Origin of the sequence: Caryophanon latum (assembly GCF_001700325.1) — a bacterium.
GTDB classification, from domain to species: domain Bacteria; phylum Bacillota; class Bacilli; order Bacillales_A; family Planococcaceae; genus Caryophanon; species Caryophanon latum.
Genome location: NZ_MATO01000028.1, coordinates 57,672 through 115,342, shown reverse-complemented (window position 1 = coordinate 115,342; position 57,671 = coordinate 57,672). Strand labels below are relative to the sequence as shown.

Here is a 57,671-nt window from a genome sequence, read left to right as displayed (position 1 = left end):
CGCTAAAATTAACGTACCTAAACGCTCGCCGCCACCAATAATTGGTACGATCGTCGTTAAGCCATCACGGAATAAGTCTTTATTTTCTACAGGGAATGCCGTGTAATCACTGTCGATGCCAATATTTGATGATGTTTCTGTAATTGTAAATAAGTTTTGTGTGTATTCAATAGGAAATTGACGTTCTTCAAACATCTTTTTCATGCGTTCATTTTCGATTTGTTGGTGAATCGATAAGCCAAGTAACTTCCCTTTGCGGCTTACGATGAATACGTTCGCATCAATAATGTCGCCTAATGTATCTGCCATTTCCTTAAAGTTTACGGGCTTACCTGCTGATGCTTGTAACATCGAGTTAATTTTTCGTGTTTTACCTAATAAATTCATAAATATCTATATCCTCCTGATCGAAGTCGATCATTTTATTTCCTAATTCACTTAATATTCTAAAGGTTTTTACAATTTATTTAAAATAATATGCTTCAAACGCTATAAAATAAATTGTGTTAAATCTTTGTTCTTCACAATTTCGCCTAACTTTTGGTCGACATATGCAGGTGTAATAGCAATATGGGCCGGCGCAATTTCAGAAGCCTCAAATGATAATTCCTCTAATAAGCGCTCTAAAATTGTATGCAGTCGACGCGCACCGATATTATCAGTTTCCTGATTTACATTTGTCGCAATTTCTGCGATGCGCTCAATCGCCTCATCTGTGAAATCGATTGTTACACCTTCTGTTTCAAGCAATGCTTTATATTGTAAAATGAGCGATTGATCCGGCTCATGTAAAATGCGCACGAAATCTTCCTTCGTCAACTTTTCTAGCTCGACGCGAATCGGGAAGCGTCCTTGTAACTCAGGGATTAAGTCAGATGGCTTTGCGACATGGAATGCGCCTGCTGCGATAAACAACATGTAGTCTGTTTTCACAGGACCGTATTTCGTCGTCACAGTTGAGCCTTCAATAATTGGTAAAATATCACGTTGTACACCATCACGTGAAACGAGCGTGTTGCCACCACTGTTCCCTTTTGATGCAATCTTATCGATTTCGTCGATGAAAATAATACCAGCTTGTTCCGCACGTACAACAGCTTCTTGTGTCACTTCGTCGTTGTCGATTAACTTCGATGCTTCTTCAATCGTTAAAATACGTCGCGCATCCTTCACTTGCACGCGTCGATTTTTCGTTTTCTTCGGCATGAAACTTGAGAGCATATCTTGCATGCCGCTTCCTGCCATTTCCATACCTGAACCTTGCAGCGCATCGAAAATCGATGGTGCCTGCTCCGTCACTTCAACCGTTACCCATTCATCCTCAAGCTTACCTGCTGCTAAATCGATTGCAACTTGCGCACGCTTCGAACGAATTTCTGCATGCTCAGCACCATCGTCTTCTTGCACTTGCTGCTGACCGCCAAATAACGCTTCGAATGGATTTTGTGTCGCCTGCTTTTTGCGTAACACCGGTACAAGTAGCTTTACAATTGCCTCATTTGCTAATTGCTCTGCTTGCTCTTTTACCGCTTCCATCTTCTCTTCCTTCACAACACGAACAGAAGACTCTACTAAATCGCGTACCATTGACTCCACGTCACGACCAACGTACCCGACTTCAGTGAACTTTGTCGCTTCGACTTTAATAAACGGTGCGTTCGTTAACTTCGCAATACGACGTGCAATTTCTGTTTTACCGACACCAGTTGGGCCGATCATTAAAATATTTTTTGGAATGACTTCATTTTTTAAATCCTCTGATAGTAAGCTTCTACGGTAACGGTTACGTAATGCAACGGCAACCGCACGCTTTGCATCATTTTGTCCAACAATGTGGCGATTTAAATGCTCTGTAATTTGTTTTGGCGTTAAATGTTTCGTCATTATAAAACCTCCAAAATAATATTATGATTTGTAAATACACAAATGTCTGCAGCTGTTTCAAGCGATGCGTGAGCGATTTCCTTTGCCGATAGTGAATCTCCTGCAAATTTCTTCAACGCACGACCTGCTGATAGCGCGTAGTTGCCACCTGAGCCGATTGCTAAAATACCATCGTCTGGCTCGATTACTTCGCCAGTACCTGAAACGAGCAGTAACGTATCTTTATCCATTACGAGTAACAGCGCCTCTAGCTGACGCAGCATTTTATCCCCACGCCATTGCTTTGCTACTTCTACTGCTGCACGTTGTAAATTGCCATTATATTCATTTAGTTTTTCTTCAAACATTTCAAACAATGTAAAAGCGTCCGCTACAGACCCTGCAAAACCAGCAAGTACTTGTCCGTTAAATAAACGACGCACCTTTTTTGCTGTTGCTTTCATCACAACTTGATTGCCGAGTGTTACTTGACCGTCACCAGCCATCGCACATTCACCGTTGTGCTGAATTGCAAAAATTGTTGTTGCATGAATTTGTCCCATACTCCCACTCCTTCTATGCCCTTGGATGTGCATTCATATATGTTTTTTTCAAATGCTCTTTCGTTACGTGAGTATACACTTGCGTTGTAGACAACTGTGAATGCCCGAGCAATTCTTGAACAGAACGAATATCTGCGCCGTTATTGAGTAAATGCGTCGCAAACGTATGACGCAGCATATGCGGATAAATTTTCAAATGCAGTGCTGCTTTGTCCATCATCTTCTGTAAAATATATCGAACACCTTTTGCAGTTAACGCATCACCACGCATATTGACAAACACATGCGCATGCTGCTTCGTCTTCATAATTCGTGGTCGTGCATACTGTATATAATAGGTTAACGCATTGAGCGCATATTGACCAACTGGAACGATTCGCTCTTTTTTCCCTTTACCAATTACACGGATAAAGCCGTACTGAAAATCAATTTGCGAAAGTTCTAAATCAAGCAGCTCACTTACACGCACACCAGTTGCGTACAATAATTCCAACATAGCGATATTGCGAATAGATTGCAAATCATCGCCTTTATTCGCCGTAAAAATTTGTTCAATTTCTTCCGTGTAAAAAAACTGCGGTAGCTTTTGCTCTTTTTTCGGATGAAATAATGCACTGAACGACGTATCATCCACATTAAATTGTTTGTTTAAAAACGCAAAAAAAGAACGAATCGAGGAAATTTTTCTCGAAATCGTCGTTCTCGCTTTTTGTTCTTCGTATAATTTTGTAATAAACGCGCGCGCATGAATAGCTGTGACTTGTTCTAAATGTTGTACGTCCTCTCGCTGTAAAAATGCGACGAACTGCTCTATATCATAGCGATACTCGCGAACAGTATGTATAGATAGCATACGCTCTGCTTGAATGTAATACATAAAACGCTCGATTGCTTCAGTTAACGTTAACATCATGTTCCTCCTCATTCGTAAAAAAGGATCGCTCATTTTGTTGCCGATTGCCGTTACCAATAAAAGCTCACTTATTAGACAATAGACTTAATTTCATCATATGACAAGTAGTAAATACTATTTTGTAATATTTTTTTATGAATATACTGTCTTTTCTGTCAAGCTAGCTGAAAATAAAGAAAAAGCCTTTAAGATTATAGCAAATCTTAAAGGCTGTTTCAAATTAAAGCTTAGCCGTTGCAACGAAGTGGTCAATCGCTTCAATGGCGCGTGTCGCTTGACGCTCTGCACGCTCTGCCTTTGATCGAATGCGCTCACCTAAATCCGGGAAAATACCGAAGTTTACGTTCATCGGCTGGAAGTTTTTCGCATCCGCCTCTGTAATGTAACGTGCCATCGCCCCAAGTGCTGTTTCAAATGGGAAGATGATTGGTTCTTCGCCGACTGCTAAACGTGCTGCATTAATACCTGCAATTAAACCAGAACCTGCTGACTCCACATAACCTTCTACTCCAGTCATTTGACCTGCGAAGAAAATTTGCTTATTCGCTGATAGCTGATACGTTTTTTCAAGCACTTTCGGTGAGTTAATGAACGTGTTGCGGTGCATAACGCCGTAACGTACGATTTCCACATTTTCTAAACCTGGAATCATCGAGAATACGCGCTTTTGCTCTCCCCATTTTAAATGTGTTTGGAAACCAACGATGTTATACAACGTACCTGCTGCGTCGTCTTGACGTAATTGTACAACAGCGTACGGGCGCTTGCCTGTTTTCGGGTCTTCTAGTCCAACTGGCTTCATCGGTCCGAACGTCATCGTTTTCTCACCGCGTGCTGCCATGACTTCAATCGGCATGCAGCCTTCGAAATATTTCTCTTTTTCGAACTCTTTTAACGGTGCACATTCCGCTTCAATTAACGCTTGACGGAATGCATCGAACTCTTCTTTATTCATTGGGCAGTTTAAGTATGCTGCTTCACCTTTGTCATAGCGTGATTTCAAGTACACTTTATCCATGTCGATTGAATCTTTTTCTAAAATCGGAGCTGCGGCGTCATAGAAGTATAAATAGTCTTGACCTGTTAGCTGCTGAATTTGTGCAGCTAGCGCTTCAGACGTTAATGGTCCTGTCGCAATAACCGTAATGCCATCTGGAATTTCTGTTACTTCCTCGTTAATCACTTCGATGTTTTCGTGGTTACGTACTGCTTCTGTTACGTATGAGGCGAACTCATGACGGTCAACCGCTAACGCACCACCGGCCGGCACGGAACAATTGTCCGCTGCTGCCATAATGACTGAATCAAGCTTGCGCATTTCCTCTTTAATAACGCCAACTGCATTCGTTAAACCGTTTGCACGTAGCGAGTTTGAACAAACAAGCTCCGCGAATTTATCTGTATGGTGCGCTGGTGTTTGCTTTACCGGACGCATTTCGTATAAACGTACTTTCACACCGCGCTTTGCGATTTGCCATGCTGCTTCACTACCTGCTAAACCAGCACCAATTACGTTAACAATTTGTTGTGACATATTGATTTACCTATCTTTCTTTTATTGAGTCGGTGCTTCTTCGTAATCACATTTTGTACATTGGATTTGAACACCTTTTTTAATTTTCTTCTCTACTAATAATGCACTACATTTCGGACAAGGTCTACTAATTGGCTTATCCCATGACACGAACTCGCACTGCGGATATTGATCGCAGCCGTAAAACAATCGCTTCGTTTTACTTTTACGCTCAACAATTTGTCCATCCGCACAATCCGGACATTTCACACCAATTTGTTTCATAATAGCCTTCGTGTTACGGCAATCTGGGAAATTTGAGCACGCCATAAATTTACCGTATCGTCCAAGCTTATATACCATCGCTGAGCCACATAGCTCACAATCTTCACCAGCTGGCTCATCTTTAATGACGATTTTTTCCATCTCGGCATCAGCATACGCGACACGCTTTTCGAAGTCTTTGTAAAACGCATCAATGACCTCTACCCATTGCTTGCGCCCATCCTCAACTTCATCTAAGTCCTGCTCCATTTTCACCGTAAACTCAATGTTTAAAATTTCAGGGAAAAACTCAAGCGTTGCCCAATGTACAATTTCGCCAAGCTCTGACGGAACGAAGCGCTTCGTCTCGAGTGTTACGTACCCCCGCTTTTGAATTGTATCAAGCGTTGGAGCATATGTAGATGGACGACCTATACCTAGCTCTTCTAACGTCTTCACTAAACGCGCCTCTGAGTAGCGTGGTGGTGGCTGTGTAAAGTGCTGCTTCGGCTCGATTTGAATTGAGTTCACTGTGTCTCCGATTTCCATTGCAGGTAACAGCTTATTCGTTTCCTCGGCTTGGTCATCTGTCCCTTCAATGTATACTTTCATAAAACCAGCAAACTTCACTTGTGAACCGTTTGCGCGGAATTGTACATCGCCATTTTGTAAATCGACTGTCATCGTATCAAGTACAGCTGGCGCCATTTGACTTGCGATAAATCGCTCCCAAATTAAGCGGTATAAACGTAATTGATCGCGCGATAGCACCGTTTTTAGCGTGTCAGGTGAGCGCATCGTACTCGTCGGACGAATCGCTTCATGCGCATCTTGTGAATTCGTGCTTTTTTTCACTTGCTTTTGCTCTGTTGCGACAAACTCTTTTCCGTACGTCGTTTCAATGAACGATAATACTTCTGTTTTTGCTGTTTCTGAAATGCGTGTTGAATCGGTACGCATATACGTAATTAAGCCGACTGTACCTTCTTTTTTACCGATATCAATACCTTCATATAATTGCTGTGCAAGCATCATCGTTTTTTTCGCACGGAAGTTTAATTTACGAGCTGCTTCTTGTTGCAGTGAAGACGTCGTAAATGGCTGTGCCGCGTTACGCTTCCGTTCTTTACGCACAACGTTTGTCACTTCAAATGCCTTACCTTTAATGCCATCTAGAACTTGTTGTACTTCAGCCACATTCGTCAGCTTAATTTTTTGCTCGCCATCACCATAATATAGCGCGCTAAACGGTTTTTTGCCCTTCTCAAACTCGCCTTCAATCGTCCAATATTCCTCTGGTTGGAAACGCTTAATTTCTTCTTCACGCTCAATAATTAAACGTAGCGCAATCGACTGCACACGACCTGCCGATAAGCCTTTTTTGACTTTCTTCCATAGTATAGGACTAATATTGTAGCCTACTAAACGGTCTAAAATACGACGTGCTTGCTGTGCATCTACTAAATCCATATTAATTGGACGTGGATGCTTAAACGACTCGACAATGGCATCTTTCGTAATTTCATTAAATACAACGCGGCAATCCGAATGAATATCGATGTTTAACGCAGTTGCTAAATGCCATGCAATCGCTTCCCCTTCACGGTCTGGATCGGCTGCTAAATAAATTTTCTTTGCTTTTTTTGCCGCTTGCTTTAATTCTTGCAACACCGGCCCTTTTCCACGAATCGTAATATATTTTGGCTCGTAGTTATTTTCTGTATTAATGCCCATTTGTGAGCGTGGTAAATCACGCACATGTCCAATCGATGCTTTTACTTTATATTTTTTGCCTAAATAACGTTCAATCGTTTTTGCCTTTGCAGGTGATTCTACAATTACTAAATAATCCGCCATATACATCCTCCTTCTAAAATGAGAGGTTCTTTTAATTCGTTATACGACTATTTATGCTTCATCTGTTAGCGGATTGGTGTTCCTTCTATTTTAAAGTAAACCGAATTGATGCACTGTTCATTTCGCTAACAGTATGACTTTCACATCGCCACATTGGAATTTCCAAGTGAAGTCGTTTGAAAAGAATATCTGTTGCAAAATGTATAACAGATTTTCATATAATGCAACTTTTTTTCAATTTTTCTGTTGAAAATGTTGTAAAAAGCGCGGCATTTCCTCTAGCGTTAATGCCGTCGCTCCTTCTGCTATTAATGCATTCGGACCTTGCGATAGCGGCGAAAATATATTCCCTGGCACCGCAAAAATTTCTTTGCCATGCGCTAATGCATAGTCGACCGTGCTCATCGTTCCGCTTTTTCGTTCCGCCTCCGTCACGACAACCGCATCGCTTAAGCCACTAATAATTCGGTTACGCATCGGAAAATACCATTTTTGCGGTCCATAATGATACGGATATTCAGTAACGAGCGTATGGTGCTGTGCCAAATAAGTTGCAAGTTGTGTATGTGCTTTCGGATAAACGTACTGAAATCCATGCCCGAGTACCGCAACTGTATGACATTGATGAGCAATGGCCGCCTCATGTGCAATCGTATCTGCACCTTTCGCTAAGCCGCTTATGATGACGAGATTTGCCTCCTTACAGTAAGGCATAAGCTGGCCGATAGCATAACGACTATAATCGGTTGCCTTGCGAGAGCCGATAATGGCAACAGCAGCTCGCTGAAGTGCGTCCACCTTACCTTTCACATATAAAACGAGCGGTGGATCGTAAATATTATACAAAGCTTGTGGATACTGTTCATCTCCGTAGCAAATGACGTGAATATGCTTCTCTTTATAAAATTGGGCGATTTGCTTCGGGCAGTAGCTCATAAATTGTTGCTGATAGATTGCCGCCTTTTCAGGTGAGCAGCATAAATACATGCTCAATTGCTTAGCCGACATTTTAGCGAATTGTTCAAAATGAGGGTCTTGCTCAATATAACGCTGAAGTTTTTTGTAGTTCATCGGGGTAATTTGATGAAATGTGAGGAATTGTTTGTTCACGAGGAAAAAGCCTCCTTTTTTATTATTTTTATATAATAAAACGGTGCTTAAAAATGCGAGAATAGCTTCGCAAAAGTTTTTTTGCGAAGCTATTCTCCTATGAAATTAACAGCACGAATTAGTGTGTTTTACACGCTTCGTATAAGCCTTTTTCTTTAATTACTTTAATTAATGTTTCACCGATTACAGATGGTGTTGGTGCAACTTCGATACCTGCTGCGTTTAACGCTGCAATTTTATCTGCTGCTGTCCCTTTACCGCCTGAGATAATCGCACCAGCGTGACCCATACGTTTACCTGGAGGTGCTGTTTGACCGCCGATGAAGCCGACAACTGGTTTTTTCATGTTCGCTTTAATCCATTCAGCTGCTTCTTCTTCTGCTGTACCACCGATTTCCCCGATCATAACAACTGCATAAGTTTCTGGGTCTTCGTTGAATGCTTCTAAACAGTCGATGAAGTTCGTACCGTTTACTGGGTCGCCACCGATCCCGACTGCTGTCGTTTGACCGATACCAGCTTCAGTTAATTGGTGTACAGCCTCATACGTTAACGTACCTGAACGAGATACAACGCCTACGTGACCTTTTTTGTGAATGTAGCCTGGCATAATACCGATTTTACATTCATCTGATGTAATAACACCCGGGCAGTTCGGACCAACTAAGCGAGTCTTTTTGCCTTCCATGTAACGTTTTACTTTTACCATGTCTAACACTGGAATGTGCTCTGTAATACAGATTGTTAAGTCTAGCTCTGCGTCCACTGCTTCTAAAATTGAATCTGCTGCAAATGCTGCTGGTACGTACACTACTGAAACTGTTGCGCCCGTTGCTTTAACAGCTTCTTCAACTGTATTGAACACCGGAATACCGTCTACATCCGTACCACCTTTACCTGGTGTTACACCTGCTACGACTTTTGTGCCGTATTCAACCATTTGTTTTGTATGGAAACGTGCAGTTTCACCTGTGATTCCTTGCACGATTACTTTTGTGTCTTTATTGATGAAAACGCTCATGCCTTAACCTCCCCAGCTACTAAGTTCACAATTTTTTGTGCGCCGTCTGCCATTGAGCTCGCCGCTACAATGTTTAAGCCAGAACCATTTAAAATTTCTTTACCGCGCTCTACGTTTGTACCTTCTAAACGAACTACTAATGGTACTTGTAAGCCAAGCTCACGTGCTGCTTGTACAACACCTTCAGCAATAACGTCACACTTCATAATACCTCCGAAGATGTTAACGAAAATACCTTTTACGTTTGCGTCAGATAAAATGATTTTGAATGCTGCTGTTACTTTTTCTGTAGTCGCGCCGCCCCCAACGTCAAGGAAGTTTGCGGGTGTGCCGCCGTAGTAACTAATTGTATCCATCGTTGCCATCGCAAGACCCGCACCATTTACCATACAACCGATGTTACCATCTAATGAAATGTAGCTTAAGTCGTATTTTGATGCTTCGATTTCTTTTGGATCTTCTTCGTCTAAATCGCGTAATTCACGTACATCAGCATGGCGATGTAACGCGTTTGAATCGAAGTTAAATTTTGCATCTAATGCTAACACTTGATCGTCACCTGTTACTACTAACGGGTTAATTTCAAGCATTGACGCGTCTTTATCGATAAAGGCATCGTATAAGCCTAATAATAATTTTGCTGCTTGGTTTACTAGCTTTGATGGAATTTCAATATTGAATGCTAAACGACGTGCTTGGAACGCTGTTAAACCTAAAACTGGATCTACTACTTCTGTGAAGATCTTTTCAGGCGTTGCTGCTGCCACTTCTTCAATATCCATACCACCTTCAGCAGACCCCATTACCGTTACGCGAGATGTCGCACGGTCAACTACTAAACTGATATAGTATTCTTTTGCAATGTTTGGGCAACCTTCTTCGATGTAAATGCGTTTAACTTCTTTACCTTCTGGACCCGTTTGGTGCGTTACTAGAACTTTACCTAAAAGCTCTTTCGCGTATGTACGTACGTCGTCAAGGTTTTTAGCGATTTTTACGCCGCCAGCTTTACCTCGACCACCTGCGTGAATTTGTGCTTTCACAACTGTGATCGCCGAGTTTAACTCTTTTGCTACTTTCACTGCCTCATCTGGTGAAAAAGCAACAAACCCGTTTGGAACTGCTACACCGTACTGGCGTAGAACTTCTTTCCCCTGATACTCATGAATATTCATGATCCATCCTCCCATTCAAACAATAATCGAAATGTTGTTACAACATTATTTTAACCAAAAATTCTTACAATGTCTATATTACTTCTTAAAAGTCCTTTTTTTCTTCAAAAAATCTTTTTTCTCTCGTATTAGCACTTTGTCATTATCATCTTACTTTAATTTTTAGAATCTTTGGTTTCATCGTTGCATATTATAGTAAAAAAACATCATAACTAAAGGTTATTTCGGTCTAATTAAGTTATGCTGTTGGTCTAAACGATAGATAAATGCAAAAACTTCCGCTACAGCTTGATATAGTTCCTCTGGTATCGCCGTGTTCATATCAAGCTGTCCGAGAATTTCCACGAGACCTTTATCTTCGTAAATTGGTACATTTGCCTCAGTAGCTTTTAATAAAATTTCTTCTGCAATTTTCCCTTTTCCCTTTGCTGCTACAATTGGGCCTGACGAAACAGACGGGTCATATTTTAGTGCAACTGCTTGTTTTCGTACGTAACGCTGCTCCTCATTCATATGCGGAAATCCACTCCTGTCGTCGGACGCTCCTCCACTTTTGGCGCCTTTACTTGCTTCACTTCAAACGGCTTAACGAACACTCCAGACAATTGGTAGTCATGAGCAGCCAAGCCTTCCTTCAACGCGATCGTTAGCGGCTTTGCAAGCGTTTGAAGCACTTCATTGTCGTTAAAAACATTCACTGTGACGATGCGATTTTGCACTTGCATATCAATCATCGTTTGCTCGATCGACGTCATGTCTAAATAAAATAAAATTCTTGCGTAGTCCGCATCAATTTTACCATCTTCTTGCATGCGCCCATTCCATTGTAATGTTGCCTCTGTTTGCTTGCCTAAAAACTGCATTGGCACTTGCATGACGAGTTGGTGTTGATGCCCTTGGTCGCCTGATTGAAGCTGCATGCCGTTCAAGCGCGCAAGCATCGTTTCTGCCGCATCACGCGTAGCCGGTAAAACTTGCTGTTGTAATAGCTCCATTAGCTGTGGCTTTAGTTGAGAAGCGAGCGCTTGCGGATCATTATTTTTCATCGTCGCCTCGTAACTCATGCCCATATCGCGCATAATCGAACGCATCGCCTGCTCAATTGCTTTCGCGTCAATATTATTTTGCACAAAGCTTTCCGTTTGCAAAACGAGCTGCTGCATTTGCGGCTGATTCGATGCAACTTGCGCCATTTGCGTGAACGTAGACGGTGATGGTTGCTGCTGAATGAGCGTAGCGAGCTGCTCGCGTGCTGTTAATTGACCAGATTGTGCAAATAGTTGTGTTTGCGCATTTTGAGAAAACGATTGGACGAGCTGCGCGTCAAATTGCTTCGCGAAAATAGCAGCTGTTTGTGCTGTTTTTGGCAGCTGCTCAAAGCGCGAAATCATTTGCTGCAGCGCTTCTTTTTGCGGTGCAGTAAGCGCAGTCTGCTGATCTACCCATTGCTTTAGCTGCGGCAATTGCTGTTGCAACTGCTGCGGTGTCGCCTGCTGAAGCGCCTGTACAACTTGCCCTGCGTTCGCTGTCGGTGCTAAGCTCGGCGTCTGTCCATTTTGCTGCCAATTTGTCGTCGTCGCCTGCTGTGGCAAGACGGCTGCTTGCTTTAATAACGTGAGCGCTTCTTGCTTTTGCGCCGCATTGCCTGATTGCAGCTGCTCGACAAGCTTTCCTACGTACACACCACCTGCTTGCTCACTAAACGGCTTCGCAATCGATTGCAGCTGTGTTAAGACGTTTTCGCGCGTCTGCGGTGTAACCGATGCATCGCGCAGTATTGCTTGCTCCAAATTTTGCAACGTATTCACCATACCGGTCGTCTTTGCCCCTTGCGTCATCGCCTGGAATACTTGCTGCGTAAACGGCATTTTTCCTTCTAACATTTTCGTCATTGCCGTTAACGCTTCCTTCACGCTGACGTTTGCTGGAAGCGACTTTAAAAAGCTTTCCGCCTGCAGTAGCTGTTCCTTTGAAATCGGCAGCTGCGCTTTCATAAACTGCTGTAACACTTGCTGCAGCTCAACTGTTTTCGGCAAATTCATCGACTGGAGTATTTGCTGCATTTGTTGCTGCTGCGTACCGGCGTTTGTCACGACTTTTAGCTCCGTTTGTGGCTGCGTTTGCGTCACTTGGAAGACGTGTGTGTCCCCTTGCTTTAACGGTGCCTCTAGCTTTGCGATTATTTTTTGATTGCCGACTTGCACTTCGGCTGTTTGGTTCGGGTAAAGCTGTTTAATTGTACCGTGAAACATTTGTCCATCACGCAACGTCATCGGCTGAGATGCAGTTGGTTGCACCGTTTGCGACTGAATTGGTTGAAAAGACATCGACATAAAAATCCCTCCTTATTTCACAAGTGATTTAATCGGCTCAAAGCTTCGGCGGTGATGAATCGTAATGCCATGTGCGTCAATGGCTGCTAAATGTTCCTTCGTGCCGTAGCCTGCGTGGTTGCAAAAGCCGTACTGCGGGAACTGCTCATGTAACGCGTCCATGTAATCGTCACGCGCTGTTTTTGCTAAAATGGACGCCGCCGCAATCGATAAGCTAAGCGCGTCACCTTTAATAATGTTCGCTTGACGGTGTGGAATATCGAGCGTCATCGCATCGGCAAGCACGGCGTCTGGTTTCACATCGAGCGTTTCAACTGCTGCTTTCATCGATTGGCGCGTCGCCTCGTAAATGTTTAGCGTATCAATCGCTTCAACGGACTGGAAATGCACGCTATAACAAATCGCATGCTCTTTAATGATGGCGGCATATGCAGCGCGCTTCTCCTTTGACAGTTGCTTTGAATCATTAATGCCAATAAGCGCGTCGCAATGAAGCGGTAAAATAGCCGCAGCTGTTACGACAGGTCCTGCGAGTGGTCCACGCCCTGCCTCGTCCACACCTGCAACGTACGTGCCACCTTGTAAATAGCTTTCGTCAAACGCAACTTTTTCCATATGTGCATCGAGCTGCTGCTGCTGTTTTTGAAGGCGGTTATGAAACGTAGCTAACGCCTTTTGTACGCCTGCACGCTCGTCTGCTGCGAGTGCTTCAATCCACGGCTCAAGCGTCGTTACTTCCTTTAGCTTTGCTGTTATTTCTTTAATAGATGTCATACTGCTCCTCTTTTCTACTGCTTATATCGGTCACGATTATTTGTTCATTATACCAAAAACTTTGCGACAAGCGGTGCTACCCGTTTACACAAAAAAAGAGTGTGCTCCGTCTAATCGACGGATTGCACACTCTCGTTATCATTATTCGCTCTTTTTACGTGCCGCATTTTGTAAACGGCGCGCCGCATCTTCTTCTTTAATCGCCTGCTGACGTGCTTCCTCTGCAATCGCATCCTCCACACGGTCAAACGTTAAGCGACCTAAATGCTCCCCGCGTAAATCACGGATAATAAGCAGTGCAACTTGATCATAATCAATTTCGCCACCTTGTCCGAATACGCGACGCTTTTGACCGATCGCATCAAATGTTACGACTAAATCTTCGTCTACTTTTTCGATGCCGTAGCGCTCTTGTAAACGATCTGGGTAACGCTCCTCTAAAAAGCGAAGCGCGTATACTGCTAAGTCTTCCATGTTCGTAATCGAGTCTTTAATTGCACCTGTTACCGCAAGCTTGTAACCAATTTGTTGATCTTCAAACTTCGGCCATAAAATACCTGGTGTATCGAGCAGCTCGATTTCTTTGCCAACTTTAATCCATTGCTGCGCCTTCGTAACACCTGGCGTATTACCTGTTTTCGCTAAGTTTTTCTTCGCTAAACGGTTAATGAGCGTTGATTTCCCTACATTCGGAATGCCGACGATCATCGCACGCATTGCACGTGGCTTCATACCCTTTGATTTCATGCGATCCCATTTTTCTTTTAAAATTTCCTGTGCTGCTTTCGTGACAGACGTTAAGCCTTTTCCTTCAAACGAATTCAGCGCTACTGCTTTTATGCCGCGCTCATCAAAGTATTGTACCCATCGACGTGTTTCTATCTCGTCTGCCATGTCCATTTTATTTAAAATGACGAGGCGTGGCTTTTGATTAATTACTTCATCAATCATCGGGTTACGTGATGATAAAGGTAGTCTCGCATCGACTAGCTCAAAAATAATGTCTACTAATTTTAATTGCTCTGTTACTTGGCGTCGGGCTTTTGCCATATGCCCCGGGAACCATTGAATTGTCATATTATTACCTCCATAACAAACAGATGCGAGGGCGTGTCATGCACCCCTCGCAGCTGTTAATCTACCATTTCTATTTCGTTTAACGGCCAGAAAATTAAGCTTGTGCTGCCGATAATCTCGTCTTGATGCACAAGTCCGATATGACGGCTATCTTTACTGTAGCGACGGTTATCACCCATCACAAATACGTAATCTTCTGGAATTTCAGTTACACCTGTTCGCTCTTCTAACGTAAAGTCTTCTGTTAATGTGCCTTCTGGTAAGTCTGCTTTTTTCTCGTCTAAATAAGGCTCGTCGTACGCTTCACCATTAATATATAATTGGTCATCTTTATACTCAATATGGTCTCCTGGTAAGCCGATGACACGTTTAATATAATCTTTTCCTTCCGGTGCATGGAATACGACAATATCAAAGCGATCTGGCTCACCAATCATATAACCAATTTTACTTACAATCATACGGTCGCCATTTTCCAATGTTGGCATCATTGATTCACCATCTACAACAATTGGTGTAAATAAGAAAAATCGAATGACCGCCGCTACCGCAAATGCAATAAGCAACGCCTTCGTCCATTCCCACAATTCATTTTTTTCTTTTTTTGCTGTTTCCAAACATTACGCCTCCCTTTAGCTCCTCTTCATTTTAGAGTATTCGCTAGTTCGTTGACAAGTTAGAACGCCTTTTCGTCGCAAAAAAAAGGAGCTTGTGGATAAACACAAACTCCTTTCTTTTTTAACTCATAATTAACGAATTTCTTTAATACGAGCAGCTTTACCACGTAAGTTACGTAGGTAGTAAAGTTTAGCACGACGTACTTTACCTTTACGTAATACTTCTAATTTAGCGATCTTTGGTGTGTGTACTGGGAAAGTACGCTCAACACCAACACCAGAAGAAATTTTACGAACTGTGAAAGTTTCGCTGATGCCGCCGCCACGACGTTTAATTACAACGCCTTCGAATAATTGGATACGCTCACGAGTACCCTCTACAACTTTAACGTGTACGCGAACAGTGTCACCAGGACGGAATGAAGGTACATCAGTACGAAGTTGTTCTTTAGTGATTTCAGTAATAATGTTTGACATTATATTTCTCTCCTTTTACCAATGCTCTTACACGAATAAATGCGCACAGCGGAACATCGTAATTCATATGCTTATAAGCACAAATTGAATAATACCATAAAGAAATTTTGCTTGCAACTAAAATTCGCTCCAACATACAAGGAATTTTACTTTACAGTGCATGCGGGGCTCGCTGCACGCGCTCTGCCATCACAATTCAGCTTTGATCTCGACTTTACGTTTAAAAACAAGCAAATCAGCTGTATGAAGATCTATACAATGAACTTAGGAAGGTAACCGTTCTTTTGTTTCGGCGGACGATTTTCGCGGGCGCTGCCTACACGTCAGAACGATGCTTTCCTCATATTAGATCCAAAAATTCAATCTATATACAAGGTGATTGAAATTTAGAATGTGAACGAGGCTCGAAACAAGAGGCGGACTCCTGCGGGAAAAGCGTGAGCGAGAGACTACAGGCTCGAGCCACGCCCGCGGAAAGCCTGCCTCGATGTGGAGAGCCGACGAACAAAATGCTAAAATACATTCACCGTCTATATATATAGCGTATCAACAGACATGAAACTGATTATTTCTTCAACGTCTCGATATATGCTTTTTGTTTATCGGTTAGCTCGATATGCTCGAATAAGTCTGGTCGTCGCTCAAACGTACGCTTTAACGATTGCTCCTCGCGCCACTGTGCAATTTTAGCATGGTTACCTGACAATAAAATGTCTGGTACTTTCATGCCTCGGAAATCCGCTGGGCGCGTGTAATGAGGGTGCTCGAGTAAGCCCGTTGAAAACGAGTCTTGAATGTGCGAGTCCGCTTGTCCTAACACGTTCGGCAACAGGCGCACGACGCTATCAATAACAGTCATCGCCGCAAGCTCACCGCCCGTTAACACAAAGTCGCCAATTGAAATTTCATCCGTTACGAGATGTTCTCGAATGCGCTCGTCATAGCCTTCATAATGCCCGCATAAAAACACTAAGTTCTCTTCTTGTGCAAGCTCCTCTGCCTTCTTTTGCGTGAAGCGCTCGCCTTGTGGACACATTAAAATAACGCGTGGCGGCTTGCCTGTCGTCTGTAAACTCTCTACTGCGTTAAATAACGGCTCTGGTTTTAACACCATGCCTGCACCACCACCGTACGGATAGTCATCTACTTGCGAATGCTTGTTTTCTGAATACGCGCGAAAATCGGTAACGTTAAATGTGAACGCCCCTTTTTCCTGCGCCTTTTTCATCATCGAGGCATTTAATACACCGTCAAACATGCTAGGGAATAAACTAAATACTTCAATATGCATTATAGTAATCCTTCCATCACATGAATCGTAATTTTCTTTTCTTCTACGTTAATGTCTTTTACAACGTCCTCAATGTACGGAATGTAATGCTTTTTCTTGCCAGCTGTTACTTCCCATACGTCGTTTGCACCTGTCGCTAAAATGTCTGTCACAACACCGATCAGTTCGCCTTCTTCTGAGAACACTTCACAATCTTTAATTTCGAAGTGGTAGTACTCGTTGTCGCCAAGCTCATCGTCTGCTAGCTGGTCGCTTGAAATTTTGAGCATTCCTTCTTTAAACGGCTCAACAAGGTTAATGTTTTCCATTCCTTCGAACGTTACTAAAATAAAGTTTTTATGACGGCGTGCTGAGCCAATCGTAATCCATGTTGGCTTTTTGTCATCCTTTTTAAATGCCGCAAGCTTTGAGCCAATTGCAAAGCGCTCCTCTTCAAAATCTGTTGTTGAAATAATGCGTAACTCCCCACGAATTCCGTGCGTGTTGACGATACGTCCTACGTTAAACCATTCCATGCTTCGTTCACCTCTATATATAATCTCGTTTCATTATAGCGAATGCGCCGACGTTACGCAAAACAAGCGTGGTGTGGATCGTGCTATTTCAGTTGCTCTTCACTTTCGAGGCAGGCTTTCCGCGGGCTCGGCTCAAGCCTCCTCGACGCTCCGATGTCGCGTCTGTGGGGTCTTGAGACGCGAGCTGTTCCCGCTGGAGTCCGCCTCTTCCGTTACGAGCAATTTGATTTTACCCTAACCACAATACGCACATATCGACTCATTCTTCTTCATAAAATTTGTTAATAGCACTTCTTTTTTGGAGCAAGCAGTAACGTCATGTCGGAGCTTCGCGGCGAGACTCCTTGGGGATAAGCGTGAAACTTGAGACCCCACAGCCATGAGGTACGAATGGCGAGGAGGCTCAAGCCACGCCCCAGGAAAGCGAGCCGCATAAAGCGACCGTTATGACGAAGCTAGCTAAACAAAAAAGAGGCACCCGAAAGCTTCGGATGCCATTCTTTCAATCCAATATATCGACATACGTCTTTTTTTGTTGGTAACTATTTGCCGCTGAGTAAACAACTGTACGAATTGCTTTTGCAACTCTCCCGTGTTTACCAATTACTTTCCCACGATCATTTGCATGGACAAAAAGCTTGTAAACAATGCGATTTGATTGCTCGTCCGTCTCAATACGGACATCATCTGGATAATCGACTAACGGTGTAACAATTGCTTTAATCAGCTGCTCCATAGCACACCTCCAAAATTATTTACTGAATTTTGAGTTATGGAATTTTTCCATGATACCTTGATCTGAGAACAGGTTACGTACAGTGTCAGATGGTTTTGCACCATTTGTTAACCATTTAAGAGCTTTCTCTTCATCGATTTGAACTGTAGCTGGAACTGTAAGTGGATTGTAAGTACCTACTGTTTCGATTTGACGACCGTCACGTGGTGAACGCGCGTCTGCAACTACGATACGATAGAAAGGAGATTTTTTAGCTCCCATACGTTTTAAGCGAATTTTAACTGCCATTTTTCTAGCACCTCCGAATAAGTTTCACACAAGATAGTATATTATCAATGTTTCTGATGTTTGTAAAGTGTTTTTTCTTAACACCTTATAAATTTATTTAAAAAGAGAATCTAAACCAGGTAGTTTCATCTTTTTCTTCCCTTTACCTTGCGTCATCGTCGTCATTTGCTTCATCATTTTCTTCATGTCATCGAACTGCTTTAACAGTCGATTAATTTCTTGAATTGATGTGCCCGACCCTTTAGCGATGCGCTTTTTGCGGCTCGCATTAATAATTTCAGGGTTCGTTTTTTCCGCCGGTGTCATCGAATAAATGATCGCTTCAATGTGCGCCATTTGCTTCTCATCTACCTTTGCATTATCGAGCCCTTTAATTTTGCTAGCACCTGGAATCATCTTTAAAATTTCATCTAAAGGACCCATTTTTTTCACCGCTTGGAGCTGCTCGATGAAGTCATCAAACGTAAATGTTTGCGTCATAAACTTCTCTTCTAGCTCTTTTGCTTTGTCCATATCGACTTCAGCTTGCGCTTTTTCGATGAGCGATAAGACGTCACCCATCCCTAAAATACGGCTTGCCATACGTTCTGGATGGAATGGCTCTAACGCGTCCATTTTCTCGCCCATACCGACGAATTTAATTGGCTTTTCCGTTACAGCGCGGATCGATAATGCCGCACCACCACGCGTATCACCGTCTAATTTCGTTAACACGACGCCTGTAATGCCGACCGCTTCATCGAAATTTTGTGCAACGTTCACCGCATCTTGACCAGTCATGGAGTCAACAACTAAAAATACTTCGTCAGGCTCTTTAATGCCACGAATGTCTTTTAGCTCCTGCATTAGCTCCTCATCGATATGCAAACGACCTGCTGTATCGATAATAACGACATCCAAATGCTCTTCCTTTGCGTGCTCGATCGCCTGACGCGCAATTTCAACCGGCGATACTTCATTGCCTAGCGAGAACACCGGTAACGATAGCTGTTTGCCAATCGTTTCAAGCTGTTGAATCGCTGCTGGACGATAAACATCGGCCGCAACTAGCAATGGCTTACGATTGTATTTTTTACGTAAAACGTTCGCAAGTTTCCCTGTCGTCGTCGTTTTACCAGCACCTTGTAAGCCGACCATCATAATAACAGTTGGTGGCTTCGTATTAAATTTAATCGGGCTTTGCTCGCCGCCCATTAATGCTTGTAGCTCTTCTTGTACAATTTTAATAACTTGCTGACCTGGTGTTAATGATTTCATGACGTCTGAACCGACAGCACGTTCACTCACACGAGCAACAAATTCCTTTACTACTTTTAAGTTAACGTCCGCTTCGATTAAGGCACGGCGAACTTCACGCATCATTTCTTTTACGTCTTGTTCCGATACTTTCCCTTTACCTTTAATCTTTTGGATCGTCCCTTGAAGGCGTTCAGCTAAACCTTCGAATGCCATAATAAGTCTCCCCCTAATCCCACTCTTGCAGCTTGCTCAGCATTTGAATTTGCTCATTCGGTGAGAGCGTACCGTTTTGAATGCCCTCCGTTAACGCTTCAATTGCTAGTTTACGCTGCTGGAATTTTTCAAGTAAACATAATTTATTTTCGTACTCTTCAAGCATTGCCTCTGTTCGACGAATGTTATCATACACAGCCTGGCGCGATATTGCATACGATTCCGCAATTTCGCCTAACGAATGGTCATCTAAGTAATATAGCTCCATGTAACTGCGTTGTTTATCAGTTAGTAGCGCTTGATAAAAGTCAAAGAGAAAGTTCATGCGAGTTGTTTTTTCAAGCAACATTGTAAACCTCTCCCTATCATAGTTTGTCTTTCATTAATTATAGCGTAAAAGCCCATTCTGTCAAGGGAATCCCCTTTATACAACAAGGATTGTCGCCATTTGTATTCGCTCTATATAGCTCGCTTTCTTGAGGCTTTGCGGCGAACACAATGTTTGTCATAAAGCACGAGCTGTTCGTTAAGAAGTCTCACCACTTTGCTCTCACTAATTACGAAAAAAGGCTAGAGGAGATGAAAATCGTCCTCTAGCCTTTGATTAAGCAGCGATTATTCCTCGTCTGCCTCCTCTAATTCTTTTTCTAAGCCTTCTGCAAATAAGCCGTACACGTAGCGTTCTGCATCAAATGGCTGTAGGTCGTCCATTTGCTCACCAAGCCCGACGAATTTCACTGGGATGCTTAGCTGATGGCGAATCGCAAGCACGATCCCGCCTTTTGCTGTGCCGTCAAGTTTCGTTAATACGATACCCGATACATCCGTTACTTCTTTAAAAATTTTCGCTTGCATTAACGCGTTTTGTCCAGTTGTTGCGTCTAGTGCTAATAACACTTCATGCGGTGCATCTGGAATTTCACGCGAGATAACACGCTTTACTTTTTCAAGCTCGTTCATTAAGTTTACTTTGTTTTGTAGGCGTCCTGCTGTGTCGCAAATTAATACGTCCACACCGCGCTTTTTCGCCGCTTGAATCGCATCAAACATTACAGCTGCTGGGTCTGATCCTTCTGACTGCTTTATGACTTCAGCGCCAACGCGGTCTCCCCATACTTGTAATTGGTCGATTGCACCAGCACGGAACGTATCGCCCGCTGCGAGCATAACTGAGCGACCTTCTAATTGCAGGCGACGCGCAAGCTTACCGATTGTCGTCGTCTTCCCTACACCGTTTACACCGACGAATAAAATAACCGTTAACTCACCTTTAGGCTGTAAGTTTAGTTCGATTAAATCGTCCTCGCCGCGCTCATAAATTTCAACAAGTTTCTCGGCAATGACCGCTTGAATGCCGTTCGTATCTTTAATATTTTTGCGCTTCACTTCATAGCGTAATTTATCCATTAGCTCGTCTACTGTGTCGATACCAACGTCCGCTTGTAATAATAACTCTTCTAGCTCCTCGAAGAAATCTTCGTCCACTTTGCGGTAACGTGCGACTAAATCATTTACTTTTGATGTGAACGAGTCTCGCGTTTTCGCTAAGCCGGCTTTGAACTTTTGTGTTATCGACCAAGCAGAAGGTTTTTTCTCTTCTTTTTCTTCGTCTTGCTGCGGCTCGATGATGTCAAGCGCGGTCTCCTCAACGACTACTACTTCATCTTGTTTTTTAACTTCTTCTGTTTCGACAACTGTTGGTGCAGCTTCTTCTACAGTTTGTTCAATGCGCTCGTCTTTGTCATCAGCATCGTCTTGTGCTGCGTCTTGTAACGGCGCGTCGTTTACTTCTTTTTCTTCTACGGCGTCTCCTGTTAGCTTCGCCTTTAATCGTTTAAAAAAGCTCATCGTTTAATCTCCTTTATTGCATCGTTACTGGTGCGTCCTCTTCAAGCTTTACCGATACAAGCTTCGATACGCCCGATTCTTGCATCGTAATGCCGTATAGCACGTCCGCCCCTTCCATCGTGCCTTTACGATGGGTAATGACGATAAATTGTGTATGCTCGCTAAATTTCTTTAAATATTGGCTGTAGCGCACGACGTTTGAATCGTCGAGTGCCGCTTCCACCTCATCCAAAATACAAAACGGTACTGGACGCGTTTTTAAAATGGCAAACAGTAAGCCGATTGCCGTTAATGCGCGCTCACCGCCCGATAAAAGGCTTAAGTTTTGCAGCTTTTTCCCTGGTGGCTGCGCGACAATTTCAATGCCGGTTTCAAGCAAGTTGTCAGCGTCCGTTAACACTAAATCTGCCTGACCGCCGCCAAACAGCTCGCGGAAGACAAGTTTGAAATGCGAGCGAATCGATTCAAATGTCGTTTTAAAGCGCTGCGTCATTTCCTCGTCCATTTCACGAATCGCATCGTGCAACGTGTTTTGCGCCTCGATTAAGTCGTTGCGCTGCTCCGTTAAAAATGCATGACGCGCCGACACTTCGCGGAACTCCTCAATCGCACTGACGTTGACTGGACCGAGCTCCTCGATCGATTGCTTCAGCAGCTTCACCTTGCGACGCGCGTAATCTAAGTCGTCAATTTCGCGCACTTGCTCAATCGCCTGCTCTAGCGTTAACTCGTATTGCTCTTCTAGCTGCTCGTTTTCGCGATTTCGTAATAACTCCGTACGATTGCGCTGCATGTCTAACTGATGTAACTGCTCGACGACTTGCTTATGCGTCGCCTCGCTTTGCTGCAATGCCGCTTCAACGTCCGTTAAGCTTTGCTGCTGCTGTAATCGCTGCTCTTTTAACGCGGCCAATGCGTCCGTTAATTGCTGACGTGTTTGCAGCCAGCGCTCGACTTGTGCCGTTAGCTCATCTAATGATACGTCCTCTTGCGCCTCGTCGTTTTGAAGCCACTCAAGCTCCTGCGTAACTGACGCAATGCGCTCCTGTGCCTTCATGAGCGTCACTTCAACGTCCGCTGTTGCTACTTGCGTTTGCGTACGCTGCTCCTCCGCTACGGCAAGCTGAGCGCGCTTTGTCGCAAACTGCTCGCGCACGACGTCTTTTTCCTCGTCGTTTTGTTCCTTCGCCGTCGTCATTTGCTCGATCGCCGCGTTTAGCTGCTGTAGTTCCTGCTCTAATTGCACAGCACGCATTTCCGCTTGCTCCTTTGCAACTAACAATGACTCTCTGCGCGTTTGCAAATCGCTATTTTCAGACGTTGTAAGCGATAGACGCGTTTTTAGCTGGCGATGTAGCGATTGAATTTCACGCAGTTTTGCCGCTCGCTCTAGCTGCACAGCACGCATTTCCTCGCTGCGTATTTTCGCTGCATCTAACGCGTTACGCTGCTCGGCAACACTCGCTTTATCAGCCGCAATACTTTGCTCCGCCTTCGTCATTTTCGCACTCATTTGCTGTAAGCTCGCCGTTAATTCGTCAAGCTCTGCGCGACGTGAAAATACTGAATTTTGCACTTTCGCCGCACCACCTGTTAACGAGCCGCCTGCGTTGACGATATCGCCGTCAAGTGTTACGACGCGGTATTTGTATTGACAGCCTCGTGCAATCGCTGTAGCCCCTTCTAAATGCTTTGCGACGATGACATTACCGAGCAAGTTTTCAATGATCGATTGATTGTCACCTGATGCCGTTAATAGTTCATCTGCGCACGCGATAAATGCAGGGTGCTCGAGCACATGTGCGATCGCGGCACGTTGTAATTTACGCGAGCGCATAACCGTTTTCGGTAAAAACGTCGCACGCCCGGCACGCTTTTGCTTTAAATACGCAATCGCTTGCTGTGCTGCTTGCTCATCGGTCGTAACGATATGCTGTGCCGCCGCACCGAGCGCTGTTTCAATCGCCTTCGTATATTCAGTTGGCACTTGAATGAGCTCTGCTACTGCACCTTCAATACCTCGTAGCGCCTGCTTATCACGCGCGACAAGCACTTCCTTAACACCTTGATAAAAGCCTGAAAAATCCGCTTCAAGCGCCTCTAATGATTCTTTGCGCGCCGTTTGCTGCTGCTCCATGCGGTACGCGTCATATAGCAGCGCTTCCTTTTGTTCTAGCTTTTGTACGAGCGCGTTAAACGCCGCTTGCAGCTCGCTATATTGTGCAATTTGCATGCGCAGCGCCTCGTCATCATCGTTCACTTGCTTTTGTAATGCCGCCTCTTGCTGTGCAAGCTGTGCAAGCTCCTCGTGCATTTGCGACGTTTGTGTCGTCACACGTGAGTTCATCTCATGCTGCTGCTCTAGCTGTTGGTGAATGTGCTTCAACTCATTTTTCACCGTCGCCTGCTCGTTTAAGCGCTCGATATATAACGACTTTTGTTCTTCAATATGAGCGGCAATTTCGCTAGCTGAGCTTGTTAATAATTGCTCAAGCTTTTTCACCTCTGCCTTTAGCTGCTCCACATCTTCTTTTTTTGCCGCATAGCTTTGCTGTAGCTCATCTTTTCGCTGCTGTAGCTGTTCGACGTCCGCTGTTGCTTCTGCTAATGCTGCTGTTAGCTTTTCGCGCTGCTGCTCGCGGTTTTCCGATTGCTGCGTATACAGCGCACGGCGACCTTCTGAGCGTTCCACTTCCGTACTCGCTTCAATTAAATCGTTTTGCGCGGCATCTAGCTTGCCATCTAGCGCCGTTAGTTGCTGACGAAGCTGCTGCACGTGCTGCTGCTCCGTCGCAATTTGCGCCACGTATTGCTGCTCCTGCTGCTGTAAACGACTTAATTCAACCGCCGAGTTTTGCAGTTCCTGCGTATACATTTGTAAATTGTGCACAAGTAATGCGATGTCGTAATCTCGCATTTCCTCGGTCATTTGTAAATAATCTTGTGCAGCTGATGCTTGCATATGAAGCGGCTCTAAACGACGGTCAAGCTCATGTAAAATATCGAGCACACGGTTTAAATTTTCATCCGTCTCGACAAGTTTATGCTCTGCCTTTTTTTTGCGTAGCTTATATTTCAATACGCCTGCAGCCTCTTCAAAAATCGAGCGACGATCTTGCGCGCGGCTATTTAAAATTTCATCGACACGCCCTTGTGAAATAATCGAAAACGCTTCTTTCCCAAGTCCAGAATCCATAAATAAATCGGTAATATCCTTTAGGCGACAGCTTTGCTTGTTCAATAAATATTCGCTATCTCCTGAGCGATACACGCGACGTGTCACACTTACTTCTGTGTACGGATATTGCAGTCGCTCGTCCGTGTTGTCTAACACTAACGTTACTTCTGCAAAGTTTAACGCCTTGCGCGAGTCACTGCCGGCGAAAATGACATCTTCCATTTTCGCACCACGAAGCGACTTCGCTGATTGCTCACCTAACACCCAGCGCACCGCATCGATGACGTTACTTTTCCCTGAGCCATTTGGACCAACGACGGCCGTAACGCCTGGAACGAAATCGATACCAATACGCTCAGCAAACGATTTAAATCCTACTACTTCTAGTCGCTTCAGGAACATGCTTAACCCTCCTGCTCTACTTTACTGCGCAGCATACGCATCGCTTCTTGTGCGGCTTGCTGCTCTGCTTCTTTTTTCGATTTGCCACGACCAATACCTAGCTCTATGTCGCTCAAAAGTACGCGCGAAATAAATGTGCGGTTATGCGCCGGTCCTTTTTCGTCGACAATTTCATAATGCAGCACGCCGTTGTTCGTTTGCTGAATCATTTCTTGCAGCTGACTTTTAAAATCCATCACATGCGAAAAAGCACCGACTTCTACTTTCGGGAAGACGACTTTTTCTAAAAAGCAAACCGTATCATCTAAGCCTTTATCTAAGTAAAGTGCACCAACAAATGCTTCAAATACATCCGCAAGTAACGCTGGACGCTCTCGACCGCCTGTAATCTCTTCGCCTTTACCGAGCAACACAAATTGTCCGAAATTTAGCTCGTTTGCAAAAATAACTAATGATGGCTCACATACGATCGAGGCACGTAGCTTCGTTAGCTCACCCTCGCTCATTTTCGGGTAGTTTTCAAATAAAAATTGCGATACAGATAATTCGAGTACGGCATCTCCTAAAAACTCTAGTCGCTCATTGTCTGTAAATCGTTTCCGACGATGCTCATTCACATACGATGAATGCGTAAATGCTTGATACAATAACTCTTTATTTTCAAAATGAATGTTAAGCTTCTGCTGCAACACCTCAAATTGTTGTCGTGCTTTTTCAGGTAGTACACCTGCTTGCTGTTGTTGCTTTCGTTTAGTTGCCATGTAGATTCTGCCTTCCTTTAGTTTCTATCGTTTAGTTTATCCTCTTTAGTACGAATGTGCAAAAGGAAAAGTGATTTCAGCGCAAACGAAAAAGAGACACGGGAATTCGTGCCTCTCCAAAAATGGATAAACCATGATTATTGTTTTTGCTCGATGTATGCGATTGCGTGACCTACTGTCGTAATTTTCTCTGCAGCTTCGTCTGAAATTTCCATATCAAACTCGTCTTCAAGTTCCATTACTAGTTCTACTACGTCTAAAGAGTCAGCACCTAAATCTTCACGGAATGAAGCTTCAAGCTTTACTTCGCTCTCTTCTACGCCTAAGCGGTCTACGATTACACGTGTTACACGTTCTAATACTGTTGTCATTGTGTTCACCTCCTCTCAAATCATCGATACATATTATAGGCGAGCGCTTTGATCACTGGCGCTAGTCGCAATATAACAGCTCGCTTTCCTGGGGCGTGGCTTGAGCCTCCTCACCGCAAGCGGTTGCGGGGTCTCAAGTCTCACGCTTTTCCCCTAGGAGTCTCGCTGTTATGCTCCTAGCTAATTGGCTACATTCAGCTCATACACACTCTTACTACATCACTAACCCGCCGTCAATGTGCAGCGTTTGTCCTGTAATGTAGCTTGCGTCGTCTGAAGCTAAAAACGATACCGCTTTTGCAATATGCACTGGCTCACCTAAACGTGCAAGTGGAATTTGTGCAAGCATCGCATTTTTCACGTCCTCTGGCAAAGCGTCGGTCATATCCGTCGTAATGAAGCCTGGTGCAATTGCGTTTACTAAAATGCCGCGACTTGCAAGCTCTTTCGCCGTCGTTTTCGTTAAGCCGATGACACCCGCTTTTGCCGCTACGTAGTTCGCTTGCCCTGCGTTGCCTGATACGCCGACGATCGATGAAATGTTAATAATGCGTCCAGCGCGTTGCTTCATCATCGTGCGCGTTACTGCCTTCGTACAAAGGAATACACCTTTTAAGTTCGTGTCGATTACATCGTCCCACTCGTCTTCTTTCATGCGCATTAATAAATTGTCGCGCGTAATCCCCGCATTGTTTACTAAAATGTCGATGCGACCGAACTGCTCTACAACGCCGTTCATAAGACGCGTTACATCATCGCTGCTCGCTACGCTTGCTTGCATCGCAACTGCTTGTGCGCCGCTTGCTGTAATGTGCGCTACAACGTCGTCTGCTTGCGCTTGGCTGCCGCTATAGTTAACAACAACCGTTGCGCCTTGCTCTGCTAATTCGATCGCAATGGCACGACCGATGCCGCGACTTGCGCCTGTTACGACTGCTACTTTCCCATCTAACTTACCCATTTGCTAGCGCCTCCTTCACGAATGTCACTGCCTGCTGTAACGTCTCTTCATCAAAGACGCATAAGCACGTTGCAGAGCGGTCTACTTTTTTCACAAGCCCGCTTAACACTTTGCCAGGACCGCATTCAATAAATGTCGTTACGCCTAAATCAAGCATTTTTCGCACGCTTTGCTCCCATAAAACAGGTGATACGACTTGGTCAATTAGCTCCTGCTGCATGTTCGCCTGCTCCACGACATCCGCCTGCACGTTGCCGACAACTGCATAGCGCGGTGCTTCAAACGTTACGCCAGCTAAATCTTTTTCTAGCTTGTCTGCGGCCGGCTGCATTAATACGCTATGGAACGGTCCACTTACTTGTAGTGGAATTGCTCGTTTTGCGCCGCGCTCCTTCGCAAGTGCACTCGCTTTTTCCACGCCGTCTTTCGTGCCGGAAATGACGATTTGCCCTGGACAGTTGACGTTAGCAATTTGCACGCTATGCCCTTCATTCGTCACATCTGTCGTTACTTGCTGTAGTGCCTCTGCATCCATTTGTAAAATTGCCGCCATCGCACCTTCTCCCGCTGGTACGGCTTCGTTCATATATAAACCACGTTTGTGAACAATTGAGACTGCTTCCTCAAATGACATCACCCCTGCTGTCACGAGCGCACTATATTCGCCAAGTGAATGCCCTGCTACAACGTCTGGCTCTACCCCTAAAGCAAGTAGGCGCTGTGCAACGAGTACACCTGTCGTTAGTAATGCTGGCTGCGCATTGTATGTAAGCGTTAACGTTTCTTCAGGGCCTTCAAGCATGTACGTCGATAACGGAAATCCGAGTACGTCGTCTGCTTTTTTATATAGCGTATCGTCTTGTGTAACGAGCGCCTGTCCCATTCCTACAACTTGCGAGCCTTGCCCTGGAAAAATAAAAGCAATCTTTGTCATTATGTAAATCCCCTTTGTGTATGTTGAATTATGACTGAATCGTCTGTTGAATCGTCGCGCTTACGTTATGCTTGACCATTAAGTTTGCTTGCTTAATCGCACTGTAAATCGCCTGCCCATTTGATGAGCCGTGCGCTTTAATGACTGGTGCTTGCAAGCCAAACAATGCTGCGCCGCCGTATTCTGTATAATCCATCGTATCTTTAATCGTCTTTAATTGAGGTTTCATCATCGCTGCTGCTAGCTTCGTTTTGACCGAGCTCATAAAGCCGTCTTTTAACATTTTAAACATGACACCAGCTGTACCTTCAATCGTTTTTAACACCATGTTTCCTGTGAAGCCGTCTGTTACGACAACATCTGCTACCCCTGTCAGAAGATCGCGTGACTCCACGTTGCCGATGAAGTGAATGTCTGTTGACGCTTGTAATAGCTCAAACACCGCCTTCGTTAGCTCGTTGCCTTTCTTTTCTTCCGTCCCGATGTTTAGCAACCCAACTGTCGGACGTGCAATACTGCGCACTTCACGGGCATAAATCGAACCCATAATGGCGTATTGCAATAAATATTCTGCCTTTGCATCGGCTGTTGCTCCTAAATCAAGCATTAAAAATCCTTTGCCATCCAGTGTTGGAAGCGTCGTTGCAAGTGCAGGTCGCTCAATGCCGTCAATGCGTCCGACTTTAAATAAGCCACCTGCCATTAACGCACCTGTTGAACCTGCCGATAAGCACGCGTCCGCTTCGCCATTTTTCACCGCATCAAGCATTAATGCCATCGATGAATCTTTTTTGCGACGTACAGCGCGGGCTGCATCGTCGTCGTTCGTTACAACTTCCTCACAGTGAACAACTTGCATGCGATCGTGTGCCTGTAAAAACGGGCGCATCGTCTCTTTATTGCCATATAGCTTCACTTCTAAATCTGGAAACTCATTGAGTGCCATTAAGACCCCTTCAATAACGGTTTTCGGTGCGTGGTCGCCACCCATACCATCTACAGCTAATTTCATGTTATTCACCTTTACCTTTCGTGCGGTACATTTCAAATTGTCCTTTGAAGACGACATCTCCATTTACGGTCGACGTCACTTCTACATATGTACGGTTTACTTCTTCATCATGACGTGTTACAACCGCCTTTGAAATAATGCGGTCGCCAACGCGCACTGGCTTGACGAAATGTAAATTCGATTTAACGGTTAACGCTAAATCATCATCAATCACAGCGACAGCTAATGAATTCGCCTGTGCAAATAAATGATGCCCTCTCGCAATCCCGTTGCGGGCAAATACATCACTTTCTTTCACATCATAAATCGATAATGCCTGTTTATCTAATTCAATATCAATCATTTCACCGATGACCTCGTCAAGCGGCAAAGATTTTACTTCGTTTTCAAATGTTTTAGAAGCGACATGTTTAATGCGCTCGCGTAACTCAGGAATCGATAGCTCCATCCGATCTAAACGAATCGTTTGGACGCTTACTTGGAATTGCTGCGCTAACTGTTCATCTGTGACGAATGGATTGTCTTCAATTGTTTGTGTTAGTAATCTCTGTCGTTCTTTTTTTGATCGTTTCATCCTTATTCGCCACCTTTTTAGCACTTGGTACTAACAACAGTATATAGGAGTTAAAAAAAGAATGCAATAATCTTTTTTAAATCTTTGCGTGGAATGTGCCACGAGCGTTCTCACAGCACTAAAAAATATTGCTGTTCGCGCTTTCGGCTCGCTTTCCTGGGGCTCGGCTCAAGCCTCCGCACCGCTCCTACGTCGCGCTTTACGGGGTGTTGAGGCACGAGCTTTCCCCAAGGAGTCTCGCCGAGCGCTTCCACCAATAGCTTCTTACCTTAAACTGAACAACGATGGGACAAAGCAAGTGCCATCAGAAAAATTCAACAGTTGGTACCGCTCCAATCGATAACATGTTTACGCGCGACGCAAAAAAGAGCATCAGAACGAATGGACGTTTCCGATGCTCTTTCGTTTTACTTAAACTTTTCATTTAATCAATCCGCTCGCCATCAAGCACACCGGACTTCGCGAGTACTTGACGAAGCGGTGCGTATTCATCACTTTGCCAAAATGCGTCCGTTTGCACGAGCGCCGTCGCATAGTCGCGAGCTACTTCAAGCGCACGGTAATCATGCACTAAGTCCGCCACTTTAAACTCCGGTAAGCCGCTTTGCTTTTTGCCGAAAAAATCCCCTGGGCCGCGCAGCTCTAAATCTTTTTGCGCCAGCGCGAAGCCGTCGTTCGTCTCGGTCATCGACAGCATGCGCTCCTTCCCTTCGTCCGTCTTCGGATCCGCCATTAATACACAGTATGATTGATGCTCACCACGCCCGACGCGACCGCGCAATTGATGCAGCTGCGCTAAACCGAAGCGCTCCGCATCGTAAACGACCATAAATGTTGCGTTCGGTACGTTTACACCTACTTCAACGACCGTTGTCGACACTAAAATGTGCAGCTTCCCTTCGCTAAAGTCGCGCATAACTTCATCTTTTTCTGCTGGTGTTAAACGCCCATGCATTAAGCCGACTTCAAAGCGACCGCGGAACAGTTCACGAAGCTGCTCGTACGCCTCGACCGCATTTTGCACATCGAGCTTGTCGGACTCCTCAATGAGCGGGCAAATCGCATACGCTTGTCGACCTTGCAGCAGCTCGTTCTCTAGCTTTTGCACGACCGCTCCGAACTGCTCCTTTTTCACCCAATGCGTCTCAATCGGCTTTCGACCTGCTGGCATTTCATCAATGATCGACACGTCCATTTCACCGAATGCTGTAATCGATAGCGTTCGTGGAATCGGTGTTGCCGTCATAAACAGCACGTCTGGACTTTCGCCTTTATCGCGCAAAATACGGCGTTGCTCAACACCGAAACGATGCTGCTCGTCCGTAATGACAAAGCCTAAATTGTGAAACACGACGTCCGGCTGAATGAGTGCATGCGTGCCGATTAAAATGTCGATGTCGCCATTTGCAAGCTCAGCAAGCAGTTCCCGACGCGTTTTTCCTTTTACCGATCCTGAAAGCAATGCGACACGCACGTTAAACGGCGCAAACCACGCTTGTAAGCTTTCAACGTGCTGCTCCGCTAAAATTTCAGTAGGTGCCATAAGTGCCCCCTGATAGCCTGCTGTGACAGCCGCATATAATGTAATCGCGGCAACGACCGTTTTCCCTGATCCAACGTCCCCTTGCAGCAATCGATTCATGCGGTACGGCGTTAAAAAATCGCGACAAATTTCGTTAACGACACGCTTTTGCGCATTCGTTAGCTCATACGGTAGCGACGCAATGAACGCCTTTAACTGCTCGTTGTTATATTTCATCACTTTGCCAACTTCATCATCGCGACGTTTTTTACGCAGCGCTTGAATTTGTAGCTGGAATAAAAATAGCTCCTCAAACGCGAAACGACGGCGTGCCTGCTTTGCGTGCTCAGCTGTTTGCGGGAAATGAATACCTTCTAACCCTGCTCGCACATCGACTAGCTTATATTGCATGCGTGCATCGACAGGCAGCACATCGACTAGCGCATGCCCATATTCGCTCAGCGCTTGACGCATAAACGTGCGAAAACGCTTTTGCTGCAACGTCCCACGCAAGCTATATACAGGCTCGAAATCAATTTGATCTGTTTTCGGACCAAAATGAACGTGCGTGCCGTTAATCGTTTGACGCCCTTGATCCCATTTACCAGTAATCGTGACGACGCTGCCGATTGTGAGCTTTTGCTTTAAATACGCTTGGTTAAAAAACACCGCTTTTACTAAATGGCGCCCGACAAAAATATGTACTTGCAAGCGCGATTTTCCCTTCCCTAAAAACATGACAGATGCTTCGCGCTCAATGCGGGCTTCAACCGTGACGCGCTCATTATGGGGTGTTTCCGTTAAATCCTTTAAGCGAAAATCTTCATGGCGATACGGAAATGTGTACATTAGGTCGTAAACCGTTTCAATACGAAGATCCGCTAGCTGCTGCGCTGTTTCTTTGCCGATACCTTTTAATGCAGTCATCGGCGTTAGTAATACTTCATTGAACATTTGCACTGTCTCCAAAAATTTTGCGTGCAAGTGCCTGACCTGTTGGCGTTGCTGCAAGTCCTCCGCGAGCAGTTTCTTTTAAGTTTGGGCTCATTTGCTGTCCGATTCTAAACATTGCACCGATGACCTCATCTGTTGGAATACGGCTCGTCACACCTGCTAATGCCATATCTGCTGCGACAAGTGCGTTTGCTGCTCCCATTGCGTTACGCTTCACACATGGCACTTCAACAAGTCCTGCAACGGGATCACATACGAGTCCGAGCATATTTTTCATCGTAATTGAAAACGCTTCTGCACATTGCTGCGGCGAGCCACCTGCCATTTCAACAATTGCCGCCGCCCCCATCGCTGCTGCTGAGCCGACCTCCGCCTGACAACCACCTGCTGCACCTGAGATTGACGCGTTATTTGCGACAACGAAGCCAAATGCACCTGCTGTAAATAAGAAGTGAATCATTTGCTCACGCGTCGGATGTAATTTATTTTTCACCGCAAAGAGCACACCTGGTACGACACCTGCTGAGCCTGCTGTTGGCGTTGCACAAATCGTCCCCATCGCCGCGTTCACTTCGTTCGTTGCGACCGCTTTACTAACCGCATCGAGCAATAAATCGCCGCTTAACGCATTGCCGCTTTTTATATAATTTTGAATGAGCACCGCATCGCCGCCTGTCAAGCCCGTTACCGATGTGACGCCACGAAGCCCGCGCTCAACTGCTTCTTCCATAACGCTTAAATTGCGCTCCATTTGCGCATAAATGTCCTCTTTACTGCGATGTGTCATCGTCATTTCCTGCTCAATCATTATGTCTGAAATGAGCTTTCCTTCTTGTTCTGCACGCGCTACTAGCTCGCGCACGTTACGAAATAATACGTTCATCGTCAGCCCTCCTTACGTGTTCATTTTCGATACTTTTGTAATATGTGGAATATATGAAATTTGCTCAATAATGCGGTCGTCAATATTTTCATCGACTTCAATGACCATGAGTGCCGTTAAACCACGTTCAATACGAGACACTTCCATATGACCGATATTCACCTCATGCATCGCCAAGCAGTTTGCAACGTTCGCAATGCAGCCTGCGCGGTCGTCATGCACGACTAAAATCGTCGGCATACCACCTGTTAAATGAAGCTTAAAGCCATTAACCTCGCTAATTTCAATTTTACCGCCGCCAATTGAAATGCCGACGACGCTCATTTCACCGTCATCATCACCAAGGACGATGCGCGCTGTGTTCGGATGGTCCGTATGCGCTGTTTCCGGTAAAAATGTATACGTCATGCCCGCCTGTTCCGCCTCAAAAAATGCCGTTTTAATGCGCTCATCGTCCGTATCGTAATCGAGTAAACCACCGACGATCGCAACGTCTGTACCGTGCCCTTTATACGTTTCGGCAAATGAGCCGTACAAATGTATCGTCGCCCACTTCGGCTGACGTCCAAATAAATCTCTTGCCACTCGTCCAATACGCGCAGCACCTGCTGTATGTGACGAGGAAGGACCAATCATAACTGGCCCGATAATGTCAAACACGGATGTAAATTTCATCGCTGTTCCCTCCTCGAAGCTGTGTACTTCATTTTAACTGAATTGAAGCGTGAAAACCAACATAATGAGCTACATGTCTGACCTTTAAGCAAAATAGAAAAAAAGATGTACGAAAAGCCATCACCGACTTTTCGTACATCTTGTATCCTCCTACTATTCCACTGAAATAATATATGGATATAACGGTTGTTTGCCGTTAAATACTTCTACTTCCGCATCTTCAAACTGCTCTTCAATCGATGCAGCTAATGCGTTTGCCGCTTCCTCTGTCGTATCTTCACCGTAAATGATTGTAATGATTTCTGCATCTTCATCAACAAGTGCTGATACAACTGTTTGTGCAGCTGTTTCTAGTGAAGGCGTTGATTCGATAATTTTACCTTCTGCAAGCGCCATGTAGTCGTCTTTACGAATGTCGACACCGTCAATTGACGTATCGCGCACCGCGTACGTTACTTGACCTGTTTTTACGACTGCAAACGCTGACGTCATCGCTTCTTTGTTGTCCGCTACAGATTGCTCCGGGTTGAACGCAAGCATTGCCGCCATCCCTTGAGGAATCGTTTTCGTCGCAACAACTGCTGCTTCAATATCAAGTAGCTCCACTGCTTGCTCTGCTGCCATAATGATGTTTTTATTATTCGGTAAAATTAATACGCGCTCTGCACCGATTTCTTGCACCGCTTTTACGATGTCCTCTGTTGACGGGTTCATCGTTTGACCGCCTTCGATGACATATGATGCACCTAGTGAGCGAAGAAGCTCAGCGACACCTTCACCCATCGCAATTGTTACGATTGCGTAAGGCACTTTCGTCACTTCTTTTTTCACCGGTGCTTGGTGGTTTTCACCAACGATTGCTGTATGCTGCTCGCGCATGTTATCCACTTTAATTTTCATTAAGCTGCCGTACTTTTGCCCAGCTGTTAGTACTGCACCTGGTGTTTCTGAGTGAATATGTACTTTTGCTACTTCATCGTCTGAAATAACTAATAACGAATCACCCATTACGCTTAACTCTTCACGGAACTTGAATTCATCAAACGGCTCCTTCGTGTCGTCTAAACGCACCATAATTTCTGTGCAATAGCCAAACTCGATATCTTCCGTGTTCATGAAGTCTTGTACGCGGTGATGCTCTGCGTTAATTAAGTCGTCTAATGACGCATCGTTTTTCTCTGGTAGCGCTTCACCTTTTAATGAAGCTAAAAAACCTTCGTACACAAATAGTAAGCCTTGTCCGCCACTATCAACTACGCCAACTTCTTTTAATACCGGAAGTAAATCTGGCGTGCGATCAAGTGATGCTTTTGCTTCTGCGACAAGTGCTTCTGTAATTTCGATTAAATCGCTCGTACGCTCTGCTGCTTCTACTGCTGCTTTTGCGCCGTCTTTTGCGACTGTTAAAATTGTACCTTCAACTGGCTTCATCACTGCTTTGTACGCTGTGTCAACACCTGCTTGGAATGCTTGTGCGTAATGTTGTGCTGTTACTTCGTCTAACTTTTCTACATGCTTGCCGAAGCCGCGGAATAGCTGTGATAAAATAACGCCCGAGTTACCGCGCGCGCCCATTAATAAGCCTTTTGATAACGCTTGCGCTGTTTTGCCGATATGCGCCTGTGCGTGCTGCTCTGTTTCCTTTGCCCCTGATGTCATTGATAAATTCATATTCGTTCCTGTATCACCATCTGGCACAGGGAATACGTTTAAAGAATCTACGTAGCTTGCATTTTGGTATAAATGGTGTGCACCCATTTGTACCATTTCCGCAAACTTTAATCCGTCTAAAGACTGCATGTGATTCTGCTCCTCCTCTTATACGTTCATGACACGCACACCTTGAACAAAGATGTTCACCGATTTTACGCTCATTCCTAATGTTTTATTTACTGTATATTTTACTTTTGATTGGACTTGGTAAGCAATTTCAGAAATTTTCGTACCATAACTTACAACAATGTACATGTCGATATGTAAATCATCGTTTTGCTGACGTACAATGACACCTTTTGCGAAGTTTTCTTTGCGCAAAATATCTGTCAGTCCATCTCGAATTTGGTGTTTAGATGCCATCCCAACGATCCCGTAACATTCGATCGCTGCGCCCCCTGCAATTTGTGCAATTACATCGTTCGAAATATCAATTTGACCGAACTCGTTGTTTAATTCAATTGACATATAAATGCCCCCTTGGCTCTTTTAGACTAAACTATATTGTACTATACAACAAACTATTATAAAAGAAAACGTATGAATTAAGCTAGTGAGACCTCGAATGTATTTTTAATACGTACAATCTACCGGCTCACTCCATTCGGCTCGCTTTCCTGGGGCGTGGCTTGAGCCTCCTCACCGCGAGCGGTTGCGGGGTCTCAAGTCTCACGCTTTTCCCTAAGGAGTCTCGCCGATTTCGATTGCCCTCCTTTCGTTCACACACTATAAGTTCTATAAAATCTCAATGGCTGCTACACATCTTTCTCACAAAATTAGGTGTAAAGGTTTTTTTCTTGAAAGTACTTGTGAAATGTCTTGCACTGAACGTGAGACTGTGTTAAATTATTATGGTATGTGAAATACCGAACTGAAAAACAAGCTTTCAGATTCATTTGTTAGGAGGGAAATATACATGCCAAAACAATGTGTAATCACTGGCCGTAAAGCTCGTTCAGGTAACACTCGTTCTCACGCAATGAACGCTTCTAAACGTACTTGGGGCGCTAACCTACAAAAGGTTCGTATCCTAGTTGACGGTAAGCCAAAGCGTGTATGGGTTTCTGCTCGTGCATTAAAATCAGGTAAAATCGAGCGCGTTTAATCGTGCATATTAAAAGGACTCACCGACTTCGGTAAGTCCTTTTTTTATTGCGTTAATCCCGACTGCGCACGCTCAAACAAATACCGCTCGTAAACGAAATCGTCGCGTGCTCATCGACAATTTCATTGCTCGTAAAACGCGATGACATGCGCGCCATCGTTTCGTTCGTCGTTTCGTATTTCACCCCGCGCAGCGTGACGTCGCACACATCGCCGTCGTACGAAAAAAATGATATGTACGGGAATTGTTCATCGCGCGCAAGTATATGTTCCCCTGGTGTGAAAAAGCGCAGCTCGTTTTGCGTATTGACGATGCGAAATGCGATATACGGGTGCTGTAGCTGCATGCGCGCCACAGAACGCATCGCCGCCTCCGAGTGATCCAGTCGTCCACCTGTAATGCCGGTAATCCATACTTCGTCCACGTCCTGCTCCAAAGCATATAATAATGCCAAGTCTGTGTCCGTCTCATCCTTCTCCGCTGCGTATCGATGAATCGTGTCACAACGCTCCTTTACATACTGCCACTCCGCTTCATTTAACGAATCAAAATCTCCAACAATCGCTGTCGGCTTCAGCCCTGCTTGAAGTAAATAAAAAGCGCCGCGGTCTGCACCGATGTAGACGATGTCAGCACGCGACGCAAGCGCAGTTAAGTCGTAAAGCTCTGTAGACGGCCCTCCTGCACAAATAAATGCGATCATGAAATGGCTTGCTCTCCAGCTGCTTTAATCGCTTGTAATGCAGCGTGACGATCTTCCTTGCCAAAAATAGCCGAACCAGCAACAAAAATGTTTGCGCCTGCTTTTGCGCACGGCACGATCGTTTCTGCTGTAATGCCGCCATCAATTTCGATGTCGATGTTTAAACCGCGCTCTTTAATGATCGTTGATAACGCCTCAATTTTTGGCACAACGCTCTCGATGAATTTTTGTCCACCAAAGCCTGGGTTCACCGTCATAAATAACACCATATCGATATCTTCTAGCACGTGCTGAATCGTTTCAATCGGCGTATGTGGATTTAACACGACACCTGGCTTCACACCGTATGAGCGAATAAGCTGAATTGTACGATGCAAATGACGACATGCCTCTACGTGTACCGTAATGTATTCCGCACCCGCTTTTGCGAACTGCTCGATATATTGGTCTGGGTTTTCAATCATTAAATGCACGTCTAACGGCAAGCTCGTATGTGGACGAATCGCATCCATTACAAGCGCACCGAATGAAATGTTTGGCACGAAATGTCCGTCCATTACGTCAACGTGAATGAGTTCAGCACCGGCTGCTTCTACTTCTTTTACTTCTTCTCCAAGCTTCGCAAAATCTGCGGCTAAAATAGATGGGGCAATTTTAATCATGTTTAGTACCTCGGCTTTCGATCGATAATTTCTTGTAAAAACTGTAAATAATGCTCATAGCGATACGTGCGAATGTCGCCTGCTTCGACGTCATCTTTCACCGCGCATTTTGGCTCCTTGACGTGCAAGCAGCCGCGGAATTTACAACGCTCAGCTGCTTCTGCAATTTCTGGGAAACATCGTGTTAATTCTTCACGCTCAATCGTATCAAAATCAAACGAGCTAAACCCTGGTGTGTCCGCAAGTAAGCCGCCTGCAACTTCCATTAGCTCTACGTGACGCGTCGTATGTTTCCCGCGCCCTAAATGCTGTGAAATGATGCCTGTTTTTAACGCTAGCTGTGGCAGCAACGTGTTCAGTAGCGTCGACTTCCCAACGCCTGATTGTCCTGCAAGCACCGTCGTTTTGTTCGCAAGCATTGGCTTGATGCGTTCAAACAGAGAAGCATCATCAATATACGTCTCGATGACATCATAGCCGATTTTTTTATAATCATCAATATATGGCTGTAATGCAACACGTTCCTCGTCCGTAATTAAATCGAGCTTCGTTAAGCAAATAATCGGCTTAATATAGAACGACTCCAGCACGACTAAAAAGCGGTCGAGTAAAATCGTATTGAAGTTTGGCTCCTTCACTGAGAACACTAAAATTGCTTGGTCAATGTTCGCAATTGGTGGGCGTACGAGCTCGTTGTCTCGCGGGAAAATTTCTTGAATCGTGCCGTCTGAACCTGCTGTTTCAACTGTATATTCAACAAAATCGCCAACGAGTGGTGATTCACCGCGGTTACGAAATATGCCACGGCCTCTACATTGAATTAGTTCCCCGTCTTTTTCTACATAGTAATAGCCGCTTAAAGCTTTACGAATTTGCCCTGTTGCCATTCAATCTTCCTCTCTTTACATGAAATGCCGGACACTATGCATAGTGCCGGCTTCATCTTTTTTATAAATCTTCATACAAAATCGTTTCTTCGATAATGACTTCGTTGTCACGTACGACACGGTACGCCGCTTCACTATCTTCCTCGATTTCGAGTCGAATGCGATGTGACGTCGTTTCGATAATATCAAATTCCTCAATTGGCTTTGCCATCGTATTTTGCTGATCCTGTACGTAAATACGAATGTGTTGTGGCACGACTGTCGGCTCTTCGTTAATGCTCTCATCGATTGCTTCAGAATCCTTTTCCTCAGCAACTTCTTCCATTGGCTCAACATCTGGCTCATATGGTATCGAAATGACTTGTACGAACGTTTTCATTGTCTTTGCTTCCGGTCCTTTTGAACGTACGACGTTAATCGTGCTGCCAATTTCCAAAGAAGAACCAGCAGATGGCGTTTGTGAAATGACATCGCCCGCCTCAACCGTATCGGAATGCTCCTCGCGTGATACGTTAATATTAAAGCCCGATGAACTAGCATATTGCTCTAACGCACTTTGGCCATAGCCTGTTAAGTCGGCGACGCGCGCGGTGTTGCTACCTTTACTTACGGTGAGCGTTAAGCGAGTTTCACTTTCAATGACTTGCTCTCCCGCTACTGGCGATTGTGCAAGCACCGTGCCTTCACGTTCTTTTGAGTACTCCTCATTAATGCTCACACCGCTATAACTGCGATCTTTTAAAATATTCATTACTTGGTCGACGTTTTGACCGACGTAGTTTGCAACGCTCGTCTTTTCAACACCCGTACTTACAATTAAATCGATTTCACTTTGTGGCTCGACTTCTTTGCCTGCTGCCGGTGACGTATCGATGACGTGGTCTTCGTCGACAGTATTTGACGTCCGTTCTCGCTCCTCACCAATCGTAAACCCTTGCTCTTCTAACAGTTCAATCGCTTCTTCAATCGGTAAATTCACGACGTCTGGCACTGCTATTTTTGCAGGCTTCATCATCGACGGTAGCAAGAAAATAAGTAGCCCGATAAAAGCAACGCAGCCAACGATCAAACCGATGACGAGCGGACTGCGCGATTTTTTCTTTTTCGGTAGAGGCTCGTCATATACACGCTCTTGTTTGTCCAACAGCTGCTTTTTCGGGGCGACAAGAATGACATCTTCATCATCCTCGTCATCTATAATAGCTGCACTGCGCTTTGTTAACGTGTCATCAGCCTTTGAAAAAATCGGCTTAATAACCGGCATTGCCTTCGTTGCATCGTCATCAAGCGGCAGTTCGAATTTTTTTTCCTGCAAACGCTCTGGACTAAGCACCGTCATTAAATCTTGCTCCATTTCCTCTACGCTGCTGTAGCGGTGAAGCGGGTCTTTTGCTGTTGCCTTTAACACGACGTTTTCCACGCTTTGTGGTATGTAGCTATACTTGGCACGAACAGATGGTGTTTCCTCCTGCAAATGCTTTAGCGCAATCGCAACTGGTGACTCACCGTAAAATGGCAGCTCCCCTGTTAACAGTTCATATAGTACGACACCAAGTGCATAAATATCAGATTTTTTCGTTGCCATGCCGCCACGCGCTTGCTCTGGTGATAAGTAATGCACCGTACCAAGCACTGAATTTGTTTGCGTATAAGCAGTCGCATTCAGCGTTACTGCAATGCCAAAATCCGTCACCTTCACTTCACCGTCTCGCGTCATTAATACATTTTGTGGCTTAATGTCCCGGTGAATTAAATGGTTATCATGAGCATGGCTAATGGCATTCGTTAAGCTGCGCATAATATCAACTGCCCGCTTCACCGGAATAGGTGAGCTTTGTTGTATGTACTGCTTCAACGTTTGCCCTTCAACATATTCCATTACAATATAATGAATGTCCTCATCTTGCCCGACATCATAAATGCCTACAATATTTAGATGTGCAAGGCTCGTGACGGATAATGCCTCCCGCTGAAAACGACGCAAAAGCTCTTCTTCATTTTTAAAATCGTAACGCAACACTTTAATCGCTACTTCTCGGTCTAAAATCATATCATGCGCTAAATAAACGTGGCTCATGCCGCCGCCGCCAATTAAGTGCAATACTTTATACCGGTCACTTATACGTCTTCCTTCCAACATACCTTACACCCCCTAACTATTATAAAGTAAGACAAGTGAAATATTATCTTCTCCACCGCTATCATTCGCGAGCTGCACAAGCATGCGACCTTGGTATTCCAGCTCATCTTGTCGCACTAAAATCGCCTGTATTTCCTCGGCGCTGCATTTATCGCTTAAACCGTCAGAGCAAAGAAGAATATACATATTTTTCTCCGCCTGAAACGCATAAAACGTCGGCTCGACTTTTCGCTCTGTCCCAATTGCCTTCGTAATGACGTGGCGTCGCGGATGTGTTTGTGCCTCTTCCTCACTAATTTCGCCGTGGTCCACGAGTACATTTACATACGAATGATCGCGCGTTACTTGCATCGCAAACGTTTCTGTAAATGTGTACACGCGACTATCTCCAATATGACAAATTGTGAAATGTTCATCATCGATAAGTGCTGCAATTAAAGTTGTGCCCATGCCCGCGCATTGCTCATGCAATAATGAATAGTCATATACTTGCGTGTTGATTGATTTCACCGTTTTTGCTAGCCACTCTTGCTTTTGCTCAAACGTTGCAAACACTTCCTCGTCCGCTTGTAAAAAATGCTGTTCAAATAACGTAATGGCCATGTCACTTGCGACTTCTCCTGCATTATGACCACCCATACCGTCCGCAAGAAGCGCGAGCATTAGCCCGTCCTCTCGCGTCGATACGTGCGCCCGGTCTTCATTAACCGTTCGTTTTAAGCCCACATCTGATTCGACTGTGAAATTCACAATAGTTCACCTACTTTGTTTCTTCAGCTCGCTCTTGAGCACGTAATTGCCCACACGCTGCTGCGATATCCGCACCTTGCTCACGACGAATCGTGACGTTCACACCGCGTGATTTTAACGCTTTTTCAAACGCAAAAATGCTGTTGCGTGACGTACGTACATAATCGCGCTCTGGTACATAGTTAATCGGAATTAAGTTAACGTGACATTTAATACCTTTAATTAAATCTGCTAATTCATTCGCTATTTCTACCGAATCGTTTTCACCTGACATTAAACCGTATTCGAAGCTGACGCGACGACCTGTTTTTTTCGTATAGTATTTCACCGCATCAAGTAGCTCGTTTAACTTGTACGCACGCGCAATCGGCATTAGCTTTTGACGCGCCTCCTGGTTTGGTGCGTGCAGCGATACGGCGAAGTTAATTTGCATTTCTTCATCGGCAAACTCATAAATTTTTGGCACGATACCTGACGTTGATACCGTAATGTGACGCGCACCGATATTTAGCCCTTTATCATGATTCATAATTTTTAAGAAGTTCATCATCGCGTCGTAGTTATCAAATGGCTCACCGATACCCATAATTACGATTGATGATACGCGCTCTTCTGTTTCATCTAAAATTTGCTGCACCTTCACTACTTGCTCAACGATTTCACCAGCAAGTAAGTGACGTTTTAAGCCACCGAGCGTTGACGCACAAAACGTACAGCCGATTCGGCAGCCTACTTGTGTCGTCACACAAATTGAATTGCCGTATTCGTGACGCATTAATACTGTCTCAATTGAGTAGCCGTCTTGCAGCTGGAATAAAAACTTAATCGTGCCATCTTGTGACTCTTGCTTCACGATTGTTGAAAGTGTCGTCAATAAAAAATTTTCCGCTAATTTATCGCGTAATGCTTTTGGAATATTCGTCATATCGTCGTAATTTTTTACGCGTTTAACGTACAACCATTCAAACACTTGAGCAGCGCGGAATTTTTTCTCGCCGTTATTTTCTAACCATGCTTGTAGCTCCTCTAAACGAAGCGAGTAAATCGATTCCTTTAGCTGAGGCTTTTCCTTTTTCATGCGGCGTGTAGCAGCTGATTCTACGACTAAATCTTGAATGCGCTCCTCGATTTGGTCTTTCATTTCTTCATGTTGTTTTTCTAACACAATTTATTCTCCTTTTTTACGAAACGACGCTACGAAAAAACCGTCACTCCCAAAATCTTGCGGGAATACTTGTAGCATGCCGTTTTGTTGCTTGTCCATTAAGCTTTGTGGCAACGTCATTTGCTCCGCTTCCATTTGCGGATGTTTTGCTAAAAATGCTTGTACCGTACCTTCATTTTCCGTGCGATCGACTGTGCACGTTGAATACACTAAGCGACCACCTGGCTTTAATATGCGTACAGCGTTATCAAGTAGCGCGAGTTGAATCGTTTGCAAGTTCGCTAAATCTTCCTCGCGCTTTGTATATTTAATGTCTGGCTTGCGGCGCATTACTCCTAAACCTGAGCAAGGTGCGTCTACTAGCACGCGGTCAAAGCTCGCCTCACCGAGTAAGTCCGCCGCTTTACGTCCATCGAGCGGAATCGCTTCTACAATATCGAGCCCTAAACGCGCGACATTTTCATCAATTAAATTTAATTTTTTCGCATGTAAATCCGATGCGAGCACTTTACCTTCATTGTTCATCTTTTCCGCGATATGCGTCGTTTTGCCGCCTGGTGCTGCACACATATCGTAAATGCGCTCACCTGGCTGCGGATCTAAAACAGTCGCCGGAAGCATCGAGCTTTCATCTTGAATCGTTGCGAACCCTTTTTTAAATAAAGACGTGCGCGATGCTGTACCGCTCATTAAATGGATGCACTCTGGCAAAACGTCACTACGACGCGCCTTCACACCTTCACGCTCTAAAACTTGCAGCGCTTCTTCTACTGTCACACGTGTTGTATTGACACGCATCGTCTGTAGCGGTGGCACGTTGTTTTCGCGCAGCATATCGCCTGCCTGCTCGTAGCCGTACATCTCAACCCAACGTGCTACGAGCCACTGTGGATGCGACGTTTCAATCGCTAGGCGCTCGACGTCGTCAACAATTTCATCGACATTTCGAACATCGTCACGCAGCACGTTACGTAAAATGCCGTTTACCATCGATGCAATGCCTTTATGTCCGCGGCGCTTCGCAATTTCCACCGCTTCGTTTACCGCGGCATGTGCTGGAATGCGCGTTAAGTAATGCATTTGATAAAGTGATAGGCGCAGTAACCAACGTACCCATAAATCGATGTTACCACGAATGAACGGCTCTAAATAATAATCTAACGTATATTTGTACTGCAGCGTGCCGTACGTTAATTCCGTTAATAAGCCGCGGTCCTTCGCGTCGGTAATGCGGTATTTTTCAATTGTATCATTTAGTAATAAATTGCTGTATGCCTGACTTTTATCGACCGTTAATAAAATCGTTAACGCCGCATCACGTACGTTGCCATCCCAAATGACTTCTTTTTTCTTTTTGCTCATTCGAAGCGATCTCCAATCTGTAGCGTAGATCCTGTGCCGCGTAAATAATCGGTTGCGCTCATTCGCTTTTTGCCCGCTGGCTGTAAATCAGTAATGTACAACACACCGTCACCTGTTGCGACACCGAACTTGTCCGTTTGAATGTCGACAACTGTTCCAGGTAGCTCCGTTGTGTCACCACCAACTTGCGCCCACCACACTTTAACGTTCGCATCATTCATCGTCGTGTACGCTACTGGCCACGGATGTAAGCCGCGCACTTGGTTGTATACGTCGCGCGCTGATTTCGTCCAGTCGATGCGCTCTTGCTCGCGTGAAATATTGCGTGCATACGTCACGAGCGATTCGTCTTGTACGATTGAATCGTTCGTACCCGCTTCAAGCGATGGTAACGTTTCTTTTAATAAGTCGCGCCCAACAACGCTTAATTTATCAAACATGCCACCTGTATGGTCTTCTTCTTCAATCGCAATGGCGCGCTGTGAAATGATGTTGCCGGCATCTAATTTTTCTGCCATGTACATAATTGTCACACCTGTTTCCGCCTCGCCGTCAATGATTGCTTGGTGAATCGGTGCGCCGCCGCGATATTTCGGTAAAAGTGAAGCATGTACGTTCACGCAGCCTAGGCGCGGTGCATCAAGTACTTCTTTTGGCAAAATTTGTCCAAATGCCGCTGTAACGATTAAGTCTGCGTTCATTGCAATAATTTGTGCCATTTCGTCTGAGCCGCGTAGCTTCTCCGGCTGTAATACCGGAAGCCCAAGCGCTAATGCTTCTTCCTTCACAGGTGTCGGCGTTAACACTTTTTTGCGCCCCACTGGACGATCTGGCTGTGTTACGACTGCTAAAATGTTGTGGCCTTCCTCATGCAGCATGCGTAAAATTGGCGCTGAAAAGGCAGGTGTCCCCATAAATATGATGTTCATACTATTCCTCCTCAGCGTACAGTTGTTCTAGCTCTTCTTCCGTTAGCTGGCGCGTCATTTTTGAATCGAATAATACGCCGTCTAAATGATCGATCTCATGCATAATGGCACGCGCTTCGAAGTCTTCTGCCTCCAGCTCATAAATGCGACCGTCACGATCTGCCGCTTCGATTTTCACATATGTTGGACGGTTTACCATACCGAATACGTCCGGGAAGCTTAAGCAGCCTTCGATATCTTCTACGATGTCGCCTTTCGTTTCGATGACGATTGGGTTGATCATTTCTAAAATGTCCTCGCCAAGCTCAACGATTGCAACGCGTAAACCGACGTTAATTTGTGGTGCGGCGATGCCTACACCGTCATGCTCTACCATCGTATCGTATAAATCATCAAGTAACGCGATAATTGAGTCGTCGATTACTTCTACTTCCTTCGTTTTTGTTGATAAAATTGTTGCGGGTGCTTTTACTACTTCTTTAATTGCCATAGTGTTTATTCCTCTTTCTATCGTTGCGTATTCGGCGTCGTTGCCGATTGTATTAGTTGTTTTGTATATTGATATGTCCGCGTTTTGCGGCTCGCTTTCCTGGGGCTCGGCTCAAGCCCCCTCGACACTCATACTTCGCGTCTGTCGGGTCTTGAAACACGAGCTTTTCCCCAAGAAGTCTCGCCGCAACGCTTCCTCTAACTTCCCCATATACTGCCCGTTCAACACAGTCATCAGCACATAGTTGGGTTTCAATTTGTCCGCCAACTAAAGCGAACAGCTCTTCTTAAATCATACTCGGATCTAAATCAACCGTTAGCTGTACGCCGAGCTTCGCCCACTCCGCACGATACATCGCAATGAGCGCATGCAACGTCGGTATGAGCGTCGGTTCTATTTTATATTTTATCAAACATTGATAGCGATATCTATTTTGAAGGCGAGCGATGCTAGAGGCAGTTGGTCCTAAAATGCGCACGCTTTGTGGTAAATGCATGCGAAGCCAGTCTGCCATCTCCTGCGCGTAACGAATCGTTTGCATCACGTCCTCATGTGATATTTGCACGAGCGCAATATAATAGTACGGCGGATGTCCTGAGCGTCGGCGTTGCGTCATTTCATGCTCATAAAACGGCACATACGCCTGCGCCTTCGCAAGCTCGATTGCATAATGCTCCGGCGTATACGTTTGTACAACGACTTCACCTGGTTTATCGTGACGCCCTGCTCGTCCACTCACTTGCGTTAGCAGCTGAAACGTTTTTTCTGCGGCGCGGTAATCCGGTAAATGAAGCGACGTGTCTGCACTAAGCACGCCAACTAACGTAATGTCCGGGAAATCGAGCCCTTTTGCGATCATTTGTGTGCCGAGTAAAATATCCGCTTCCTTATTGCCAAACGCATCAAGCAGCTGCTCATGTGACCCTTTTTTTGACGTTGTATCGACGTCCATTCGCAGCACACGCGCTTCAGGAAAAAGCTTATGAATTTCCTCCTCGACCTTTTGCGTGCCCGTACCGAAGTAGCGTATATGCTCGCTTTGACATGACGGACATTGCTGAGGCAACATTTCCTCATAGCCGCAATAATGACATTTCAAATTTTCATTTGTACGGTGGTACGTCAGTGAAATATCACAATTTTTACATTGTACAACAGTCCCGCAGTCTCTACATAATACAAAGCTCGAGTAACCGCGGCGATTTAAAAACAGCACAATTTGCTCGCGTCGTGCTAAGCGACTGCGCATCGCATCGACGAGCACAGTCGAAAACATCGAGCGATTGCCGCTTGCAAGCTCTGCACGTAAATCGACGACGTGCACAGTTGGCAAGCTTTGCTGTTTCGCACGCTCCGATAACGTTAAGAGCGTATACACACCCTTTTTCGCACGAGCAAACGATTCTAACGACGGGGTTGCACTACCTAATACAACTGGGCAATTATGATATTGACTGCGCCAAACAGCAACGTCTCGTGCATGATAGCGAGGCACGTCTTCTTGTTTATACGTCGATTCATGCTCCTCGTCTAAAATGATAATACCGACGTTCGTAAACGGCACAAAAATCGCTGAACGTGCACCGACAACAACTTTCACTTCACCCTTTTGAATTTTGCGCCACTCGTCGTACTTCTCCCCTGTCGATAAGCCGCTATGCATAACTGCGACTTGCTCGCCAAAGCGTGAACGAAAACGCTCGGTCATTTGCGGTGTTAACGCAATTTCTGGCACGAGCATAATCGCTTCTTTACCTTCTGCTAACACTTGCTCAATTGCCTGTAAATAAATTTCGGTCTTGCCACTTCCGGTAATGCCGTGCAATAAAAACGTATGTGCCTGCTGTGCGTCGAGCTTTTTTTGAATCGCAAGTAGCGCCAAATCTTGCTCGTCCGTCAGCTGCAAGTTCGTCGTTTTATGCACGTCCTTCGTAAATGGATCACGGTACACTTCCTGCGACACAAACGTAGCTGCACCGCGTTCAATGACGCTATGTAGCACCGCAACACCGATGTTTGTCACCTCGCAAATGTCTGCTGGCTTATACATTTGTCCTGCGTGCTGCTGCATCCAAGCAATGAGCTCACGCTGCTTTTTCGCCTGCTTTGAAACGCTGTCATGAATCGCGACTAGCTTTTCCACGTCCGATTCGATGAACACGTAGCGCTCCGTTTTCACTTTCCCTTGTTGCTTCACGACATTTTCAATTGTCACATGCCCAAGTCGCAGCGCCTGCTTAATAAGCGGCAATGCGCCAGCTTTTTCAAATTGTTGAAGCGGCGCGGTCGTTTTCGTGCCAAACACTGTTTGTAGCATCGGTGGTAGCTGTTCGCTTGCGACGTGCAAATGAACGCGCTTTTCATATTTCGCTCGCAGCGCTGACGGGATCATGAGCTGTAGCGCATCAATTTCAAAGCAAATCGTCTCGTGCTTTAACCATTTTGCAAGCTGTAATAGCTCAGCGTTTATAACAGGCTCCACGTCTAACACTTCAGAAATATTTCGCACCTTATTTGTAGGCACGTCCGTTTCTGCACGAATACCGACAACGAAACCGAGCACGTTGCGTGGACCAAACGGCACTTTCACGCGACTGCCGACCTCTAGCACCGTCTGTAAGCTTTCTGGAATGCGATAATCAAATGGACGGTCAACCGGATATGCCGCAACATCAACAATAACTTGTGCAAACATTACAGCTCAGCTCGCTTTAAAATCGTTTCAAATAAACGCTTTGCCAAATCCGTTTTTGGCATATGCTCAAAGCGCGCGCGGTAGCCGCCGTGCCCAATTAACGTCACCGTATTCGTATCCGCATTGAAGCCTGCTCCAACTTCGGTTACATCGTTTGCGACGATATAATCGGCATTTTTGCGCGTTAGCTTTCCTTCAGCGTACGTTTCGACGTCGTTCGTTTCTGCTGCAAAGCCAATTAATAGCTGATGCGTTTTCTTTCGTCCAATCGTCGCTAAAATATCCGGTGTGCGCTCCATTTCCATAAACGTATCGCCATCTTTTTTCTTCACCTTTTGCGTCGCGGCATTTTTTGGACGGTAATCGGCTACCGCTGCTGTTTTCACAACGATATTCGCATCATCGTACTCCGCCTCTATTGCTTCAAGCATATCTTGTGCGCTTTCAACATCTACAACGCGAATGCCTGCTGGTTTTTTCAATGCAACCGGACCTGAAACGAGTACGACTTCCGCACCTAAATCACGTGCCGCCTCTGCCATCGCATAGCCCATTTTGCCGCTTGAAAAGTTCGTCACAAAGCGTACTGGATCGATGCGTTCGCGCGTAGGACCAGCTGAAACGACAACTTTTTTCCCCGCAAGTGGCTGATCTTTTGGCTTGAACTGTGCGCGCACGAGCTCGACGATTTTTTCTGGCTCTTCCATCCGTCCTTTGCCGACATAGCCACACGCTAAAAATCCTTCTGACGGCTCAATAAAGCGTACCCCATCTACATAAAGCTGCTCAATGTTACGAACAACAGCAGGATGGTCATACATATGTACGTTCATCGCAGGTGCCATCCAAACAGGACAGCTCGCCGCAAGAAGCGTCGTCGTTACCATATTGTCGGCAATGCCGTTTGCAACTTTACCGATGACGTTCGCCGTTGCTGGTGCGACGACGATTAAGTCGGCCCAGTCCGCTAAATCAATGTGTGCGATAACACTTGAATCCTTTTCATCAAACGTATCGAAAAACACATCATTTTTTGACATTACTTGAAAGCTTAATGGATTGACAAATTGACGTGCTGAGTCGGTCATCATTACTTTTACGACCGCACCGGCTTGCTGTAATTTACTTACAAGTGCTACTGCTTTATAGACCGCAATCCCACCCGTTACGCATACTAAAATATGTTTTCCAATCATGTTTTTGCACCCCTTCAAACGATGAGCTCCCAAAGAGAAATCTCCGGGAGCTCATAAGCATGTAATTAAATTTCGTCTTCGTATACTGTTCCTGCTGCTTGCGCTTTCATGCGTAACTTACCACTTGCCACTTCTTCAAGTGCGCGTCCTACTGGCTTGTATGATACGTACTTGTCTAAACGCTCCGTCCCTTGAACTTCCTGCATTTGACGAGCGCGCTTAGAAGCCATGCTCACTAAAGAATATTTCGAATCGACTTTGTGTTTTAAATCATCTACTGATGGATATAACATTGTTTATTCTCCCTTCAACATCGATAAATAACGTTTTTCCACACGCTCACGGCGGCAATGCTCAGCCATAATAATCGCGTTAATGCGTTCGCATGCGTTTTGTACTTCGTCATTTTCGACAACATAATCGTATAAATTCATCATTTCTACTTCTTCATTTGCTGTTGCGATGCGCTTAGCAATGACTTCTTCTGTTTCTGTGCCACGACCAACTAAGCGGTCACGCAGCTCTGAAATACTTGGCGGTGCTAAAAAAATGAATAATGCATCCGGTGCTTTTTCACGAATTTGTGCTGCCCCTTGCACTTCAATTTCTAAAAATACATCTCGCCCTGCATCCAATGTCTCATTTACATACGTAAGTGGCGTGCCGTAATAGTTACCAACAAACTCCGCATGCTCAAGTAAGCCACCTTCTTCAATTAACGCCTCAAATGCTTCACGTGATTTGAAGAAATAGTCTACACCATCTACTTCCCCTTCACGAGGCTGACGCGTTGTCATTGAGATCGAATATTCATAGTTCGTATTCGGCTGTGAAAACAATTCTTTACGAACTGTTCCTTTTCCAACACCCGATGGACCTGATAATACGATCAACAAGCCACGTTCTTTTCTCATCGGTCAAAACTCCTTTTACACTGTATAACTTGTTTATTATGAGCGAAAGTTAACAATTATTCAATGTTTTGTACTTGCTCGCGCATTTTTTCTAAAATCGTTTTTGCGTGCACGACCGCTACCGATGCTTCAGACGATTGATTTTTTGAGCCAATCGTATTAATTTCGCGGTGCATCTCCTGCATTAAAAAATCGAGCTTGCGTCCAATTGACACAGCCTCCTCTAATGTAGACGTTAGCTGTTCAAAATGACTTTCTAAACGATCAAGCTCCTCCGTAATATCAACGCGCTCAGCAAACAGTGCAACCTCTGCTAATACGCGGTCATCTACTACATCGCTTGCTGCTACTTCACGAATGCGCTCAAGTAAACGCTCGCGATATTTTTGTACAGCTTGTGGTGCGACGTTGCGAATGTGGCGAATTTGCTCATGTAGCTCGTCCTTATATTGAAGCACGACCTTTTTTAACGCCGCCCCTTCACGCACTCGCATGTCGATCAAGCCATCTAATGCGTCGTCAACAGCCGATGCGACTGCGTTCGTTAGCTCATCGACTGCAATTTCTTGCTTTTCATATGTTAATGCATGTTCTAATGATAAAAGCTCCTGCATTGTCCATGAAGCATCAAGCGGTACGACAGCCGATAGCTCTGCCTTTGCCTTTTTATATGCTTCAATGAGCGGCCAGTTAATTTGAAATAGCTGGTCGCTTTCTGCTAATGATTTAACATGAACGGTAACATCTAGTTTCCCGCGTAACACTTTTTGTGAAATTAGCTTTTTCGCTAACTGCTCTGCTTCCATCCACTCTTTCGGAAACTTCGTATAAATTTCTAAAAAGCGATGGTTCACAGATCGAACTTCAATTGTGAGTTGGAATGTTTTCGTAGTTGTGACACCTCTGCCAAAACCAGTCATACTACGCACCAAGGTTCGTCACACCTTTCTTTGCATACTGCAATCATTATAGCATAAATTATTCGCTCTACACGTAACAAATTTCATGTTGCGCACTAATGCTGAAAATGCGAAAAGATGCTACTATGAACTATACAATATTGCGTGTTTTGCTTTGCTTGTCACGCAGCTTGCATTTTTATTCATGTACCGTTTCGCGAAAAAATGCGCCGTGACAGCGACAAAGCAAACTTCATTACACAACATACACGTAAACAGAAAGCTTGAGGGGATTTCATATGGCATTTGACGGCCTATTCACTACCGCAATGACGCAGGAGCTACAGCAGCTCGTAACAGGACGCATCGCAAAAATACATCAGCCGAACGCGCAAGAAATTGTGATGCACATTCGCGCAAACAGCAACAACTACAAACTATTATTCTCGATTCATTCAGCATATGCGCGCGTACAAATTACGACGCAAACGATCGACAACCCAGCAGAGCCACCGATGTTTTGCACGCTGCTGCGCAAGCATTTAGAAGGCGGTGTCATCGCGGCCATTACACAAGAAGACGGCGATCGCATCATTACATTTGACATTAACGCAACAAATGAAATTGGCGATCCGGTTAAGCGCATCGTCTCAGCAGAAATTATGGGGCGCCATAGCAACGTGCTGCTAATTGATGCACATACGAACAAAATAATCGATAGCTTAAAACATTTACCACCTGCTGTAAATAGCTATCGTACCGTTATGCCTGGTGCTGCGTACATCGCTCCACCTGCTCAAGAAAAAATAAACCCATTCACCGCTTCTGCTGAAGACGTTGCGACATTTTTCGCACGACCACGCGAGCCAAAAGAAGTGCAGCAGCAATTCGCTGGCTTCTCAACGATGCACGCAACTGAGCTGCTCCACCGCATTGGTGATGGCGATGCATTAACCGCTTGGCAGCAATTTTTACAGCAGCTACGTGACGCACATGCGCCGACGTATTGTGAAATCGGCAACAAAGTACTTTTTTCACCGACGACAATTACGCACGTAGAAGAGGCGGTCGAAAATTTCACTTCACTCGGTGCACTGCTTGACCGCGTCTTTTTCGCCCGCGCTGAGCGTGACCGCGTAAAACAACAAGCTGGAGACTTAGAACGTTGGCTACAAAACGAGCGCGATAAGCTGCAATTGAAAATGCGCAAGCTTGAGCAAGATTACGCGCGCGCTGAAAAGCTCGACACACTCCAACTATACGGCGAGCTACTCATGGCAAATATTTATGCATTCTCAAAAGGCGAAACGTCCGTAACCGTTGCGAACTACTATAGCGAGGACGGTGAAATGGTGACAATTCCGCTCAATCCGCGAAAAACGCCCGTCGAAAACGCGCAGCACTATTACACGCGCTATACGAAGGCGAAAAACGCACTCATTATGGTAAAGCAGCAGTTAGAAAAAACAGCAACCGATTTAACGTACTTCGAGCTGCTTGCCCAGCAAGTGCAGCACGCTTCACCGAGCGACATCGAGGAAATTCGTGAGGAACTAGCGGAGCAAGGTTTACTTCGTTTACGCGCCTCTAAGAAAAAGAAAAAAGTGACGAAGCCTGCACCAGAAAGCTACATGTCGTCTACAGGTATCCCGATTTCTGTCGGCAAAAACAACAAGCAAAACGACTTTTTAACATTTAAGCTTGCGAAGCGCTTTGAGACATGGTTACACACGAAGGACATTCCAGGTTCACACGTCGTCATTCATAGCGACGCACCAGATGAACAAACGTTAGCTGAAGCCGCCGTACTAAGCGCCTACTTCAGTAAAGCGCGCGAATCTTCTGCTGTGCCAGTTGATTATACAGAAGTGCGCCATGTGAAAAAGCCAAATGGTGCAAAACCAGGCTTTGTTATTTATTTTGAACAAAAAACGTTATTCGTAACACCTGATGAAGCGATTGTTATGCAGTTAAAACAAAAATAACGTTTCTTAATGTATAGAAAGAGCGATTGAAATATATAATGCGAATGAGGCTCGAAACAACAGGCGGACTCCAGCGGGAAAAACGTGACGCTTGAGACGTCACAGCTATGAGATACAAATAGCGAATAAGTGCCACTACATGAGCCATTACTTTCGTGACAAACATCGCTTTTCGCCTGCACGCCTGCGAAAAGCGTCGCCATAACGAAAGAATTGCCAACAACAAGTGTGTTGATTAGCCATTCAATTAGCAGGGCGCGTATGACGGCTCGCGGTGCTCCTGCGATTACTCGTCACCGATAAATCTCCTAGTGCTCAGCTGAAGGGGTCTTGAAACACGAGCTTTTCACTAAAGAGTGTCGCCGCACGCGCTAGCTATAACAAAATCGCTTTGATCTCCGTTTTGCAGCTGAAACAATCGATTCAACTCTATAAAATTGGCGTATCAACAGATCTGTGCCAACAATATATTTTCGTAAAGTACCATTTACGTGGTACTTTATATTTTTTTGTACACATTTTTGTTCATAATTAACAATCACGATTCTTTTTTTGATTTTTTTGTTATCATAGTCTTTTAGTATATATTTTTAGGAATTGGAAAGCACAACTTTTGATTCAAAATGAAAAGTAAACTCATTAAAAAATTGTATATTTCTAAAATATTTTACGATATGATAAAAAATATATTTTAGTAGGGGGAATTAGCATGTCAGTAGGAAAGAAGCTCAATATCGGCTTTTTAAGCATTTTAGCTACACTAATAATTGCACTGAGCATCATTTTGTTTTTAATGCTCCACATTGATAAACAAGTTGACATCGTCGTTGAAGATCGCTTCGAGCAAGTGCAACTTAGCAACGATATTCAGTTTAATTTAGCTATGCAAGGATTGTATGTACGTGCTTTAATGCTAGAGAACAATGATACAAACCGTGAGAACTTGTCAAATTATCAACTACAGTTAGATGAAGCAATTGCAGCATTCACACAAGTCGTAAGTAGCGAAACGAGTGAACTTCGTGACTATGCGGCACAAATTACAAATTACAACAATCAATTCAATGATGCTGTTGATGATATTTTAACTGCGTTAAATCGCAAAGATTCAGCTACCGCGTTACAGCTTACAAATACAGTTGCACGTGAAGCGAACGTCGGTATTTTAGAAACGTCGGAGCTCATTTTGGCATATGAGCAGCAGCAATTAACGATTATGAAAAACCAAGCGACGAACGCTGTCGAAAAAACATTAATCGTTACAATTATTGCAATCTTCTTCGGCATCGGTATTACGATTCTTGCCATCGTACTTGTTAACCGCATGATTACAAAGCCACTTGTAGACGTTGTCGGTCGTGCAAACACGATTGCAGAGGGCGATTTAACAGTTGCCAACTCAACATATTCAGCACGAGATGAGATTGGCCAGCTTGCACACGCATTTAATCAAATGAAGGAAAACTTACAAATTATCATCCGTGACGTACAAGATAACGCAACACAAGTATCATCAGCGTCACAGCAGCTCTCTGCAAGCTCTGAACAAATGAATGCAGCTGGTCTAGAAGTAACGACAAGTACGACAGACATCGCAGACATTTCACGTTCAGCTGCTAATGCCGCAAACGAAACGACACGCGCGATGGATGAAACAGCAAGCGGCGTTCAACGTATTGCAGAATCAACACAACACTTAAATGATGCAGCTTCATCGACTGCACACTTAACAAAAGAAGGTCAGCACGTCATTACAACGGCACAAAATCAAATGATGACGATTGAAACAAATACACGTACAGTAAATGCGCTCGTACAACAACTATCAAAACAATCCGCTGAAATTGGCAATATTACAAAAGTTATTACCGATATTACGGACCAAACAAATTTACTTGCGCTCAACGCGGCCATTGAAGCTGCCCGTGCTGGAGAACACGGCAAAGGCTTCGCAGTCGTAGCAGACGAAGTACGTAAGCTCGCAGAACAATCTAAACAATCTGCAACACAAATTACCGAACTGACGACGACGATTCAAAGCGATACACAAAATGTCGAGCAGGCGGTAACCGAATCATTACAATCTGTCGAACAAGGTGTCCAATCAATCGATTTAGCAGGCTCTTCATTCAGCGAAATTGCTACGTCGATTCACCATATGACGACGCAAATTCAAGAAATTTCAGCTGCTGCGGAAGAAATTTCCGCAAGTGCAGAGGAAGTATCTGCATCTGTTACAGAAATCGCAAACGGCTCCGATTCGGTTGCGAGTCACGCAGAGAACGTTGCAGCCTCTATGCAGGAGCAAAACGCAACGATGCAAGAAGTTGGCGCAATTGCGAACGAATTATCAAACAAATCGTACCAGCTACAACAAATTTCAGAACAGTTTAAAGTATAAAAAAAGGTGTCACGCAGGAGTTTCCTGCTGTGACACCTTTTTCACTTGCTTCAATGCTTCTTCTAACGGCGTCCGTAAATACGGCGCAATTGTACGTGCATACGTTGCGGTAATATGATTATCATCTCGGTATAAAATCATATTGCCTGCAACCGAGTAACACGTCGTTTCATCACAAAATGCATCGCTCATATTTGTAAAAATAACGTTGTCTGGAATGTTTGGCGTCGTATGCCATGGCAGCTGCGCCGGTAGCACATCTTCCTTCGCCATATGACACGCTGCTATGTTGTCCTTATTGCGGTCTAAACACGTCGGAATGTCCATTGCCATACGTGGGTTATCTGTGACCGCAAAGATCGTTGTAATGCCTTCTAATGCGCGCCACTGTGCTAAATATCCAGCTGGAATTTGCGGATGCTTATTTAATGTCGCCGTTGTAAATACAAGTGACGGTGTGCTGCTCTTTAAATCGGCAATGACATTTCCATTCCAATCTAAGCATGCTTTCGTCATTTGTCCATCGAAATCGTCGTTTGTGAAGCGACAGCCATCATGAATATACGTCGTAATCGAGAAGTTTAATTCCTTCGACAACGCTTCAAGCGCCGGGAACCAATGTCCTGAATGCGAGCCTCCAATAAGCGCAATCGACTGTGCATCTGGTGCAGTTGAGCCAAATGTACATTTCACGACTTTCCCTGTTTTTGAATTACATGTTTGATCCTTCGAAATGCTCGGTACATCGCTACGTACATGTAGAAGCGATGGAATGAGTGGCACGCCGTCATTTGCAAAAATATGCTCATGCGTTAGCGCCTGTGCCCCTGGGTAATCTGCGTATACCGGCGTCGGCTCTACTTCCTCCACCTGCTCCACGACGATTTCCTCTAATGCATCAACAATTTCCTTCTCATCCTCTTTTACATGTTCCACGTATTGACTAAACGCTACGTTCGTACAAACCGTTACACTTAGTAAAAAAATGAGCGTCGCATATAGCGCACGTGTCGATAATGTCTTAATCCAATTGACGAACCCTTCACTTATGACAAAACGCAGCAGCATCGCTAATAAAAATGATACAACCATAATGAGTATGCCGTGAATAATTGGCACATCTGTCGTTTCCCATAATAACTGATATGTAATGAGCAACGGCCAATGAATTAAGAACATGCCGTAAACGTATTGGCTAAACCATACGAGTATATCACTACTAAAGAAGCTTTTAATGGCGCTTTTATGACGATGTGAGCCAACAATAAATAATAATGCCCCGAATACTGGCATTAACGCACCTATACCTGGAAATAACCACGTTTCTGGAACAAGTACACCTGTTGCAATGACAAGCCAAATCCCGATCCAGCTAAATATAGATGATGCTTCCTTCGTCAAACGAATGACCGGAATGAGCATCGCCGCAATCGCACCGACTAATAACTCCCATAAACGTGACCCGAAGTGGAAATAGGCTTCCTCAGGCTTCACACCAATTAAATACGTCGCATACGCAAATGATATAACCATCCCAATCGTTAATATAATTGTTAACATTTTACGAAACGGCCATCGACATAAATGGCTAATGTATAACACAATGCCGACAATGACTGGCATAATGAGCGTATATTGGAATTGAATCGCGATTGACCAATAATGCTGGAACGGGCTTGCCGATCCATCGAATGCTAAATAGTTTGTTGCCTCTTCAATTAAATGCCAGTTTTCAACATATAACACTGATGCGAGCATATG

At 44.7% G+C, this 57,671-nt stretch carries 52 protein-coding genes (2 of these 52 cut by a window edge); 3 read left to right on the top strand and 49 right to left on the bottom strand.

What is annotated here, in order from left to right; genetic code table 11:
- From codY to A6K76_RS06665, 34 genes are all read right to left on the bottom strand, one after another.
- Positions 1-387, bottom strand: partial view of a GTP-sensing pleiotropic transcriptional regulator CodY gene (gene codY / locus A6K76_RS06830; protein WP_066463407.1) — the beginning only. 393 nt of this gene lie to the left of the window's left edge; only the first 387 of its 780 coding nucleotides appear in the window; the start codon lies at positions 385-387; its stop codon lies off the left edge, out of view.
- Between the two features lie 102 nt (positions 388-489).
- Positions 490-1,884 carry an ATP-dependent protease ATPase subunit HslU gene (hslU, locus tag A6K76_RS06825; RefSeq protein WP_066463405.1) on the bottom strand — a complete coding sequence of 465 codons (1,395 nt, stop codon included), beginning with the start codon at positions 1,882-1,884 and terminating at the stop codon, positions 490-492.
- Complete coding sequence (gene hslV, locus A6K76_RS06820; protein WP_066463403.1) at positions 1,884-2,426, bottom strand: ATP-dependent protease subunit HslV; 543 nt, start codon at positions 2,424-2,426, stop codon at positions 1,884-1,886. The genes hslU and hslV overlap by 1 nt, the downstream gene beginning before the upstream one ends.
- Before the next feature lie 13 nt (positions 2,427-2,439).
- Positions 2,440-3,339: a tyrosine recombinase XerC gene (gene xerC / locus A6K76_RS06815; RefSeq protein WP_066463401.1), complete on the bottom strand. Its 900-nt coding sequence runs from the start codon at positions 3,337-3,339 to the stop codon at positions 2,440-2,442.
- A 220-nt stretch (positions 3,340-3,559) separates the two neighbouring features.
- Positions 3,560-4,873, bottom strand: coding sequence for an FADH(2)-oxidizing methylenetetrahydrofolate--tRNA-(uracil(54)-C(5))-methyltransferase TrmFO (gene trmFO, locus A6K76_RS06810; RefSeq protein WP_066463399.1), 1,314 nt, complete (start codon positions 4,871-4,873; stop codon positions 3,560-3,562).
- A 21-nt stretch (positions 4,874-4,894) separates the two neighbouring features.
- Entirely contained in the window at positions 4,895-6,973 is a 2,079-nt protein-coding gene (topA, locus tag A6K76_RS06805; protein ID WP_066463397.1) for a type I DNA topoisomerase, read from the bottom strand.
- A 234-nt stretch (positions 6,974-7,207) separates the two neighbouring features.
- On the bottom strand, positions 7,208-8,083 hold the full coding sequence (gene dprA, locus A6K76_RS06800; protein ID WP_066463394.1) for a DNA-processing protein DprA: 876 nt from the start codon (positions 8,081-8,083) through the stop codon (positions 7,208-7,210).
- A gap of 118 nt (positions 8,084-8,201) precedes the next feature.
- On the bottom strand, positions 8,202-9,104 hold the full coding sequence (gene sucD / locus A6K76_RS06795; RefSeq protein ID WP_066463392.1) for a succinate--CoA ligase subunit alpha: 903 nt from the start codon (positions 9,102-9,104) through the stop codon (positions 8,202-8,204).
- On the bottom strand, positions 9,101-10,279 hold the full coding sequence (gene sucC / locus A6K76_RS06790) for an ADP-forming succinate--CoA ligase subunit beta (protein WP_066463390.1): 1,179 nt from the start codon (positions 10,277-10,279) through the stop codon (positions 9,101-9,103). Before sucC ends, sucD begins: the two co-directional genes overlap by 4 nt.
- A gap of 219 nt (positions 10,280-10,498) precedes the next feature.
- Entirely contained in the window at positions 10,499-10,792 is a 294-nt protein-coding gene (locus A6K76_RS06785; RefSeq protein WP_066463388.1) for an EscU/YscU/HrcU family type III secretion system export apparatus switch protein, read from the bottom strand.
- Complete coding sequence (locus A6K76_RS06780; protein WP_066463387.1) at positions 10,789-12,612, bottom strand: hypothetical protein; 1,824 nt, start codon at positions 12,610-12,612, stop codon at positions 10,789-10,791. The genes A6K76_RS06785 and A6K76_RS06780 overlap by 4 nt, the downstream gene beginning before the upstream one ends.
- Before the next feature lie 12 nt (positions 12,613-12,624).
- Complete coding sequence (locus tag A6K76_RS06775) at positions 12,625-13,386, bottom strand: ribonuclease HII (RefSeq protein ID WP_066463386.1); 762 nt, start codon at positions 13,384-13,386, stop codon at positions 12,625-12,627.
- Between the two features lie 141 nt (positions 13,387-13,527).
- A complete protein-coding gene (gene ylqF / locus A6K76_RS06770; RefSeq protein WP_066463385.1) occupies positions 13,528-14,463 on the bottom strand; it encodes a ribosome biogenesis GTPase YlqF in 936 nt (311 codons plus the stop codon).
- Positions 14,464-14,519: 56 nt separating this feature from the next.
- Positions 14,520-15,080, bottom strand: a complete 561-nt coding sequence (lepB, locus tag A6K76_RS06765) for a signal peptidase I (protein WP_066463383.1) — start codon at positions 15,078-15,080, stop codon at positions 14,520-14,522.
- Positions 15,081-15,212: 132 nt separating this feature from the next.
- Entirely contained in the window at positions 15,213-15,557 is a 345-nt protein-coding gene (rplS, locus tag A6K76_RS06760; RefSeq protein ID WP_066463380.1) for a 50S ribosomal protein L19, read from the bottom strand.
- Between the two features lie 565 nt (positions 15,558-16,122).
- On the bottom strand, positions 16,123-16,848 hold the full coding sequence (gene trmD, locus A6K76_RS06755; protein WP_066463378.1) for a tRNA (guanosine(37)-N1)-methyltransferase TrmD: 726 nt from the start codon (positions 16,846-16,848) through the stop codon (positions 16,123-16,125).
- Positions 16,848-17,363 carry a ribosome maturation factor RimM gene (gene rimM / locus A6K76_RS06750; RefSeq protein ID WP_066463374.1) on the bottom strand — a complete coding sequence of 172 codons (516 nt, stop codon included), beginning with the start codon at positions 17,361-17,363 and terminating at the stop codon, positions 16,848-16,850. The genes trmD and rimM overlap by 1 nt, the downstream gene beginning before the upstream one ends.
- A 502-nt stretch (positions 17,364-17,865) precedes the next feature.
- On the bottom strand, positions 17,866-18,099 hold the full coding sequence (locus tag A6K76_RS06745) for a KH domain-containing protein (RefSeq protein ID WP_066463373.1): 234 nt from the start codon (positions 18,097-18,099) through the stop codon (positions 17,866-17,868).
- A gap of 15 nt (positions 18,100-18,114) precedes the next feature.
- A complete protein-coding gene (gene rpsP / locus A6K76_RS06740) occupies positions 18,115-18,387 on the bottom strand; it encodes a 30S ribosomal protein S16 (RefSeq protein WP_066463371.1) in 273 nt (90 codons plus the stop codon).
- 93 nt (positions 18,388-18,480) lie between these two features.
- Positions 18,481-19,839 carry a signal recognition particle protein gene (gene ffh / locus A6K76_RS06735; RefSeq protein ID WP_066463369.1) on the bottom strand — a complete coding sequence of 453 codons (1,359 nt, stop codon included), beginning with the start codon at positions 19,837-19,839 and terminating at the stop codon, positions 18,481-18,483.
- A gap of 13 nt (positions 19,840-19,852) precedes the next feature.
- Entirely contained in the window at positions 19,853-20,188 is a 336-nt protein-coding gene (locus tag A6K76_RS06730; protein WP_066463368.1) for a putative DNA-binding protein, read from the bottom strand.
- A 266-nt stretch (positions 20,189-20,454) separates the two neighbouring features.
- A complete protein-coding gene (gene ftsY, locus A6K76_RS06725; protein WP_066463367.1) occupies positions 20,455-21,687 on the bottom strand; it encodes a signal recognition particle-docking protein FtsY in 1,233 nt (410 codons plus the stop codon).
- A 13-nt stretch (positions 21,688-21,700) separates the two neighbouring features.
- Positions 21,701-25,267, bottom strand: a complete 3,567-nt coding sequence (gene smc / locus A6K76_RS06720) for a chromosome segregation protein SMC (protein WP_066463366.1) — start codon at positions 25,265-25,267, stop codon at positions 21,701-21,703.
- Between the two features lie 2 nt (positions 25,268-25,269).
- Positions 25,270-26,028 (bottom strand): ribonuclease III, encoded by a 759-nt coding sequence (gene rnc, locus A6K76_RS06715; RefSeq protein WP_066463364.1) that lies wholly within the window; start codon positions 26,026-26,028, stop codon positions 25,270-25,272.
- Between the two features lie 137 nt (positions 26,029-26,165).
- Positions 26,166-26,399, bottom strand: a complete 234-nt coding sequence (acpP, locus tag A6K76_RS06710) for an acyl carrier protein (protein WP_066463355.1) — start codon at positions 26,397-26,399, stop codon at positions 26,166-26,168.
- A 214-nt stretch (positions 26,400-26,613) separates the two neighbouring features.
- A complete protein-coding gene (gene fabG / locus A6K76_RS06705) occupies positions 26,614-27,360 on the bottom strand; it encodes a 3-oxoacyl-[acyl-carrier-protein] reductase (RefSeq protein ID WP_066463354.1) in 747 nt (248 codons plus the stop codon).
- Positions 27,353-28,294 carry an ACP S-malonyltransferase gene (gene fabD, locus A6K76_RS06700; protein WP_066463353.1) on the bottom strand — a complete coding sequence of 314 codons (942 nt, stop codon included), beginning with the start codon at positions 28,292-28,294 and terminating at the stop codon, positions 27,353-27,355. Before fabD ends, fabG begins: the two co-directional genes overlap by 8 nt.
- Positions 28,295-28,322: 28 nt before the next feature.
- Positions 28,323-29,306 (bottom strand): phosphate acyltransferase PlsX, encoded by a 984-nt coding sequence (gene plsX / locus A6K76_RS06695; RefSeq protein ID WP_066463351.1) that lies wholly within the window; start codon positions 29,304-29,306, stop codon positions 28,323-28,325.
- A gap of 1 nt (position 29,307) precedes the next feature.
- On the bottom strand, positions 29,308-29,880 hold the full coding sequence (gene fapR / locus A6K76_RS06690) for a transcription factor FapR (RefSeq protein WP_066463349.1): 573 nt from the start codon (positions 29,878-29,880) through the stop codon (positions 29,308-29,310).
- 424 nt (positions 29,881-30,304) lie between these two features.
- Positions 30,305-32,356 (bottom strand): ATP-dependent DNA helicase RecG, encoded by a 2,052-nt coding sequence (gene recG, locus A6K76_RS06685; protein WP_066463347.1) that lies wholly within the window; start codon positions 32,354-32,356, stop codon positions 30,305-30,307.
- On the bottom strand, positions 32,346-33,239 hold the full coding sequence (gene sdaAA, locus A6K76_RS06680; RefSeq protein WP_066463345.1) for an L-serine ammonia-lyase, iron-sulfur-dependent, subunit alpha: 894 nt from the start codon (positions 33,237-33,239) through the stop codon (positions 32,346-32,348). The genes recG and sdaAA overlap by 11 nt, the downstream gene beginning before the upstream one ends.
- Positions 33,240-33,251: 12 nt before the next feature.
- A complete protein-coding gene (gene sdaAB, locus A6K76_RS06675; protein WP_066463343.1) occupies positions 33,252-33,914 on the bottom strand; it encodes an L-serine ammonia-lyase, iron-sulfur-dependent subunit beta in 663 nt (220 codons plus the stop codon).
- Positions 33,915-34,067: 153 nt separating this feature from the next.
- The gene (locus tag A6K76_RS06670; RefSeq protein ID WP_066463341.1) at positions 34,068-35,714 is read right to left on the bottom strand and encodes a DAK2 domain-containing protein; all 1,647 of its coding nucleotides are present in this window, start codon (positions 35,712-35,714) and stop codon (positions 34,068-34,070) included.
- An 18-nt stretch (positions 35,715-35,732) separates the two neighbouring features.
- A complete protein-coding gene (locus A6K76_RS06665; protein WP_066463339.1) occupies positions 35,733-36,095 on the bottom strand; it encodes an Asp23/Gls24 family envelope stress response protein in 363 nt (120 codons plus the stop codon).
- 448 nt (positions 36,096-36,543) lie between these two features.
- Between A6K76_RS06665 and rpmB the strand changes: the two genes are divergently transcribed.
- Positions 36,544-36,732, top strand: coding sequence for a 50S ribosomal protein L28 (gene rpmB, locus A6K76_RS06660; RefSeq protein WP_066463337.1), 189 nt, complete (start codon positions 36,544-36,546; stop codon positions 36,730-36,732).
- 52 nt (positions 36,733-36,784) lie between these two features.
- On the opposite strand, the gene A6K76_RS06655 is transcribed toward rpmB, so the two are convergent.
- The 14 genes from A6K76_RS06655 to A6K76_RS06590 all read right to left on the bottom strand — a co-directional run bounded on the left by A6K76_RS06655 (position 36,785) and on the right by A6K76_RS06590 (position 51,545).
- Positions 36,785-37,435, bottom strand: coding sequence for a thiamine diphosphokinase (locus A6K76_RS06655; RefSeq protein WP_066463334.1), 651 nt, complete (start codon positions 37,433-37,435; stop codon positions 36,785-36,787).
- Positions 37,432-38,097 carry a ribulose-phosphate 3-epimerase gene (gene rpe / locus A6K76_RS06650; RefSeq protein ID WP_066463332.1) on the bottom strand — a complete coding sequence of 222 codons (666 nt, stop codon included), beginning with the start codon at positions 38,095-38,097 and terminating at the stop codon, positions 37,432-37,434. Before rpe ends, A6K76_RS06655 begins: the two co-directional genes overlap by 4 nt.
- A gap of 2 nt (positions 38,098-38,099) precedes the next feature.
- Positions 38,100-38,984 carry a ribosome small subunit-dependent GTPase A gene (rsgA, locus tag A6K76_RS06645; protein WP_066463330.1) on the bottom strand — a complete coding sequence of 295 codons (885 nt, stop codon included), beginning with the start codon at positions 38,982-38,984 and terminating at the stop codon, positions 38,100-38,102.
- 61 nt (positions 38,985-39,045) lie between these two features.
- The gene (gene pknB, locus A6K76_RS06640; RefSeq protein ID WP_066463329.1) at positions 39,046-41,124 is read right to left on the bottom strand and encodes a Stk1 family PASTA domain-containing Ser/Thr kinase; all 2,079 of its coding nucleotides are present in this window, start codon (positions 41,122-41,124) and stop codon (positions 39,046-39,048) included.
- Positions 41,125-41,136: 12 nt separating this feature from the next.
- The gene (locus A6K76_RS06635; protein ID WP_066463328.1) at positions 41,137-41,874 is read right to left on the bottom strand and encodes a Stp1/IreP family PP2C-type Ser/Thr phosphatase; all 738 of its coding nucleotides are present in this window, start codon (positions 41,872-41,874) and stop codon (positions 41,137-41,139) included.
- 10 nt (positions 41,875-41,884) lie between these two features.
- A complete protein-coding gene (gene rlmN / locus A6K76_RS06630; RefSeq protein WP_425393869.1) occupies positions 41,885-42,952 on the bottom strand; it encodes a dual-specificity RNA methyltransferase RlmN in 1,068 nt (355 codons plus the stop codon).
- 90 nt (positions 42,953-43,042) lie between these two features.
- The gene (gene rsmB / locus A6K76_RS06625) at positions 43,043-44,401 is read right to left on the bottom strand and encodes a 16S rRNA (cytosine(967)-C(5))-methyltransferase RsmB (protein ID WP_066463327.1); all 1,359 of its coding nucleotides are present in this window, start codon (positions 44,399-44,401) and stop codon (positions 43,043-43,045) included.
- Positions 44,398-45,330, bottom strand: a complete 933-nt coding sequence (gene fmt, locus A6K76_RS06620; protein WP_066463326.1) for a methionyl-tRNA formyltransferase — start codon at positions 45,328-45,330, stop codon at positions 44,398-44,400. The genes rsmB and fmt overlap by 4 nt, the downstream gene beginning before the upstream one ends.
- Before the next feature lies 1 nt (position 45,331).
- Positions 45,332-45,820: a peptide deformylase gene (gene def / locus A6K76_RS06615; RefSeq protein WP_066463322.1), complete on the bottom strand. Its 489-nt coding sequence runs from the start codon at positions 45,818-45,820 to the stop codon at positions 45,332-45,334.
- Positions 45,821-46,106: 286 nt separating this feature from the next.
- A complete protein-coding gene (gene priA / locus A6K76_RS06610; protein WP_066463320.1) occupies positions 46,107-48,515 on the bottom strand; it encodes a primosomal protein N' in 2,409 nt (802 codons plus the stop codon).
- Complete coding sequence (coaBC, locus tag A6K76_RS06605) at positions 48,515-49,711, bottom strand: bifunctional phosphopantothenoylcysteine decarboxylase/phosphopantothenate--cysteine ligase CoaBC (protein ID WP_066463318.1); 1,197 nt, start codon at positions 49,709-49,711, stop codon at positions 48,515-48,517. Before coaBC ends, priA begins: the two co-directional genes overlap by 1 nt.
- Before the next feature lie 65 nt (positions 49,712-49,776).
- Positions 49,777-50,004 carry a DNA-directed RNA polymerase subunit omega gene (gene rpoZ, locus A6K76_RS06600; protein ID WP_066463316.1) on the bottom strand — a complete coding sequence of 76 codons (228 nt, stop codon included), beginning with the start codon at positions 50,002-50,004 and terminating at the stop codon, positions 49,777-49,779.
- A gap of 3 nt (positions 50,005-50,007) precedes the next feature.
- Positions 50,008-50,625, bottom strand: a complete 618-nt coding sequence (gene gmk, locus A6K76_RS06595) for a guanylate kinase (RefSeq protein WP_066463314.1) — start codon at positions 50,623-50,625, stop codon at positions 50,008-50,010.
- Positions 50,626-50,681: 56 nt separating this feature from the next.
- Positions 50,682-51,545: a YicC/YloC family endoribonuclease gene (locus tag A6K76_RS06590; protein ID WP_245671964.1), complete on the bottom strand. Its 864-nt coding sequence runs from the start codon at positions 51,543-51,545 to the stop codon at positions 50,682-50,684.
- 278 nt (positions 51,546-51,823) lie between these two features.
- Between A6K76_RS06590 and A6K76_RS06580 the strand changes: the two genes are divergently transcribed.
- Together A6K76_RS06580 and A6K76_RS06575 are read left to right on the top strand one after the other, a co-directional pair.
- Entirely contained in the window at positions 51,824-53,509 is a 1,686-nt protein-coding gene (locus A6K76_RS06580) for an Rqc2 family fibronectin-binding protein (protein ID WP_066463304.1), read from the top strand.
- Positions 53,510-54,218: 709 nt separating this feature from the next.
- Positions 54,219-55,910: a methyl-accepting chemotaxis protein gene (locus A6K76_RS06575; protein ID WP_066463302.1), complete on the top strand. Its 1,692-nt coding sequence runs from the start codon at positions 54,219-54,221 to the stop codon at positions 55,908-55,910.
- A 9-nt stretch (positions 55,911-55,919) separates the two neighbouring features.
- Here A6K76_RS06575 and A6K76_RS06570 read toward each other — a convergent pair whose 3' ends face one another.
- On the bottom strand, positions 55,920-57,671 hold the 3' portion of the coding sequence (locus tag A6K76_RS06570) for an acyltransferase family protein (RefSeq protein WP_066463301.1). 321 nt of this gene lie beyond the right edge of the window; the window shows 1,752 of its 2,073 coding nt (coding positions 322-2,073); the start codon falls outside the window, past its right edge; the stop codon is at positions 55,920-55,922.

Bases quoted from the DNA above. Each gene is read 5' to 3' on its own strand.
- hslU (WP_066463405.1), bottom strand. From the start codon at position 1,884: ATGACGAAACATTTAACGCCAAAACAAATTACAGAGCATTTAAATCGC.
- hslV (WP_066463403.1), bottom strand. From the start codon at position 2,426: ATGGGACAAATTCATGCAACAACAATTTTTGCAATTCAGCACAACGGT.
- xerC (WP_066463401.1), bottom strand. From the start codon at position 3,339: ATGATGTTAACGTTAACTGAAGCAATCGAGCGTTTTATGTATTACATT.
- trmFO (WP_066463399.1), bottom strand. From the start codon at position 4,873: ATGTCACAACAAATTGTTAACGTAATTGGTGCTGGTTTAGCAGGTAGT.
- topA (WP_066463397.1), bottom strand. From the start codon at position 6,973: ATGGCGGATTATTTAGTAATTGTAGAATCACCTGCAAAGGCAAAAACG.
- sucD (WP_066463392.1), bottom strand. From the start codon at position 9,104: ATGAGCGTTTTCATCAATAAAGACACAAAAGTAATCGTGCAAGGAATC.
- sucC (WP_066463390.1), bottom strand. From the start codon at position 10,279: ATGAATATTCATGAGTATCAGGGGAAAGAAGTTCTACGCCAGTACGGT.
- A6K76_RS06785 (WP_066463388.1), bottom strand. From the start codon at position 10,792: ATGAATGAGGAGCAGCGTTACGTACGAAAACAAGCAGTTGCACTAAAA.
- A6K76_RS06780 (WP_066463387.1), bottom strand. From the start codon at position 12,612: ATGTCGATGTCTTTTCAACCAATTCAGTCGCAAACGGTGCAACCAACT.
- A6K76_RS06775 (WP_066463386.1), bottom strand. From the start codon at position 13,386: ATGACATCTATTAAAGAAATAACAGCAAAGCTAAAGGAAGTAACGACG.
- ylqF (WP_066463385.1), bottom strand. From the start codon at position 14,463: ATGACAATTCAATGGTTCCCGGGGCATATGGCAAAAGCCCGACGCCAA.
- rplS (WP_066463380.1), bottom strand. From the start codon at position 15,557: ATGTCAAACATTATTACTGAAATCACTAAAGAACAACTTCGTACTGAT.
- trmD (WP_066463378.1), bottom strand. From the start codon at position 16,848: ATGCATATTGAAGTATTTAGTTTATTCCCTAGCATGTTTGACGGTGTA.
- rimM (WP_066463374.1), bottom strand. From the start codon at position 17,363: ATGGAATGGTTTAACGTAGGACGTATCGTCAACACGCACGGAATTCGT.
- A6K76_RS06745 (WP_066463373.1), bottom strand. From the start codon at position 18,099: ATGGAGCAGCTGATTAAAGCAATTGTTACACCGTTAGTCGATTATCCA.
- rpsP (WP_066463371.1), bottom strand. From the start codon at position 18,387: ATGGCAGTTAAAATTCGCTTAAAACGTATGGGAGCTAAAAAATCTCCT.
- ffh (WP_066463369.1), bottom strand. From the start codon at position 19,839: ATGGCATTCGAAGGTTTAGCTGAACGCCTTCAAGGGACGATCCAAAAG.
- A6K76_RS06730 (WP_066463368.1), bottom strand. From the start codon at position 20,188: ATGTTGCTTGAAAAAACAACTCGCATGAACTTTCTCTTTGACTTTTAT.
- ftsY (WP_066463367.1), bottom strand. From the start codon at position 21,687: ATGAGCTTTTTTAAACGATTAAAGGCGAAGCTAACAGGAGACGCCGTA.
- smc (WP_066463366.1), bottom strand. From the start codon at position 25,267: ATGTTCCTGAAGCGACTAGAAGTAGTAGGATTTAAATCGTTTGCTGAG.
- rnc (WP_066463364.1), bottom strand. From the start codon at position 26,028: ATGGCAACTAAACGAAAGCAACAACAGCAAGCAGGTGTACTACCTGAA.
- acpP (WP_066463355.1), bottom strand. From the start codon at position 26,399: ATGACAACAGTATTAGAACGTGTAACACGTGTAATCGTAGACCGCTTA.
- fabG (WP_066463354.1), bottom strand. From the start codon at position 27,360: ATGGGTAAGTTAGATGGGAAAGTAGCAGTCGTAACAGGCGCAAGTCGC.
- fabD (WP_066463353.1), bottom strand. From the start codon at position 28,294: ATGACAAAGATTGCTTTTATTTTTCCAGGGCAAGGCTCGCAAGTTGTA.
- plsX (WP_066463351.1), bottom strand. From the start codon at position 29,306: ATGAAATTAGCTGTAGATGGTATGGGTGGCGACCACGCACCGAAAACC.
- fapR (WP_066463349.1), bottom strand. From the start codon at position 29,880: ATGAAACGATCAAAAAAAGAACGACAGAGATTACTAACACAAACAATT.
- recG (WP_066463347.1), bottom strand. From the start codon at position 32,356: ATGTTCAATGAAGTATTACTAACGCCGATGACTGCATTAAAAGGTATC.
- sdaAA (WP_066463345.1), bottom strand. From the start codon at position 33,239: ATGAACGTATTATTTCGTAACGTGCGCGAGCTAGTAGCGCGTGCAGAA.
- sdaAB (WP_066463343.1), bottom strand. From the start codon at position 33,914: ATGAAATTTACATCCGTGTTTGACATTATCGGGCCAGTTATGATTGGT.
- A6K76_RS06670 (WP_066463341.1), bottom strand. From the start codon at position 35,714: ATGCAGTCTTTAGACGGATTAAAGTTTGCGGAAATGGTACAAATGGGT.
- A6K76_RS06665 (WP_066463339.1), bottom strand. From the start codon at position 36,095: ATGTCAATTGAATTAAACAACGAGTTCGGTCAAATTGATATTTCGAAC.
- rpmB (WP_066463337.1), top strand. From the start codon at position 36,544: ATGCCAAAACAATGTGTAATCACTGGCCGTAAAGCTCGTTCAGGTAAC.
- A6K76_RS06655 (WP_066463334.1), bottom strand. From the start codon at position 37,435: ATGATCGCATTTATTTGTGCAGGAGGGCCGTCTACAGAGCTTTACGAC.
- rpe (WP_066463332.1), bottom strand. From the start codon at position 38,097: ATGATTAAAATTGCCCCATCTATTTTAGCCGCAGATTTTGCGAAGCTT.
- rsgA (WP_066463330.1), bottom strand. From the start codon at position 38,984: ATGGCAACAGGGCAAATTCGTAAAGCTTTAAGCGGCTATTACTATGTA.
- pknB (WP_066463329.1), bottom strand. From the start codon at position 41,124: ATGTTGGAAGGAAGACGTATAAGTGACCGGTATAAAGTATTGCACTTA.
- rlmN (WP_425393869.1), bottom strand. From the start codon at position 42,952: ATGAAAAAGGAAAAGCCTCAGCTAAAGGAATCGATTTACTCGCTTCGT.
- rsmB (WP_066463327.1), bottom strand. From the start codon at position 44,401: ATGAGCAAAAAGAAAAAAGAAGTCATTTGGGATGGCAACGTACGTGAT.
- fmt (WP_066463326.1), bottom strand. From the start codon at position 45,330: ATGAACATCATATTTATGGGGACACCTGCCTTTTCAGCGCCAATTTTA.
- def (WP_066463322.1), bottom strand. From the start codon at position 45,820: ATGGCAATTAAAGAAGTAGTAAAAGCACCCGCAACAATTTTATCAACA.
- priA (WP_066463320.1), bottom strand. From the start codon at position 48,515: ATGTTTGCACAAGTTATTGTTGATGTTGCGGCATATCCGGTTGACCGT.
- coaBC (WP_066463318.1), bottom strand. From the start codon at position 49,711: ATGATTGGAAAACATATTTTAGTATGCGTAACGGGTGGGATTGCGGTC.
- rpoZ (WP_066463316.1), bottom strand. From the start codon at position 50,004: ATGTTATATCCATCAGTAGATGATTTAAAACACAAAGTCGATTCGAAA.
- gmk (WP_066463314.1), bottom strand. From the start codon at position 50,625: ATGAGAAAAGAACGTGGCTTGTTGATCGTATTATCAGGTCCATCGGGT.
- A6K76_RS06590 (WP_245671964.1), bottom strand. From the start codon at position 51,545: ATGACTGGTTTTGGCAGAGGTGTCACAACTACGAAAACATTCCAACTC.
- A6K76_RS06580 (WP_066463304.1), top strand. From the start codon at position 51,824: ATGGCATTTGACGGCCTATTCACTACCGCAATGACGCAGGAGCTACAG.
- A6K76_RS06575 (WP_066463302.1), top strand. From the start codon at position 54,219: ATGTCAGTAGGAAAGAAGCTCAATATCGGCTTTTTAAGCATTTTAGCT.